The organism is Mesorhizobium sp. Root552, from assembly GCF_001427285.1.
Classification (GTDB): Bacteria; Pseudomonadota; Alphaproteobacteria; order Rhizobiales; family Rhizobiaceae; genus Mesorhizobium.
Genome location: NZ_LMFV01000001.1, coordinates 201,127 through 256,875 on the forward strand (window position 1 = coordinate 201,127; position 55,749 = coordinate 256,875).

At 61.7% G+C, this 55,749-nt stretch carries 56 protein-coding genes, 2 tRNA genes and 1 CRISPR repeat array (2 of these 59 cut by a window edge); of the genes, 20 read left to right on the plus strand and 38 right to left on the minus strand.

Translation table 11 applies throughout. The annotated features are described in order from the left end of the window. The 3 genes from ASD50_RS01000 to ASD50_RS01010 all read right to left on the minus strand — a co-directional run. Positions 1-137, minus strand: the beginning of a protein-coding gene (locus tag ASD50_RS01000) for an alpha/beta hydrolase (protein WP_056234489.1). Its footprint begins 493 nt before the window's first position; only the first 137 of its 630 coding nucleotides appear in the window; its start codon is at positions 135-137; the stop codon falls past the left edge of the window. A 10-nt stretch (positions 138-147) separates the two neighbouring features. Next, the gene (locus ASD50_RS01005; protein WP_056234492.1) at positions 148-1,080 is read right to left on the minus strand and encodes a VOC family protein; all 933 of its coding nucleotides are present in this window, start codon (positions 1,078-1,080) and stop codon (positions 148-150) included. 214 nt (positions 1,081-1,294) lie between these two features. Beyond that, the gene (locus tag ASD50_RS01010) at positions 1,295-2,695 is read right to left on the minus strand and encodes a PRC-barrel domain-containing protein (RefSeq protein WP_056234496.1); all 1,401 of its coding nucleotides are present in this window, start codon (positions 2,693-2,695) and stop codon (positions 1,295-1,297) included. 245 nt (positions 2,696-2,940) lie between these two features. Between ASD50_RS01010 and ASD50_RS01015 the strand changes: the two genes are divergently transcribed. Next, positions 2,941-3,843 (plus strand): diacylglycerol/lipid kinase family protein, encoded by a 903-nt coding sequence (locus ASD50_RS01015; protein WP_056234499.1) that lies wholly within the window; start codon positions 2,941-2,943, stop codon positions 3,841-3,843. Positions 3,844-3,848: 5 nt separating this feature from the next. Here ASD50_RS01015 and ASD50_RS01020 read toward each other — a convergent pair whose 3' ends face one another. The 3 genes from ASD50_RS01020 to ASD50_RS01030 form a co-directional block, all read right to left on the minus strand. Next, a complete protein-coding gene (locus tag ASD50_RS01020) occupies positions 3,849-4,313 on the minus strand; it encodes a hypothetical protein (protein WP_056234502.1) in 465 nt (154 codons plus the stop codon). Between the two features lie 12 nt (positions 4,314-4,325). Further along, complete coding sequence (locus ASD50_RS01025; RefSeq protein ID WP_056234506.1) at positions 4,326-4,652, minus strand: DUF883 family protein; 327 nt, start codon at positions 4,650-4,652, stop codon at positions 4,326-4,328. A 116-nt stretch (positions 4,653-4,768) separates the two neighbouring features. Continuing rightward, positions 4,769-5,527: a Crp/Fnr family transcriptional regulator gene (locus tag ASD50_RS01030; RefSeq protein ID WP_056234509.1), complete on the minus strand. Its 759-nt coding sequence runs from the start codon at positions 5,525-5,527 to the stop codon at positions 4,769-4,771. A gap of 144 nt (positions 5,528-5,671) precedes the next feature. Here ASD50_RS01030 and ASD50_RS01035 point away from each other — a divergent pair, with 144 nt between their 5' ends. Beyond that, on the plus strand, positions 5,672-6,076 hold the full coding sequence (locus ASD50_RS01035) for a response regulator (RefSeq protein ID WP_156464883.1): 405 nt from the start codon (positions 5,672-5,674) through the stop codon (positions 6,074-6,076). Here ASD50_RS01035 and ASD50_RS01040 read toward each other — a convergent pair. Both ASD50_RS01040 and ASD50_RS01045 read right to left on the minus strand, forming a co-directional pair. After that, entirely contained in the window at positions 6,049-6,597 is a 549-nt protein-coding gene (locus ASD50_RS01040; RefSeq protein ID WP_056234512.1) for a sigma-70 family RNA polymerase sigma factor, read from the minus strand. The genes ASD50_RS01035 and ASD50_RS01040 overlap by 28 nt on opposite strands. Before the next feature lie 3 nt (positions 6,598-6,600). Continuing rightward, the gene (locus ASD50_RS01045; RefSeq protein WP_056234516.1) at positions 6,601-6,801 is read right to left on the minus strand and encodes a NepR family anti-sigma factor; all 201 of its coding nucleotides are present in this window, start codon (positions 6,799-6,801) and stop codon (positions 6,601-6,603) included. Between the two features lie 226 nt (positions 6,802-7,027). Between ASD50_RS01045 and ASD50_RS01050 the strand changes: the two genes are divergently transcribed. The 5 genes from ASD50_RS01050 to ASD50_RS01065 all read left to right on the plus strand — a co-directional run bounded on the left by ASD50_RS01050 (position 7,028) and on the right by ASD50_RS01065 (position 9,987). After that, entirely contained in the window at positions 7,028-7,822 is a 795-nt protein-coding gene (locus ASD50_RS01050) for a response regulator (protein WP_056234518.1), read from the plus strand. 90 nt (positions 7,823-7,912) lie between these two features. After that, a complete protein-coding gene (locus tag ASD50_RS22215; RefSeq protein ID WP_082549448.1) occupies positions 7,913-8,077 on the plus strand; it encodes a DUF1328 domain-containing protein in 165 nt (54 codons plus the stop codon). Between the two features lie 147 nt (positions 8,078-8,224). Then, complete coding sequence (locus ASD50_RS01055; RefSeq protein ID WP_056234525.1) at positions 8,225-9,256, plus strand: sensor histidine kinase; 1,032 nt, start codon at positions 8,225-8,227, stop codon at positions 9,254-9,256. 70 nt (positions 9,257-9,326) lie between these two features. Continuing rightward, a complete protein-coding gene (locus tag ASD50_RS01060; RefSeq protein WP_056234529.1) occupies positions 9,327-9,650 on the plus strand; it encodes a hypothetical protein in 324 nt (107 codons plus the stop codon). Between the two features lie 88 nt (positions 9,651-9,738). Further along, positions 9,739-9,987 (plus strand): YMGG-like glycine zipper-containing protein, encoded by a 249-nt coding sequence (locus tag ASD50_RS01065; RefSeq protein WP_056234533.1) that lies wholly within the window; start codon positions 9,739-9,741, stop codon positions 9,985-9,987. A 61-nt stretch (positions 9,988-10,048) separates the two neighbouring features. Here ASD50_RS01065 and ASD50_RS01070 read toward each other — a convergent pair whose 3' ends face one another. From ASD50_RS01070 to xylF, 4 genes are all read right to left on the minus strand, one after another. Further along, positions 10,049-11,668, minus strand: a complete 1,620-nt coding sequence (locus ASD50_RS01070; RefSeq protein WP_056234538.1) for a CHASE domain-containing protein — start codon at positions 11,666-11,668, stop codon at positions 10,049-10,051. Between the two features lie 160 nt (positions 11,669-11,828). Continuing rightward, on the minus strand, positions 11,829-12,629 hold the full coding sequence (locus ASD50_RS01075; RefSeq protein ID WP_056234541.1) for an ATP-binding cassette domain-containing protein: 801 nt from the start codon (positions 12,627-12,629) through the stop codon (positions 11,829-11,831). A 13-nt stretch (positions 12,630-12,642) separates the two neighbouring features. Then, positions 12,643-13,959: a sugar ABC transporter permease gene (locus ASD50_RS01080; RefSeq protein WP_056234767.1), complete on the minus strand. Its 1,317-nt coding sequence runs from the start codon at positions 13,957-13,959 to the stop codon at positions 12,643-12,645. Positions 13,960-14,273: 314 nt separating this feature from the next. Then, positions 14,274-15,314 (minus strand): D-xylose ABC transporter substrate-binding protein, encoded by a 1,041-nt coding sequence (gene xylF / locus ASD50_RS01085; RefSeq protein ID WP_056234543.1) that lies wholly within the window; start codon positions 15,312-15,314, stop codon positions 14,274-14,276. A gap of 236 nt (positions 15,315-15,550) precedes the next feature. On the opposite strand from xylF, the gene ASD50_RS01090 reads away from it, so the two are divergent. Further along, positions 15,551-16,798: an ROK family protein gene (locus ASD50_RS01090; RefSeq protein ID WP_056234769.1), complete on the plus strand. Its 1,248-nt coding sequence runs from the start codon at positions 15,551-15,553 to the stop codon at positions 16,796-16,798. Positions 16,799-16,840: 42 nt separating this feature from the next. On the opposite strand, the gene phoB is transcribed toward ASD50_RS01090, so the two are convergent. From phoB to ASD50_RS01125, 7 genes are all read right to left on the minus strand, one after another. Beyond that, entirely contained in the window at positions 16,841-17,530 is a 690-nt protein-coding gene (gene phoB / locus ASD50_RS01095; protein WP_056234545.1) for a phosphate regulon transcriptional regulator PhoB, read from the minus strand. 25 nt (positions 17,531-17,555) lie between these two features. After that, positions 17,556-18,257 (minus strand): phosphate signaling complex protein PhoU, encoded by a 702-nt coding sequence (phoU, locus tag ASD50_RS01100; protein ID WP_056234548.1) that lies wholly within the window; start codon positions 18,255-18,257, stop codon positions 17,556-17,558. Between the two features lie 41 nt (positions 18,258-18,298). Continuing rightward, on the minus strand, positions 18,299-19,123 hold the full coding sequence (pstB, locus tag ASD50_RS01105; RefSeq protein WP_056234551.1) for a phosphate ABC transporter ATP-binding protein PstB: 825 nt from the start codon (positions 19,121-19,123) through the stop codon (positions 18,299-18,301). A gap of 14 nt (positions 19,124-19,137) precedes the next feature. After that, positions 19,138-20,454 (minus strand): phosphate ABC transporter permease PstA, encoded by a 1,317-nt coding sequence (gene pstA, locus ASD50_RS01110; protein WP_056234555.1) that lies wholly within the window; start codon positions 20,452-20,454, stop codon positions 19,138-19,140. Further along, a complete protein-coding gene (pstC, locus tag ASD50_RS01115) occupies positions 20,451-21,917 on the minus strand; it encodes a phosphate ABC transporter permease subunit PstC (RefSeq protein ID WP_056234558.1) in 1,467 nt (488 codons plus the stop codon). The genes pstA and pstC overlap by 4 nt, the downstream gene beginning before the upstream one ends. An 88-nt stretch (positions 21,918-22,005) precedes the next feature. Continuing rightward, positions 22,006-23,043, minus strand: a complete 1,038-nt coding sequence (locus tag ASD50_RS01120; protein ID WP_056234561.1) for a PstS family phosphate ABC transporter substrate-binding protein — start codon at positions 23,041-23,043, stop codon at positions 22,006-22,008. A gap of 283 nt (positions 23,044-23,326) precedes the next feature. Continuing rightward, entirely contained in the window at positions 23,327-26,689 is a 3,363-nt protein-coding gene (locus tag ASD50_RS01125; protein ID WP_082549449.1) for a response regulator, read from the minus strand. 140 nt (positions 26,690-26,829) lie between these two features. Between ASD50_RS01125 and ASD50_RS01130 the strand changes: the two genes are divergently transcribed. After that, positions 26,830-27,201: a hypothetical protein gene (locus ASD50_RS01130; RefSeq protein WP_156464884.1), complete on the plus strand. Its 372-nt coding sequence runs from the start codon at positions 26,830-26,832 to the stop codon at positions 27,199-27,201. 10 nt (positions 27,202-27,211) lie between these two features. On the opposite strand, the gene ASD50_RS01135 is transcribed toward ASD50_RS01130, so the two are convergent. Continuing rightward, positions 27,212-27,448 carry a hypothetical protein gene (locus tag ASD50_RS01135; RefSeq protein ID WP_056234568.1) on the minus strand — a complete coding sequence of 79 codons (237 nt, stop codon included), beginning with the start codon at positions 27,446-27,448 and terminating at the stop codon, positions 27,212-27,214. Between the two features lie 714 nt (positions 27,449-28,162). Between ASD50_RS01135 and ASD50_RS22840 the strand changes: the two genes are divergently transcribed. After that, positions 28,163-28,315 carry a hypothetical protein gene (locus ASD50_RS22840; protein WP_156464885.1) on the plus strand — a complete coding sequence of 51 codons (153 nt, stop codon included), beginning with the start codon at positions 28,163-28,165 and terminating at the stop codon, positions 28,313-28,315. Positions 28,316-28,346: 31 nt separating this feature from the next. Here ASD50_RS22840 and ASD50_RS01145 read toward each other — a convergent pair whose 3' ends face one another. After that, a complete protein-coding gene (locus ASD50_RS01145; RefSeq protein ID WP_056234575.1) occupies positions 28,347-29,330 on the minus strand; it encodes a GNAT family N-acetyltransferase in 984 nt (327 codons plus the stop codon). Between the two features lie 308 nt (positions 29,331-29,638). Here ASD50_RS01145 and ASD50_RS01150 point away from each other — a divergent pair, with 308 nt between their 5' ends. The 4 genes from ASD50_RS01150 (at position 29,639) to ASD50_RS01165 (ending at position 32,210) form a co-directional block, all read left to right on the plus strand. Next, complete coding sequence (locus ASD50_RS01150) at positions 29,639-30,361, plus strand: hypothetical protein (protein WP_156464886.1); 723 nt, start codon at positions 29,639-29,641, stop codon at positions 30,359-30,361. A 143-nt stretch (positions 30,362-30,504) separates the two neighbouring features. Further along, positions 30,505-30,732, plus strand: coding sequence for a hypothetical protein (locus ASD50_RS01155; protein ID WP_056234581.1), 228 nt, complete (start codon positions 30,505-30,507; stop codon positions 30,730-30,732). Positions 30,733-30,873: 141 nt separating this feature from the next. Then, positions 30,874-31,575, plus strand: a complete 702-nt coding sequence (locus ASD50_RS01160; protein ID WP_056234586.1) for an outer membrane protein — start codon at positions 30,874-30,876, stop codon at positions 31,573-31,575. 113 nt (positions 31,576-31,688) lie between these two features. Next, positions 31,689-32,210: a hypothetical protein gene (locus tag ASD50_RS01165; protein WP_156464887.1), complete on the plus strand. Its 522-nt coding sequence runs from the start codon at positions 31,689-31,691 to the stop codon at positions 32,208-32,210. A 544-nt stretch (positions 32,211-32,754) separates the two neighbouring features. On the opposite strand, the gene ASD50_RS01175 is transcribed toward ASD50_RS01165, so the two are convergent. Further along, positions 32,755-33,249, minus strand: a complete 495-nt coding sequence (locus ASD50_RS01175; protein WP_056234595.1) for a ferritin-like domain-containing protein — start codon at positions 33,247-33,249, stop codon at positions 32,755-32,757. A gap of 415 nt (positions 33,250-33,664) precedes the next feature. Between ASD50_RS01175 and ASD50_RS22845 the strand changes: the two genes are divergently transcribed. The 4 genes from ASD50_RS22845 to ASD50_RS01195 all read left to right on the plus strand — a co-directional run bounded on the left by ASD50_RS22845 (position 33,665) and on the right by ASD50_RS01195 (position 35,662). Continuing rightward, positions 33,665-34,354, plus strand: a complete 690-nt coding sequence (locus tag ASD50_RS22845) for a hypothetical protein (protein ID WP_156464888.1) — start codon at positions 33,665-33,667, stop codon at positions 34,352-34,354. A 9-nt stretch (positions 34,355-34,363) separates the two neighbouring features. Further along, positions 34,364-34,996, plus strand: a complete 633-nt coding sequence (locus tag ASD50_RS01185; RefSeq protein WP_056234602.1) for a hypothetical protein — start codon at positions 34,364-34,366, stop codon at positions 34,994-34,996. A 148-nt stretch (positions 34,997-35,144) separates the two neighbouring features. Further along, positions 35,145-35,330, plus strand: a complete 186-nt coding sequence (locus ASD50_RS01190) for a hypothetical protein (protein ID WP_056234605.1) — start codon at positions 35,145-35,147, stop codon at positions 35,328-35,330. Then, entirely contained in the window at positions 35,330-35,662 is a 333-nt protein-coding gene (locus tag ASD50_RS01195) for a BLUF domain-containing protein (RefSeq protein ID WP_056234608.1), read from the plus strand. The genes ASD50_RS01190 and ASD50_RS01195 overlap by 1 nt, the downstream gene beginning before the upstream one ends. A 358-nt stretch (positions 35,663-36,020) precedes the next feature. On the opposite strand, the gene ASD50_RS01200 is transcribed toward ASD50_RS01195, so the two are convergent. From ASD50_RS01200 to obgE, 6 genes are all read right to left on the minus strand, one after another. Then, a tRNA-Glu gene (locus tag ASD50_RS01200) sits at positions 36,021-36,095 on the minus strand. A gap of 82 nt (positions 36,096-36,177) precedes the next feature. Next, positions 36,178-37,473, minus strand: coding sequence for an MFS transporter (locus ASD50_RS01205; RefSeq protein ID WP_056234613.1), 1,296 nt, complete (start codon positions 37,471-37,473; stop codon positions 36,178-36,180). Between the two features lie 64 nt (positions 37,474-37,537). Further along, a complete protein-coding gene (locus ASD50_RS01210; RefSeq protein WP_056234618.1) occupies positions 37,538-38,125 on the minus strand; it encodes a nicotinate-nucleotide adenylyltransferase in 588 nt (195 codons plus the stop codon). A 71-nt stretch (positions 38,126-38,196) separates the two neighbouring features. Then, positions 38,197-39,483: a glutamate-5-semialdehyde dehydrogenase gene (locus ASD50_RS01215; protein ID WP_056234621.1), complete on the minus strand. Its 1,287-nt coding sequence runs from the start codon at positions 39,481-39,483 to the stop codon at positions 38,197-38,199. A 15-nt stretch (positions 39,484-39,498) separates the two neighbouring features. After that, the gene (gene proB, locus ASD50_RS01220; RefSeq protein WP_056234778.1) at positions 39,499-40,626 is read right to left on the minus strand and encodes a glutamate 5-kinase; all 1,128 of its coding nucleotides are present in this window, start codon (positions 40,624-40,626) and stop codon (positions 39,499-39,501) included. A 17-nt stretch (positions 40,627-40,643) separates the two neighbouring features. Then, positions 40,644-41,681 carry a GTPase ObgE gene (gene obgE, locus ASD50_RS01225; RefSeq protein WP_056234624.1) on the minus strand — a complete coding sequence of 346 codons (1,038 nt, stop codon included), beginning with the start codon at positions 41,679-41,681 and terminating at the stop codon, positions 40,644-40,646. 128 nt (positions 41,682-41,809) lie between these two features. Here obgE and ASD50_RS01230 point away from each other — a divergent pair, with 128 nt between their 5' ends. Further along, on the plus strand, positions 41,810-42,670 hold the full coding sequence (locus ASD50_RS01230; RefSeq protein ID WP_056234626.1) for an endonuclease/exonuclease/phosphatase family protein: 861 nt from the start codon (positions 41,810-41,812) through the stop codon (positions 42,668-42,670). Positions 42,671-43,893: 1,223 nt separating this feature from the next. Here ASD50_RS01230 and ASD50_RS01235 read toward each other — a convergent pair. The 3 genes from ASD50_RS01235 to rplU form a co-directional block, all read right to left on the minus strand. After that, the gene (locus ASD50_RS01235; RefSeq protein WP_056234630.1) at positions 43,894-44,484 is read right to left on the minus strand and encodes a GNAT family N-acetyltransferase; all 591 of its coding nucleotides are present in this window, start codon (positions 44,482-44,484) and stop codon (positions 43,894-43,896) included. A gap of 120 nt (positions 44,485-44,604) precedes the next feature. After that, a complete protein-coding gene (rpmA, locus tag ASD50_RS01240) occupies positions 44,605-44,874 on the minus strand; it encodes a 50S ribosomal protein L27 (protein ID WP_056234635.1) in 270 nt (89 codons plus the stop codon). An 89-nt stretch (positions 44,875-44,963) separates the two neighbouring features. Next, positions 44,964-45,581 carry a 50S ribosomal protein L21 gene (gene rplU, locus ASD50_RS01245; protein WP_056234782.1) on the minus strand — a complete coding sequence of 206 codons (618 nt, stop codon included), beginning with the start codon at positions 45,579-45,581 and terminating at the stop codon, positions 44,964-44,966. A 343-nt stretch (positions 45,582-45,924) separates the two neighbouring features. Between rplU and ASD50_RS01250 the strand changes: the two genes are divergently transcribed. Next, positions 45,925-46,014, plus strand: a tRNA-Ser gene (locus ASD50_RS01250). 335 nt (positions 46,015-46,349) lie between these two features. Continuing rightward, positions 46,350-48,441: direct repeats of the CRISPR family, unit length 32 nt; unit sequence GTTTCGATCCGCGCCCCCGTGAAGGGAGCGAC. A gap of 216 nt (positions 48,442-48,657) precedes the next feature. On the opposite strand, the gene cas2 is transcribed toward ASD50_RS01250, so the two are convergent. The 7 genes in view from cas2 to cas3 are tightly spaced (at most 37 nt apart) and all read right to left on the minus strand, a layout consistent with a single transcriptional unit that may run on beyond the window. Then, on the minus strand, positions 48,658-48,948 hold the full coding sequence (gene cas2, locus ASD50_RS01255; RefSeq protein WP_056234638.1) for a CRISPR-associated endonuclease Cas2: 291 nt from the start codon (positions 48,946-48,948) through the stop codon (positions 48,658-48,660). 6 nt (positions 48,949-48,954) lie between these two features. Next, entirely contained in the window at positions 48,955-49,989 is a 1,035-nt protein-coding gene (gene cas1c / locus ASD50_RS01260; protein WP_056234641.1) for a type I-C CRISPR-associated endonuclease Cas1c, read from the minus strand. Next, entirely contained in the window at positions 49,986-50,657 is a 672-nt protein-coding gene (gene cas4 / locus ASD50_RS01265) for a CRISPR-associated protein Cas4 (RefSeq protein ID WP_056234644.1), read from the minus strand. The genes cas1c and cas4 overlap by 4 nt, the downstream gene beginning before the upstream one ends. 3 nt (positions 50,658-50,660) lie before the next feature. After that, complete coding sequence (cas7c, locus tag ASD50_RS01270) at positions 50,661-51,614, minus strand: type I-C CRISPR-associated protein Cas7/Csd2 (RefSeq protein ID WP_056234646.1); 954 nt, start codon at positions 51,612-51,614, stop codon at positions 50,661-50,663. Continuing rightward, positions 51,614-53,392 carry a type I-C CRISPR-associated protein Cas8c/Csd1 gene (gene cas8c, locus ASD50_RS01275; protein ID WP_056234651.1) on the minus strand — a complete coding sequence of 593 codons (1,779 nt, stop codon included), beginning with the start codon at positions 53,390-53,392 and terminating at the stop codon, positions 51,614-51,616. The genes cas7c and cas8c overlap by 1 nt, the downstream gene beginning before the upstream one ends. Continuing rightward, a complete protein-coding gene (gene cas5c, locus ASD50_RS01280) occupies positions 53,389-54,081 on the minus strand; it encodes a type I-C CRISPR-associated protein Cas5c (protein ID WP_056234654.1) in 693 nt (230 codons plus the stop codon). Before cas5c ends, cas8c begins: the two co-directional genes overlap by 4 nt. 37 nt (positions 54,082-54,118) lie before the next feature. Further along, positions 54,119-55,749: the 3' portion of a CRISPR-associated helicase Cas3' gene (gene cas3, locus ASD50_RS01285; protein WP_320410592.1), read on the minus strand. It continues 652 nt past the right edge of the window; 1,631 of the gene's 2,283 nt are visible here — the last part of the coding sequence; its start codon lies beyond the right edge, outside the window; its stop codon occupies positions 54,119-54,121.

Below are 55,749 nucleotides of genomic sequence, written 5' to 3' on the forward strand. Positions count from 1 at the left end.
ATGGTGGCGTCAGGCACGAGATCACGTCCGAGCGACAAAAGCTGCGTCTCGTCCGCTCCCGTACCATGAAACACGAAGAGAAGCGGCCCACCCGGCGTTCCAGGCACGACTTTGTGGATGTAGGCATCCCTGGTCATGGCTCGCTCCTCATGCGCTCAACGGCTGCAGATGCTGCTCGAGATAGGGGCGCAGGTGTTCGTGCTGCTTGGGCAGCTTCAACACTTCGCCAAGGTGCGCAGTGTCCTCATCCCGATCGAAGCCCGGCTCGTTGGTCGAAACCTCGAACAGCACGCCGCCCGGCGTGCGGAAATAGATCGCCCAGAAGTAGTCGCGGTCGATCACCGGCGTTACCTGATAGCCGGTATCCATCAATGCCTTGCGAACCTCGAGCTGGCGCGCGCGGTCTTCCACCGCGAAAGCGACGTGATGCACCGATCCCGCCCCGAGATTGGCAGAGGCCGCGCCGGGAAGCGTTTCGATATCGACAAGATCGGCGCCGTTGCCGCCTTCGATGGCCAGCCGCCTGACATTTCCGGCCCTGTCGATTTCCTTGTAGCCCATGAACTTGAGAAGTTCCTCGGTCGCGCCGCCGTCACGTAGCCTGAGCGACACGGAGTGAAAACCGCGGATCGCCTCGTCTGCCGCGACATCGGCCTTGGACCACGGCGCGCGGGCATCGTCCTTGGCTTCCACCAGTGCAAACCCGTCCCCGTCGGGCCCGGCGAAGGTCAGGCGCTTTTCGCCGAAGCTTTCCTCGCGGCCAAGTACCCTGACGCCTTGCTCCGCAAAGCGCTGTTGCCAGAAATCAAGCGTTCCTTCCGGAACGGAAAAAACCGTGGTGCCAACTTCGCCCACGCCCGGGCGGCCCTGTCCGATGTTCGGGAAGGGAAAATAGGTCATCACCGAGCCGGGCGTGCCGAACTCGTCGGCATAGTAGAGGTGATACACGTCAGGCGCGTCGAAATTGACCGTCTGCTTGACCCGGCGCAGGCCAAGCTTTTGCGTGAAGAACGCATTGTTGGTGCGGGCGTCCTTCGCCATCGACGTGACGTGATGCAGGCCTTTGATCTGGGTGAGCATGATAATTGCCCCTTTCTGCGGTGCTTGCCGCTGTCGAGGCCAATATGGCCCCACCATGGATCGGAGCAAAGGCGGCAAACTCAGAATGATCCGTGCTGAATAAGTGAACAATCACGGCGCTATTGTTTACCGATTAATCCTGGATGAGGCGGATACAGAAACAAAAACGCCCGCGCCATTGCCGGCGCGGGCGATCCTCCAGGGCGATGCGGGATTACTGCAACATCAGACGCTGCTCATCTCGCTTCTGTGTATAGCTGCCCTTGTCGTAGGCGGCCTGTGCTTCGAGCTGCTCCTTGGTGAAATCGGTATAAAGATACTTCTTGCCGTCCTTGTCGGTCATGATCTTAAGATTATCCATCCCGACCGCGACCTCCTTCTCACCGATGCCGAGGAAGCCGCCGACATCGACGATAACGGCGTCGACCTTGCTGTCGGCAGTCAGCGCCACATCGCCGATCTCACCAACCATGGCATCATCGGCCCCGTAGACGGTCGTGCCGACGAGATCCTCGGAACGGATTTCGCCCGTCATCGGCATTGCCGTCAGCGTCGACTTGTCGATGGCCGCGGTCTGGGTCTGGTCAGGCTCAGCCGCCGCATCGGGAGCTGGCTTTTCGGCCGCCATCTCTCCGGCGGGGGCTGTGGAGTTCGCTTCCGGCTCAGCCTGCGTGCTGGCGGCCGTGTCCGTGGTCGGCGTCACGGTTGCAGGCGTTTCCGCGCCCGCTGCCGCCACCGCCGGAGCCGGATCATAGGCGCGGCGATCAAAGTCAGGCAGTGCCTCTAGCGATTCCTTGTTCGCCTCGACCACCAGCCAGCGGTCGCCATTCTTCTCGGTCCAGCTCGTCTTGCCATAGTCGAAGGCCACGTTTTTCTGGCCGAGCCCCAGGAAGCCGCCCACGCCGATCACCAGCGACTCTGCCTTACCGGCCTTGGACAACACGATATCGTTGACGGAGCCGATGTTCTGGGCGTCATCGCCAGTGCCGTTATAGACATTCTCGCCAATGATCTGCGTCGCGATACTGCCGTCGGCCCGCTCTACCGGTGGAGCCGGCTCAGCCGGTGCCGTCTGCATTTCGGTCGCAGGCGCCATTGCCGTGCTGTCGGCAGGCGCAGAAGTTCCGTCGGCGGGCGCGGTCGTCGTCGCCGGCACGTCAGCCGCGGCCTGCGGAGCAGGAGCCGGCTCAAAAGGTGCTGGATCGAATGCCGGCTGGGCCGTCAGTTCTTCCTTGGTCGATGCGGCGATCAACCAGCGGTCGCCATTCTTTTCGGCCCATTGCAGCTTGTCGAAATCGAAAGCCACGTCCTTGGCGCCTATGCCAAGGAAGCCGCCGACGCCAATCACGACCGAAGTCGCATTGCCGTCCTTGTCGAACACGACGTCGCTCACGTTACCGATATTCTCGGCATCGTCGCCGGGGCCGTTGAACACTGACTCGCCGATGATGTTGGTAACGAGACTGCCGTCCGACTGCGCAACGGGCGCGGCCGGAACAGCGCTGTCGGTCATCGGCGCCGGCGCGGTTGGTGCAGGCGCAGTGGTATCCTGCGCCATGGCGCCGGAGGCAAGAAGCGTCGCAAGGGCCGTCGTAGCCAAGAGTGTGCGGATCATGATGTGTCTCCTCGTATGCTGTTCGTTTCCACCGCGGCCAGGTCTTGGGAGGACGACCGCGGCAATGACAGATCGACAACGCCTCCATCACTTTGAAGTTCCGAAATTTTTCTGCAAAACGCCTTTGACGGGGATTGCCCCGACAACCGGGAACCATTTGCGATAATTGACGTTTTGCGTGGGAAGGCCGGCCGATCCCGAAATGGCCACGCAAGCTCGCCACTGACCATTCGAAGGGATTTCACATGCGCTTTGCAGCGGTGCTGAACAGCGAGGGCGGCACCTTGCGAACCACCGACCTCGATGCATTTTCCAAGCGCATGACAGGGGCGTTGGCGAAGGCCGGCCACAAGATCGATATCGACATCGTACCGGGAAAGGACGTGGCCGCCGCGCTGGACAAGGCCGTCGGCCGGCGAAACATCGACGTTGTTCTGGTTGGCGGCGGCGATGGCACCGTTTCGGCTGCCGCTGCACGGCTGATGGGCACCAAGAAGGCGCTGGCCATCTTGCCGGCAGGAACGATGAACCTGTTTGCCCGCGGCCTCGGGATTCCACAATCGCTGGATGCCGCGATCGCCGCCTTCGCCGATGGCCGCGTCACGTCCGTCGACATGGCCAGCGCCAATGGCGAGCCATTCGTGCATCAGTTCTCGGTCGGCATGCACGCCAGGATGATCCACCTGCGCGACAAGATGCAGTTCGGCTCACGGCTGGGCAAGATGCGCGCTTCGGCGCGCGCCGCCTATGACACGCTCGCCAATCCACCCAGGATGGATGTGGCGCTAACCATCGGCGAGGCCGAGGTCATCACCCGCGCCAGCGCCATCGGCGTCACCAACAATCTGTTTGGCGAAGGCCATCTGCCCTATGTCGACAACCCTGCCGGCGGCGTTCTGGGCATCTATGTCACCGTTGCGCGGCAGAAAGGCGAACTGATGAAGTTCATGCTCAACGTGGCGCGTGGCAAATGGCGTGACAACGAGCATGTCGAAATCCACCAGACCGACAAGGTGAAGCTGAAAATCCGCTCAAGACGGCGCAAACTCTATGCCGCCATGGACGGCGAACTGGTCGATCTCGATCCCGAAACGTCGATCGAAATCCACCCCAAGGCGCTCAAGGTGCTCATTCCTGCAACGAAATAGGCTGATCAATTGCCGCCCTTGTCGGCATCGTCGCCGTCGCCGTGCTTGGTGTTTTCGCGGTAGATGGCATAGGCAACCAACGCGGCGGCCGGACCGAGCACCGCGCCAAGCCCGCCCTTGCTGCGCAACAGAACCGGCAAGGCGGCAAGCGCTGCGGTCACGCCCACCGCCGTCAGGTCGGCATTGCGTTTGCGCGCGCGGCGAACGACACGCGATTCGGCGCTCACGCGGAAGATGAGAAGGATCAGCCCGGACAACACCAGGAAGCCGATGCCGAAGCCAAGCGCAGCCTCCAGGAAACCGTAGCGCGCCGCCACCCAGATATAGCCTGCCCCGACGAGGAACCCGACCCCGCACAGGGCAGCGAGGCCAGCCAGCGCATAGGCAATTGCTGCGCCGCGCGCGCGGCGCAGCGCAGCAACTGTCTCACCCGATGCGAAGCCCGCAATCAGCGATGCAATGAAGCCCATGGCGCGCTGCCGCTAGCGACGTGACAGAAGCGCGAACAGGAAGCCGACGCCGGCGGCAATCGCCAGCGATGTCACCGGCTTCTCGCGCACATTGGCGATGACCTGCTCTTCAAGGTCGCGCGCGTTGGAACGCAAGCTGTCCATTGCCGCCTCGCCCTGTGCCCGCAACTGCTCGACGCCTTCGCTCGCTGCCCGCCGCGCCGTGCCAACGCCATGCTCGCCGGTCTTCGCCAAAAGCTTGGCAAGCTTGTCGATATCCGCCCGCAATTGCCTGATATCGGCTTCCAGGTCGGGTGTGGTCTTGGCGTCGTTGGCGGTTTTTCCGGTCGCGGTGGCCATTCTCAACTCCTTGAATTCGTGTCGTATCGGGAACGCGCAAAAAACCTCAAGGTTCCGGGTTAGCCCTTATTGGAAGGCTTTTCCTTGCCGGAGTCCACAGCAAGCAGGCGCAGCCATCACACAAGCGGCCGGCGGCCTTCGCCTAACCCATCCCACCCGGCGATGGATTGCAGGCCATCGGCATCGATCACCTCGCAGCCGCCGTCGCGCCAGTGGATCAACTTGCGGTCGATGAGCTTGCGCAGCGTCTTGTTTGTGTGAACCAGTGACAGGCCGAGCGTGTCGGCGACATGCTGCTGCGTGATCGGGATTTCGACCGGCGCCTTGCCGTTCAGCCCGACCACCTTGGCCCGCGCATGAATGAAGGCGATGAGATAGGCGGCACGTTCAAGCGCGGTGCGACGCCCCACGCTCAGCAAATTCTCGTCGAGCATGCGTTCCTCGCGCGACGCCAGCCAGGTGATGTCGTAGGCGAGTCCTGGATGTTCGCGATAGAGACCGTGCAGGTTGTCGCGCTCGAAAACGCAAAGCAGTAGTTCCGACAGCGCCTCCACCGAATGCTGCATCTCGCCCATCACGCTGCCTTGCAGGCCGATCAGGTCGCCGGGCATGACGTAGTTGAGGATCTGGCGGCGACCATCGTCGAGCAGTTTGTAGCGGAACCCCCATCCGGAAAGGACCGTATAGAGGTGGGCGCTGTGATTGCCTTCGACCAGCACCGTCGCGCCACGGTCGACAGCCAGTTCGCCTTTCTTGAAAGTGCTGATATAGGCGAGTTCCTGCGGCTCGAATTCACGGAAGGCGGGCAGCGGTCGCAACGGGCACTTCTCGCAAGGATAACGACGCGCCGAACGACTTCCGTGCTGTTCCGCCATTTTGGACCCCTCTCCCCAAGCTGTTCAATACAAACGCATTTCCCTTGCCGAAGTTCCGAGAGCCGTTTTCTGAAGCTATGTCTTTTTTAAATGACAGGGTAGGAAAATACGGCCATGACTGCGCCCCCACTCCAAAGGAGAGTCATGGCGTTGTCAGCTTCGCTCGATGGACTGCGTATTCTCATCCTTGAGGACGAGTATCTCATTGCCATGGATGTCGAGCAGATTTGCCGCGACGCCGGTGCAGCCGATGTCGCTATCGTCGACAATCTTGCTGGCTTCGACACGCCGGCAGCGTTCAGCTTCGACGCTGCGATCCTCGACCTGATGTTGAATGGCGCTTCGACGCTGCCCTTTGCCGCCCGCTTGCAACGCGAAGGCGTCCCCTTCGTCTTTGCCTCGGGCCACGGCATCAGCGACGAATTGAACCGCGATTTCCCCGGCGTCGCGCTGGTCGAAAAGCCCTATTCGGGCGGCGATCTCATTGCGGCCGTGGCGGCTGCGCTAAAGGTTCCGCCTCTTCAATCCGCCGGAGACGTCATCACCTGAGCGGAAATCGCATCGGGTCCGAAATCGTCCTCGCCCGAAATCTGCAGGATTTCCTGTAGCCTGCTGCGAGCGCGGCTGACCCGGCTCTTGATCGTGCCGACGGCGCAGTTGCAGATTTCCGCTGCCTCCTCATAGGAAAAGCCCGACGCACCGATCAGGATGATCGCTTCACGCTGATCCTCGGGAAGTTTTTCAAGCGCCCCGCGGAAATCCTCGAGGTCGAGTTGTCCGTGCTGGGCCGGATGGACTGCAAGCCTTGCCGTCATGATTCCGTCGCTGTCCTGCACCTCGCGTCCGCGCTTGCGCATCTGCGAATAGAACTCGTTGCGCAGGATGGTGAACAGCCATGCTTTCAAATTGGTGCCCGGCTGGAAGCTTTCGTGCTTGTCCCAGGCCTTGACCAGGGTTTCCTGCACGAGATCGTCGGCCTTGTCCGCATTCTGCGACAAGGACACGGCAAACGCGCGCAAGCTCGGGATGGACCCGAGCAGATCGCTCTTGAAGCCCGCTGATACGGCCATGCGTCAGTCCTTCTTCAGTGCGGATTCAGCCTGCTCCAGCTGGCTAAGCAAATCGCTGAACCGATCAGGCACCTCGTCGGAGACCAAGTCGTTGTAGTATTGCTTGAGTTTGCGGCCAATTTCAGAATTCGCGCCGAGTGGGTCGCCTTCACCGGCCTGACGCCTGCCTGCCGCGGCGGCGCTGCTTCTGTTTTGATCTTTCATAATGCCTTCTGCCCCATTCCCTGCCGCCTTCCACTCGAAACAAGAGGCAAAGCGGTGCCCCTCTAAGCTCTGATTCCGTTGCAAACGCCGTGGATCAGCATTGGTTCCAGTGCTCGCTAAAATTTTTCACGGAACTTTTCATTCGTCGGCGAGTTTGTGTGATCGGGGCTTGCAACATTCTAGCCTGTCTGTTCATGCAAACACGTCATTTGAGGGAGACGTAACCGTGAGTCTGTCTGCTAAAATTGCACCGCATCTTCCCTACCTGCGCAGGTTTTCGCGCGCCGTCTCCGGCTCACAGGAAAGCGGCGATGCCCTGGTCGCGGCGATGCTGGAGGCCATTATTGCCGACATCGGCATTTTCCCGGCCGCCTCGAACGACCGCATCGCGCTCTACAAGATTTTCGCCAGGATGTTCACATCCATCGCCATTCGCATTCCGCAGGAGCAGTCCGTTACGGATTGGGAACAGCGCGCCGCCGCGAACCTCAACGCATTGGCGCCGCGACAACGCCAGGCCTTCCTTCTTGTGGCGGTCGAAGGCTTCGACGAGGACGAAGCAGCCGAGATCCTGGATGTCGACGAAGCCGAGTTTTCCAACCTGCTGTCACAGGCGAGCGGCGAGATTTCGCGGCAGGTGGCAACCGATATCCTGATCATCGAGGACGAACCGTTGATCGCCATGGACATCGAGGAGATGGTGGAGAGCCTTGGTCATCGCGTCGTCGGCACCGCCCGTACGCACACGGAGGCAGTGGCCATGTTCGCCAAGTCGCGGCCCAAGATGGTGCTGGCCGACATTCAACTCGCCGACGGGTCCTCGGGCATCGATGCTGTCAACGAGATACTGTCCTCGACATCCGTGCCGGTCATCTTCATCACCGCCTTCCCGGAGCGCCTGTTGACCGGCGAGCGTCCCGAGCCGGCGTTCCTCGTCACCAAGCCGTTCAGCCCCGACATGGTCAAGGCATTGATCAGCCAGGCGCTGTTCTTCGACCGTCAGGCCAAGGCAGCCGCCTGACCAGATTTTTCGCCGGCGGGGGAACCAATGCAGCCGGCTCTCGTTTTTCCTGCAAGGAAATGCCTGCACGGAAATGAAGGAGTTCGAACAATGCTTTACTGGACGCTGGTGTTTCTTGTCGTGGCGATCATAGCCGGTGCGCTTGGCTTCGGCGGCATTGCGGGAGCATCCGCCGGCATTGCCAAGATTCTTTTCTTCATCTTCCTTGCCTTCCTGGTGATTTCGCTGCTGGCCGGAATGTTCCGGCGGGCATGACAGCGCCGGATAAATCCTCTCGACGGGAAACTGGAAACCGCCCCCCTCAAACGGTTTCCAGCCGCCGCCGGGCAGTAACCCTGAAAAGGGTGCTGTCCGGCGGAACGTTCTTGAAGGGGTCTTAAAAAGGGGCGTAGGGGCAGAAAAATGGCTGCAGGCCGCAACAAGGAACCCGCCGAGAAACTCGACAGCGAGGTCATCGATCCTTCCCTGAAGGACGATTCGCAGCTCGGCCGGGCACTGCTCCATGCCTTGCGGAATGCCGGCGTTTCAGTTCTCTACCAGGACAACGACCTGCGCACGGTGTGGGCGCGCAATATGCCGGCGCCGTGGGCGGTGGCAGGTGGCCACGGCGATACCATCCTCCCTCCATCCCAGACGGATCGCATCATTGCCGCAAGGCGCAGTGCGATTGCATCCGGTCAACCGGACCGGTTCGAGATCAGTGCGCCCGGAGAAGATGGCATGCGCTGGTTCGAGGTCTGGGTCGATCCCGATGTCGCCAAGGATGGCAGCGTGCGAGGCGTCATGACCACCAAGGTCGAGACCACCGAGCGCAAGCGGCGCGAACAGAGCCTGCGCGCCCTGTTGCGCGAGGTCAGCCACCGCTCGAAAAACCTGCTCGCCATCATCCAGAGCATCGCCAGCCAGACCGGGCGTTATTCGGAAACCATCGCCGACTTCCTCACCCGCTTCCAGGGCAGGCTGCAATCGCTTGCCTCTTCGCAGGACCTCGTAACCTCGTCCAACTGGCGCGGGGCGCAATTGCGCGAGCTGATCTATGGGCAGGTCGGCCGCTATACCAATGGCAATCACAACAGCCTGCAATTCGAAGGCTCGAACCCCTATCTCAATCCCAACGCAGCGCTGCATATCGGCCTCGCCATACATGAGCTGGTCGTCAACTCGCTGGGTTATGGCGCCCTTTCGCGGCCGGGTGGCGCGGTCAATGTCGGCTCCGAGTTGATGACCGAGGCCGGCGAAACTAGGTCGCTGCGCCTGCTATGGAGCGAACCGTTCGAATCCGACGCTGAGCTTCCCACCTTGCGCCATTTCGGCCGCGTCACCCTCGAGCGTGTCGTGCCGCTTTCACTGAACGGACAAGCCTCTCTCGACATGTCCGGAGGCCGGCTCCAGTACCATCTCACCGTTCCGCACGGCAATTTCGAAACGGAATAGCATCACGAACCGCACCATCTCAGGAACCATGCACGGTTCCGTGCGTTTCCACTGCCAAGAGGAAAACGCAATGGAACACATCGCTGCATTGTTGCTGATCGTGGGTTGCTCGGGCGATCTTTCCCAGTGCCGGGAATTGCCCGCGCCGGTCACCGTATTCGAAACCGCCGAGGATTGCGTCGCTACGCGGGCGCTTTCGCTTCGCGAAATGTCTGGCGAGGCTGAACACGTCATGGGTACCTGCATCGGCCTCGATCCGGCGCTGGAAGAAGACTATGCGGAACTTGTCTGGTCGGTCACCCCGGACGGCAAGCTTGATGCCTCGGTCGAAACCGCGACGGTCGTTGCCTCCAACAGCCACCGCCCTGAAAAAGACTATCTTAGCCAAGAATGAAAACCGTAACGCAGAATCGGCGCGCTCGTGCTAGATGGCAGGGGATCGCCGCGAAGCGAGAGACATCAAAAGCGAGAGGAGTGACTACATGCGCAAGATAATCGTCGTCGTGGCTGCACTCGTGGCCCTGAGCGGCTGCACCACCACCGAGCAGGACGTAGGTGTCGGCACAGCGGCCGGTGCTGTCATTGGCGGGATCGCCGGCGGCGGCAGGGGTGCGTTGATCGGCGCGGCCGTCGGCGCAGGTTCCGGCCTCCTGGTGCGCAACTTGCGCAACGGCTACTGCCAGTATCGTGATCCCGATACCCGCCGCATCTACACGGCGCGCTGCAACTGATCGGACAGTCAGTCGAGAATTGGGAGGCCGGGGAAACCCGGCCTCTTTTCGTTGAGGTAGGCTATTTCAGGGGAATCCTGATCTCGACCTGCAAGCCATTCGGCTTGAACTTGCGTTCAATGGTGCCGTTAAGTTCGCGCGTGATGTTCATGTCGATGAGTTTGGTGCCGAATCCGGTTCTTGTCGGCGCTTCAAGACCAGTCTGGCCCGATTCGCGCCAGTTGAGGACGAGCACCCTTTCACGGTCCAGCCGTTCCGTTTTCCAGTCCACCTTGAGCGCGCCGACGGCATTGCCGGCCTCGCCGTACTTCAGCGCATTCGTCGCCAACTCGTGGAAAGTCAGGCCAAGCGCCTGTGTCGCGGTCTCGTCAAGCAGCACCTGGGGTCCCGACAACAGATCTCTCGGCAACTCCTTGCCGAACACTTGTCCGAGTTCGATGCGCAGAAGATCGCCAAGATCGGCCTTCTGCCAGCGTGAACGGGTCAGCATGTCCTGCGATGCGGCCATCGCCTGAAGCCGGGCGGCAAAGGAGTCGGAAAATTCCTTGACGTCGGTCGCACCCGAAGCGGTCTGGCGTGCAATCGCCAGCACGCGCGTGATCAGGTTCTTGATGCGATGCTTCATCTCCTGAAGCATCAGGTCCTTTTCGAGCAGGCTTTTCTCGGTTGTCTCATGAAGCTGCGCCACCGCGTCATAGGCGCGTTCCTGGTAGCGCGCCACCAGTGCGATGGCCCCCGCCAGCAGCAGTCCGAACAGGCCGAGCATGATCGGAATGGCGCGCGAAGACGGTGGCGAAAACGCACTTGTCGGGCGGAACTCCAACACCCATTGCCGGCCAGCCACCGTTATCTTGCGGGTATCGAGAAGCCGGTTGCCGATCCCTTCGACCGGAGGCGTTTCCGACCGGAACAGCAGGCTGTCGGAATTTGCCGTCTGGTCGTAGATCTCGACATTGACCGGAAGCAGCGGCATCCGCCGCAACGCCACCCGGAACAGGTCGCCGGCCCGGAAAGCGGCATAGAGAAATCCTGCCGTCGAAGACGTTGCAGCATCGACGGCATCAGGCGCGGTGTCGATGTTGAGCCGTACGAACACCAGAAAACCGGGGAAAGTTTGCTCTGCGCCAGTCTGCTGCCCGAGGAGAACCCGCCCGCTTGCGTGCTGTTCGTCGTCCGCCATTGCAGCTTCGATCGCCGCGCGGCGGGCGTCTTCGGTGAACATGTCGTAGCCGACGCTGGAAAGATTTCTCTCTTCCAAAGGCTCGAACAGCACGATTGGCGTGCGCCATTGCTGCGTCGTGGCCGGATAGATGACCCGGTCTATGCCATATTCCTGCTTGATCGCGCGTTCGGCGACTGCCTCGTCTCCGGTGCGGATCAGCTTGAGGAACCCGATACCGCGCAAGCCGGCAAAATTCCCGTCGACATCCAGCGCGTTAAAGTAGGCCTTGAACTCGTTGCGCGTGACCTGCCCATTGCGTGCATCGAAAAGCGCCTGGGTCGAGCGAAGCAGCGAAAGGTGCAGATCGATGCGGCTCTCGATGCGATTGACGGCATCATCGACCGTCGCCTGGAACTTGATGCGGGAGGCTTCCTGCGTGGCGAAATAGGCAAAGCCCGCCATAGTCAGGCTGATCAATGCCACGGCCAGAAACGTCAGAATCGGGAAAAGTTTCTTCAACAGATGATGCGGTCCGTGGCTAGCCCCCGCACTTCTTAGCAAGTCCACGCGCCAACACAAGGCACGGTTTGGCCGAGTCTTCGCATTGGAAATGAATGTGGGAAATGAATGGGCCGGCAGTGCCGGCCCTTCACTCTTGAATTGTCCATCAGCCCGGCAGTCAGGCCGCGATCTTCAGCGCCCCCGGCCCGGGTATGGCCCCGGCCGGACATTTGCCGAGGATGATCATGCCAAGCACCTCGTCCTTGGTCACATCGGTCGTCCTCGCGGTGCCGACCACCTGGCCGTTCTTCATCACGCACACCCTGTCGGCAAGATCGAAGACATCATGGATATCATGGCTGATGAGGAAGATGCCGATGCCGTCGGCCTTGAGCTGCTTGACCAGTTCGCCCACCTGCGCCGTCTCCTGGGGTCCAAGGGCAGCCGTCGGCTCGTCCATGATCAGGATGCGCGCGTTGAACAGGATCGCGCGTGCAATAGCCACCGACTGCCGCTGTCCGCCCGACAGCTTGATGACCGGCTCCTTGAAACGCTGGAAGCGCGGGTTGAGGCGGCCCATCACCTTGCGGGCTTCCGCTTCCATGGCCACGTCGTCCAGCGTGTTCCAGCGCGTCATCAGCTCGCGCCCCAGGAACAGGTTGGCGGCGGCATCGACATTGTCGGCCAGCGCCAGCGTCTGGTAGATCGTCTCGATGCCGTATTTCTTGGCGTCGCGCGGATTCGAGATCGAGGCTTCCTCGCCGTTTACCAGGATTTGGCCTGCGTCGCGCTTGTAGGCGCCCGACAGGATCTTGATCAGCGTCGACTTGCCGGCGCCATTATGGCCGAGCAGCGCCACGACCTCGCCCGGATAGAGATCGACCGAGGCATCGTCGACGGCGCGGATGCCGCCGAAGGCGATGGAAATGTTGCGCAGGTCGACCAGCGGAGTTGCATTGGCAGCTTGAGCGGTAGCCATGGTCAATTCCTCCCTAAACCCGCTTGCGATAGACGGTGTCGAGCCAGACCGCGACGACCAGGACCGCGCCGACGACGATGCTCTGCAATGGTGAATCGACGCCGAGCAGCACCATGCCGGATTGCAGCGACTGCATCAGAAGCGCGCCCAGCATGGCGCCGACAACGGTGCCTGCGCCGCCGGCAAGCGATGTGCCGCCGATGACCGCAGCCGCGATGACCAAAAGTTCATCCAGCGTGCCGAGCGCATTGGTGGAGGCGTTGAGACGGGCCGACGAGATGGCCGCGCTGATGGCCACCAGCGCTCCCATGATCATGAACACCTTCATCGTCACCCAGCGTGTGTTGATACCGGCAAGGTTAGCCGCCTCAGGATTGCCGCCGATGGCGAAAACGTAGCGTCCGAAGCGTGTCCGGTTGGTGACGAAAGTCATGACGATGCCGACCATCACCGCCATCAAAACGGGAATGGCGATGCCGTGGGCAATGAAAAGCCCACCTTCCGGGATCGTTATGCCGTTCGCTTCCGCATAGCGCTTCACGATGCCGACCGGCCACGGATAGGAATTGGCGACCTGTATGGCGCCCAGAATGACGGCGCAGGCAACCGCGCCGAGAAACACCTCGGCCCAGACCGGCCGCAGCGGGAACCGGAAGCGCTTGCGCTGGGTGCGACCGTTGAGCAGCATGAAGATGACGGCGAGGCAGGCGACAACCCCGATGATCCAGCTCCACGTCGCGCCGATGGAGCCGTTCGGGCCGCCGCCCATGAGTTGGAACGTGGCATCGAGCGGTGCGACCGTCTGGCCGCTGGTGACCCACCATGCCGCGCCGCGCCAGACCAGCAGGCCGCCGAGCGTGACGATGAAGGACGGCACTTCCAGATAGGCGATGATGAAGCCCTGGAAGGCCCCGATCAGCAGACCGAAGGCTATGCCGCAGGCCAGCGCAATGATCCATATCCACGGATCGCCGGCGGAGAAACCCATGACGCGGATGAGAATCTGGGCTTGCAGCACGCCCATGATCATGCCGATGACGCCTTCGAGCGAACCTACCGACAGATCGATGTTGCGCATCACGATGACCAGCACCATACCGGTTGCCATGATCGCGACCGACGAAGTCTGGACCGAAAGGTTCCACAGGTTGCGCGGCGTCAGGAAAAGCCCGCCGGACAGGAAGTGCAGCACGATCCAGATCAGGATCAGCGCCGCGACCATGCCCAGCATGCGGGTATCGAGTTCTGTCGCTTTCAGGAAGCGGGCGACAGGGCCTAGTTCAGCCTCCCGCGCCCGGTCGACCGTCGTTGCTGAGGTCACGTCACTCATGGTTTCCTCCCACCGGCTTGCCTCTGGCGTCAGATCGGCCCGCAACCAATCGGCGTGTTGCCCACCTGGCCGTTTCGCATCGGATAGAAACCGCCGCGCTTGTCGGTCCGATGCTTTTGCGCAGCGTGCTCATGCTATTGTCTTTCCGGCGTCGCCGGAAGCGGAAAGCGCGTAGGAAGATGCGCTGTTTTCAGGCACGCCCCTGGCGGTGCCGCTTGCGCCTTTTTTGCCGAACCGGCCAACAGCATCCGCGCTTCTTTTGAAAACGCCGCGGCTTTTGGGCCGCGGCGCATCATGCTCACCGTCAGGCGAACTCAGTTGCAGGCGGCAACCGCACCGGCGGCGACACCGGCGCAAACCGCATCCTTGGAAATCCAGCCGGCGTCGATGACGACGTTGAGATTGTCCTTGGTGATCGCGATCGGGGTCAGGAACACCGACTTGACGGTGTTGCCGCCAGGCGTGGTGAAGTCCTGCACGTTGGCGATGTCGGTCATGGCCTTGCCGTCGGCAAGCTGCGAAGCGATCTCGGCTGCGTTCTTGCCGAGTTCACGTGCATCCTTCCACACCGAAACGGTCTGGGTGCCCAGCGCCACGCGGTTGAGGGCGGCATGGTCGCCATCCTGGCCCGACACCGGAACGCTGCCCGCAAGACCCTGCGCCGTCAGCGCCGCGACGACGCCGCCGGCGGTGCCGTCATTGGCCGCCACGACCGCATCGACCTTGTTGTCGTTGGCGGTCAGGAACTGCTCCATGTTCTTCTGGGCGTTGGCCGGCAGCCAGCCATCGGTATAGGCTTCGCCGACATTCTTGATCCTGCCGCTGTCGATGGCTTCCTTGAGCACTTCCATGGAACCAGCAAACAGGAAGTCTGCGTTCGGATCGGCGCCCGAGCCCTTGATGAAGACGTAGTTGCCTTCCGGCTTCACCTTGAACACTTCGCGGGCCTGCATGCGGCCGACTTCCTTGTTGTCGAAGGTAAGGTAGAAGACGTCCTTGTTCTCGATCAGGCGGTCATAGCCGACGACCGGAATGCTCTCGTCCAGCGCCTTCTGCACCGCCGGGCCGATGGCCGAAGCGTCCTGGGCCAGGATAATCAGCGCATTGGCGCCCTGGCTGATGAGGCTTTCGACGTCGGTAAGCTGCTTGGCCGCGGACGACTGCGCGTCGGCGGAGATGTACTTGTCGCCGGCAGCCTCGATTGCCGCCTTCATGGCAGCCTCGTCGGTCTTCCAACGCTCTTCCTGGAAGTTCGACCAGGAGACGCCGATGACCTTGTCCTTTGCCTCGGCGGTCGCGACGAGCGTCAGCGACATAGCGGCACCCGCCAGGATGGCGGCCGTAAATTTCCTCATGATTTCCTCCCTGCGCCACACAGGCGCGACTAATCTGACCCGATGCTGGTGCGGAAGCTCTTTTTTTCGAGCCTCGAAAAAAGTGTGCCGCAACACCGCTTTTCTGTCAACTGTGATTCCGCGCCCGTAAATGATTTTTTTCGGAACTCGAATTAAATAATGACATCGCATGGAGCTTCTGACACTATCGCTGTGCTGTTATGCACGGCGCGCTGCCGAAGGGAGGACAACGCGACATGACGGTGGGAATCCGCCACGACGATTTGCGCCGGCGCAACCGCGCCATGGTCATCTCGGCCGTGCGGCGCAATGGCCAGACCTCGCGCACCGAAATCGCCGCGGTCACCAGCCTCAGCCATTCCACCATTTCGGCAATCTCGTCCGACCTGATTTCCGAGGGCATTCTGGCCGAAGCCCGTCACGAACAGCTCGCCCTGAAGCGTGGCCGGCCGCAGGTGGCGCTGGCGCTGGAGCCGAAGGCGGCGGTGGTCATGACCGTCGTCCTGTCGCTCAATTTCCTTGCCGCAACCCTGCTCGACTATGCCGGCGAAATCGTCGCCGAAGAGCAGCATCGGCTCGACACCCGCGCCATGCCGCGCGAGGACCTCATCGGCGAATGCGTGGCCATCGTCAGGCGCAAGCTCGATGATCCAAGGCGCGACGGCCGCCGCGTCCTGCGCATCGTCCTGGCCATACAGGGCATCACCGACGCGCCGGCCCGCGCCATGCTGTGGTCGCCGATCACGCCACACACCGACATCGCTTTTGCCGACATATTGGAGCGTGAATTTTCCGTTCCCGTGACGGTGGAGAACGACTGCAACATGATGGCCGTGGCGCTGCGCTGGCGCGACCCCGAGCGCTACAGGAACGACTTTATCGCCATCCTCTTGTCGCACGGCATCGGCATGGGGCTGGTCCTGAAGGGCGAGCTGTTCACCGGCACGCATTCATCCGGCGGCGAGTTCGGCCACATGATCCATCGGCCTGACGGCGCGCTATGCCGCTGCGGACGGCGAGGCTGCATCGAGGCCTATGCGGGCAACTACGCCATCTGGCGCAATGCGCGGCGCATGGACGAAAACGCCGAGCCGGTGGACGACATCGGCGAGGCCGATATGCGCGCCTTGGCTGACGCTGCCCGAGACCATGACGGGCCGGAGCGGGAAGCCTACCGCAAGGCCGGCGAGGCGCTTGGCTTCGGCCTCGGCAGCCTGTTTGCGCTGATCGATCCGGCTCCGGTCGCGATGGTCGGGGCAAGCGCTGCCGCCTTCGACCTCATCGAACCGGCGCTGCGCGAAGCCATCGCCAGGACGGCGGGCGGCCACCACTCGACCTCGATATCTTTCGACACGGAACCGGACGAACTGGCGCTGTTGCGCGGAGGCTGCGCCATGCGCGCACTGACCTTCGTCGACAACGAAATCTTCGCCGCCGGCAATCCGGCCCAGATGGAGCTCGCCGCCGGTCACGAAATGGCCTGAGTGCGGTCAGCCCTGCGGCTGGCCCCGAAAGCCGTTGGCCGTCTACTCTTCCTGGATCGCGTAGCCGGACCCGCGAATGGTCCTGATGACGTCCGGCATGCGGCCATTGTTGACTGCCTTGCGCAACCGCCCGACATGCACGTCCACCGTGCGCTCGTCGATGTAGATGGTTTCGCCCCAGACATTGTCGAGCAACTGCCCGCGCGAGAACACGCGGCCGGGATGGCGCATCATGAACTCGAGCAGGCGGAATTCGGTCGGCCCGAGCTTGATCTCGCTCTTCTTGCGATAGACCCGGTGCGACTCGCGGTCGAGCACGATGTCGCCGACCTTCAAGACGGATGAGAGGACTTCAGGCTTGGCGCGCCTCAGGAGCGCCTTTACCCGGGCCATGAACTCGGGCGTCGAAAACGGCTTGACCAGATAGTCGTCGGCACCGGTTGAAAGCCCGCGCACGCGGTCGCTCTCCTCGCCGCGCGCGGTGAGCATGATGATCGGCAACCGCTCCGTTTCGGGACGCATGCGCAGGCGGCGGCACAGTTCGATGCCGGACACCGCGGGCACCATCCAGTCGAGCACCAGAAGGTCGGGCACATTCTCCTGCAGCCTGATCTCCGCCTCGTCGCCGCGCGTGATGACTTCGACCTGATAGCCTTCCGATTCCAGATTGTACCGAAGCAGGACGCCCAGCGGCTCCTCGTCTTCGACCACCATGATGCGCGGTGCAATCATCTTGTTCGTTTTCCCGTCTTGCGCTTCAAGCGGCGGACATTGCCGTCTCGTCCTGCTTCGGACGATGCACCGGCAACTGTTCGCCGGTCAGCACATAATAGGCGTTTTCCGCGATGTTGGTGACATGATCGCCGATGCGCTCAAGGTTCTTGGCGCAAAACAGAAGATGCGTGCAGGGCGTGATGTTGCGCGGGTCTTCCATCATGTAGGTGAGAAGCTCGCGGAACACCGATGTATATTTGACGTCGATGCGCTCGTCTTCTTCGCGCAGCTTCACCAGTCCGGCGGCATCGCGAGCCGCATGGCGCTCGATAACGCCTTGCACCTGGGCGAGCACAAGTCCCGCCATGGTCTCGATGGAATGGGCAAGCTCTCGCGGCGCAGCCGATTTGCCGACCGCACTGACGCGCTTGGCAATGTTCTTGGCAAGATCGCCGATCCGCTCGAGGTCGCCTGCCATGCGGATGGCGCCGACCACCGCGCGCAGGTCCTGCGCCATCGGCTGGCGTTTGGCGATCAGCGTAATCGCGCGGTCGTCCAGCTCGCGCTGGCGCGTGTCCATCACCGCATCCTCGGAAACGACGCGCTGGGCCAGCGCATTGTCGGAGGTGAGCAGCGCGCGCGTCGCGCCGCTCACCATCGAGCCGGCAAGATCGCCCATGTCGCGAACCAGTCTGCTGACCTCGTTGAGGTCTTCGTCAAATGACGCAACGGTGTGCTCACCCATGATGCTGTCCTCAAATCTCTAGGCGTTTCGCAGATGGCGGCTCAACCGAAGCGGCCGGTAATGTAGTCCTGCGTGCGCTTGTCGTCGGGGTTGGTGAACATCTTCTCGGTCGCGCCCTCCTCGACCAGGTAGCCGAGATGGAACATCGCCGTGCGCTGCGACACGCGCGCCGCCTGCTGCATGGAGTGGGTCACGATGACGATGGTGTAGTTCTGGCGCAGTTCGTCGATCAGCTCTTCCACCCTCGCGGTGGCGATCGGGTCAAGCGCCGAGCATGGCTCGTCCATCAGGATCACTTCCGGCGACACCGCAATGGCGCGCGCTATGCACAGGCGCTGCTGCTGGCCGCCGGAAAGACCGGTGCCGGGCTCATGCAGGCGGTCCTTCACCTCGTTGAACAGGCCGGCGCGCTTCAGGCTCGATTCCACGACGCCGTCGAGGTCGCTCTTGTTGCGGGCAAGGCCGTGGATGCGCGGGCCGTAGGCGACGTTCTCGTAGATCGACTTCGGGAACGGATTGGGCTTCTGGAACACCATGCCGACGCGGGCGCGCAATTCAACCACGTCGATGGCCTTGTCGTAGACGTCCTCGCCGTCGAGCGTGATCTTGCCGACCACGCGGGCGCTATCGATGGTGTCGTTCATGCGGTTGAGGCAGCGCAGGAAGGTGGACTTGCCGCAGCCGGATGGGCCGATCAGCGCGGTCACCTGGTTCTGCCGCACCAGAAGATCGACGTCGAACAGCGCCTGCTTGTCGCCGTAGAAAACGCCGACCTTGTCGCCGCGCATCTTGATGGCTTCGTTCGATTGGCTGCTCATCTTGGCGTCCACTGCGCTTTCAAGGGTTTTTTCGGTCATGATATTCATTGTTCGTCCCTTTGCTACCAGCGCCGCTCGAAACGCCGGCGCAGCACGATTGCCGTGATGTTCATGGCCATCAGGAAAATGAGAAGGATGATGATTGCGCCCGACATGCGTTCGACGAAGGCGCGTTCGGCCTCGTTCGCCCACATGTAGATCTGCACCGGCAGTGCGGTTGCCGGGTCGAATGGCGTCGCCGGATAGTCGGCCACGAAGGCCACCATGCCGATCAACAAAAGCGGCGCCGTTTCACCGAGCGCGCGCGCCAGCCCGATGATTGTGCCGGTCAGGATGCCGGGTGCTGCCAGCGGCAGGATGTGGTGGAACACCATCTGCATCCGCGAAGCGCCGAGGCCGAGAGCCGCGGCACGGATCGAAGGCGGCACGGCGGCAAGTGCCGCGCGCGTCGCAATGATGATTGTCGGCAGCGTCATCAGCGTCAGCACCAGACCGCCGACGATGGAAGCCGAGCGCGGCATGCCAAGGAAGTTCACGAACACCGCAAGCCCGAGCAGGCCGAACACGATCGACGGCACGGCTGCAAGGTTGTTGATGTTGACCTCGATCAGGTCGGTGAAGCGGTTCTTCTTGGCGAATTCTTCAAGGTAGATCGACGCCGCCACGCCAATCGGCAGCGCCAGCAAAAGCACGATCGCCATCATGTAGAACGAGCCGATGATGGCGACGCCCATGCCGGAAGTCTCCGGCCGGCTGGATGCGCCAAACGTAAACAGGCCGCTGTTGAAATGCTCGGCCATGACGCCCTCGGCCTTGAGCTGGTTCATCCAGGCGACCTGCTGGTCGGAAACCTTGCGGCGCGCCTGGTCGACGCTCAGGTCGATCTGGCCCTTGAAGGCAGAATCCATGTTGGCGGAGACAAGCACTTCGACGTCGCGCGTCGTGCCGATCACAGAAGGATCGGAAACCACTATGTCGCGCAACTGTACGCGCGCGCCGTCGGAAAGGAAGCCTTTGAGCTTGCGCACCGCAGCCTTGTCGTCGGCGTTGATGCCAAGCTTGGCAACCAGCGCATTCTCGGCAAGCTTCGGATAGTTCGCCTTGATCAGCACATTAGGGTCAGTGGCGCGCTCGCCCTGCGGGTCGATGACCTTCTCGTCGAAGCTGATCGGCAGGGTCACGGTCGTCTGCCAGAAGGCGGTATGGCCCTTGAGCACGATCGAAGCCAGCATGATGGCGAGGAAGATCAGCCCGACCGAGATTGCCAGCACGCCGTAGATGCGGAACCGGCGCTCGGCACGGTAGCGTGCCTTCAGCCCGATGTCGCGCCGCGCGGGCGCTGCCGCAACCGGCATCGTATCGATGGAAACGTCGGTCATTCGTACTGCTCCCGGTATTTCCGCACGATGGCAAGCGCCACGATGTTCATGATCAGCGTCAGGCCGAAAAGCGTTATGCCGAGCGCAAAGGCGACCAGCGTCTGCGGCGAGTTGAACTCGAGGTCGCCGGTCAACTGGTTGACGATCTTGACGGTAATCGTGGTCATCGCCTCGAACGGGTTGAGCGTCAGGTTGGCGGCAACGCCTGCCGCCAGCACCACGATCATGGTTTCGCCGATGGCGCGCGAGGCGGTCAAAAGCACCGCGCCGACAATGCCCGGCAGCGCGGCCGGCAGCACCACCCGCTTGATGGTTTCGGAGCGCGTCGCACCAAGCCCGAGCGAACCGTCACGCAGTGCGCGCGGCACGGCGGTGATGATGTCGTCGGACAGCGAGGAAACGACAGGGATCAGCATGATGCCCATGACGAGGCCGGCGACGAAAATGCTCTGCCCCTGGATGAACGGCGCGCCGCCGGTCAGCGCCGCGCTGATGTCGCGCAGCCACGGCCCCAGCGTCACCAGCGCGAAGATGCCGTAGACGATGGTCGGGATGCCGGCGAGCAGTTCAAGCGCCGGCTTGACCACCGCGCGAACCTTGGAGGATGCGTATTCGGCCATGTAGACGGCTGACATCAGCCCGACCGGCACGGCCACCAAAAGCGCCACCAGGGCGATGTAGAGCGTGCCGGCAAGCAGCGGGATAAGGCCGAACTGGCCCTCGCTGCCCCCTGAACCGGCAGCGGCAAAGCGCGGGTCCCAAACCGTGCCGAAGAAGAAATTCATCGGCGATACCGACCCGAAGAACTGGATGGTCTGGAACAGCATCGACAGGACGATGCCGATGGTGGTCAAGATGGCGATGGTCGAGGCGCCAAGCAGCCCCCACAGCATCAGCTTCTCGACATTGTTGCGGGCACGGCCGCGCGGCTTGACCGCACCGACCGCGTAAAGCGCGCCGGCTGCGGCAAGCACGATCGCAAGCACCCCGCCGATCAGGCTCAACCGATCCTGCGAGGCATTCGCCGCCTGCGCGATCGGGATCATGTAGTCCCTGGTATCGGTGGCCAGCGCGACGCCCTTTTGGGCAAGCAAGGGCTGCAATTCGGCAAATGTCGCAGGCAAGGACGCCTGCGTATCCGCATCGAGGCGGCGAAGCCCTCTTGCGAGGCTGTTCACCAGTCCGGCCGAAATCTGCGCGTTGATCGGCGAACCGTCTTCCGCCTGTGCCGGCAGCGCCGCATGGACCTGGCGGCCGAGATAGGTTGACCTGCCGGCATCCCACACCAGAAGCATGAGCAGCGCAGGCAGCACTGCGAGCAGGAACGCCCACCAGCCATGATAGTGTGCGCGCGAATGCGGCTTCACCTTGCCGTCGTTCTGCGCCACTGCGCGTTGCCTGCCGACTATGAACGCGGCAAGGCCGATGGCGAGAATTATGGCAATCACGATGAATGATGACATGGGTCCGTTCCGGGATCGGATGACCGTCGCCTCTCAAGAGACGGCGAATGCCGGGGCGCGGCTGACCGCGCCCCGGCACCAGTATTGATTACATCGTCTTTCCGGCGTCGAAGGCTTCGCGCTGCGCAGCGCGCTCGGCGTCCGGCGCGGCAACCAGGCCGTACTCGGCAAGCGGACCCTCGGGGCCAACCATCTGGTCGTCGAGGAAGAAGTCGACATATTCCTTGAGGCCGGGAACGACGCCCAGATGCGCCTTCTTCACGTAGAAGAACAGCGGACGCGAAACCGGATACTCGCCCTTGGCGATGGTCTCGACCGAAGGCGTGATGCCGCCGACGGTGGCGACCTTCAGCTTGTCGGCGTTGTTTTCGTAGAAGGCGAGGCCGAACACGCCGACGCCGGTCTTGTTGCTATCGATGCGGGCCAGCGTCTCGGTGTAGTCGCCGTCGATGTCGACCGCCTTGCCGTCCTTGCGAACTGCCTTGCAGGCAGCTTCCGCGCCCTTCTCGTCAAGGCCCGAAGCCGTGCCGGCCTCGACGCCGCCGAGCTTCTTGCAGCCGGCGATGAGGAGCTTTTCCTCGAACACTTCACGCGTGCCGTGCTTCTCGCCCGGAATGTAGGCGGCGATATCCCAGTCGGGCAGGTTCGGGTTGACCTGGTTCCACTTGGTGTTCGGATTGTCGACCAGCTTGCCGTCCACGGCGATCTTGGCGGCCAGCGCCTTGTAGACGTCTTCCGGCGTCAGCGCCCAATCCGGGCCGTTGATGTCGGTGGCGAAGACGATGCCGTCATAGCCGATCTTCACTTCCTGGATTTCCTTGACGCCGGCGTCGATGCAGGACTGCACTTCGTCCTTCTTGATCGGGCGCGAGGAATTGGCGATGTCGATGGTGTTTTCACCGACGCCCTTGCAGAATTCCTTGATGCCGGCGCCGCTTCCGCCCGATTCAACAACCGGGGTCTTGAAGTTGGTGAAGGTCTCGCCGAACTGCTCGGCAACGATCTTGGCGTAAGGCAGCACGGTGGACGAACCGGCAACCTGGATCTGGTCGCGCGCCGAGGCGAAGCCAGCCGTCCCGGCCAGCACGAGCGCCGCAGCGGACGCCGTCAAAAGGTATCGTTTCATATGGCCTGCTCCTGTTCGGATGGTGTGGTCTCTTGGCGCGTTCCTTCTGCGCCCGGTGAGGCCATAACGCTCGTTTATAACAGTCGCATGACAGTTTCGTGTCGGTCCGGTAAACGTTGCGCCGGCTTGCTAACATCGATAGCCGTTTCGCCATTCGCCCTTGCGGGCGGTTTGGTTTCTGGAATCAGCGACTTGGCTAGAAGCCGCGCCCTGTCCTCGCGCCACACCGGCAAAACTCTAAAAATTATCGAATGTCACAGACCGCTGGAAACGCCTTCGCCAATCAGGCGATACGATCCATGTCAGCCACCATCCCGATCCAGCGGTCGACCTTCGCCATCAGCGCCTTCGGGCTGATCGGCTTTGGCAGGTAGTCGTCCATGCCGGCTTCGAGACAGCGTTCGCGGTCGCCTTTCAAGGCGTGCGCCGTCACGCCTACGATCGGCACATGCGTCTCGCGCGCCGCCTCCAGTTCGCGGATCTTACCGGTGGCTTCGTGCCCGTTCATCTCGGGCATCGAAACATCCATCAGGATCATGCGTGGATTGAGCCTCTCATAGGCATCGACCGCCTTGCGGCCGTTGGCGACGATCTCGAAACTGTAGCCCGTTTCCGAAAGGATCTGGGTGAACACCAGCTGGTTCACCTCATTGTCCTCCGCAACCAGTATGTCCAGATTGCCATGTATGCCTTGCGGCATGCGCAGGCGCGTCGTGGGAGCAAGCAGCGACGCGCGCTCGACCGGCGTTTGAATCGTGGCTTCAGGGGCCGGCTCTTCCGCACCCACATTCACCGCAACATGTTCGCCGCTTCTCGCCGCCCTGTGGCGTTGGATCGTCGCAACCAGCGTCTCCAGCAGCGAGGAGGCGCGCGTCGGCTTGGTAAGGTGGGCGTCGATGCCGAGGTCGCGGTAGTTCGTATCGGCAAGAGATTGATCGACCGAAGTCAAAAGCACGATCGGCGTATCGGCCAGTTCCGGCGTCGAGCGGATGATCTGCGCTACTTCCGCTCCATTCATGCCGGGCATCTGGTAGTCGAGAATGATGCAGTCCACTGAAAGTCCGTGGGCAGCGGCGGCCGAAAGCACCTTCAGGCCCTCCTGCCCGCTTGCTGCCGCGCAGGAATCGAATGCCCAGGAAACCATCTGCTCGGTCAGGATCGACCTGTTCACCGCATTGTCGTCGATGACAAGCACGCGGGCTCCAGTCACGTCGATGGGCAGGCCGCGGCGGGCAGCCGCACGCTTCACCCTTGGCAGCGTCACCGCAAACCAGAATGTCGAGCCCTTGCCTTCCTCGCTCTCCACCCCGATCTCGCCTTTCATCAATCCGACGAGCCGCGACGAGATGGCAAGGCCAAGGCCGGTGCCTTCGTGCCGGCGCGTCGAAGAGGCATCGACCTGGCTGAACTTCTCGAAAATGAGCGCAAGCTTGTCCTGCGGTATGCCCATGCCGGTATCCGTGACCGAGACGTGCAGCTTCATTCCGTTGTCGGTATCCTCGCCGGAAACATCGACCAGCACGTGGCCCTTGTCGGTGAACTTCACGGCGTTGCCGAGCAGGTTGAGGACGATCTGGCGGATGCGCCCGACGTCTCCGACGAAGTGGCCTTCCAGACCGGGCTCGACGCGCACGATCAGCTCGATATCCTTTTCCTTGGCGCGGGTCGCCACGAGCGCTGCTGCATCCTCGATCGCTTCCGACAGATTGAAGGGTGCAGGGTCCAGCACAAGCTGGCCCGCGTCGATCTTCGAGAAATCGAGGATGTCGTTGATGATGGTCAAAAGCGCGTTGCCCGACTTCACGATGATGTCGGTGAATGCCCGCTGCTTTGGGTCGAGGTCGGACTTGGCGAGCAATTCCGCCATGCCCAGCACGCCGTTCATCGGCGTCCGGATTTCGTGGCTCATATTGGCCAGGAACTCGGATTTCGCCCGGTCTGCCAGAACAGCCCGGTGGCGCGCGTCCTGCAATTCGGCCTCGCGCTCCTTCAGGTCGGTGATATCGGTGCTTGTTCCCAGCAGGTGCACCGCGCCGTCGATGGTCTTCAGCCGGTTCTTGCGGGTCATCAGTTGCCGCACGGTCCCGTTGCGGTGCCTGATCTGCTCCTCGACTTCCTTGACCTCGCCGGTGCGAATGACCTCTGTATCGTCAACCGTGTAGACGCGAGAATATTCTGCGCCGAATATGTCGGTATCGGTGCGGCCGGTTGCCTCTTCCTTGGAAATTCCGGTCAGCGCGCACCAGGCCTTGTTGACGAATTCAAGCGTCAGGTCCTGGTTCTTGGTGAAAGCCGCGATCGGCAGTTCGTCCATCATGTGCCGGAACAGGTCGATCTGGCGCATGCTGACGCCGAGCGCCCTTTCACGTTCCTTCAGTTCGGTGACGTCATAATACGAGATCAACCGCCTGCCGCCGGAAAGGGCGGTGACCGAATAGATCATCGTGCATCCGTCGGCCCGCTTGAACTCGCGCGGCGTAACATCGCCCGCACGGATTTCATCCAGCCGCGAGGCGACGTAATTTTCCCAGTCCGCATCGGCCACATCGTAGATGCCGTTGTGGCGGTTGATGTCGATCAGCGAGCGGAACGGATTGCCCGGGCGAACCTGCTGCGGGGTCACTTTCCAGATATCGTAGAATGCCTTGTTGATCAGTTCGACGTCCAAATTCCCGTCGACAATGACAATGGCCAGTTCGAGCGAATCGATCGTCCGCTCAAGATCGTAGAGCAGTTCGCGGCTGCGCTCCCCGGCATTCGTCACCTCTAGCTTGTGGCTTTCCAGTTCCGTGACGTCTGTGCAGACGGAAATGGTGCCGCCATTGTCGGTGCGCATTTCCCGGTGAATGACAACCCGGCCATCTGCGAACTTGATGGCCACCGACGTGCCGCATCCGCCGCTATGGCGTTCGAGGAACGCATCGCGCCAGGCTTGCGGATCGAGCCCTTCGGTATCCCACAGACCGCGCGAAAGCCCGACCTCGACCATCTCGGGCAAGGTGACGCCAGGCTTGATGACATCGGCAATACCCGCATACATCGAAAGCGTCGCCGCATTGTGCAGCACCAGCGCGCCTTGCTCGTCATAAAGGCACAGCGCATCGCTCATCACGTTGAGCGCGGCCAGGATTTGCCGGATGTCCTTGCGTCCCACCTGCGGCGCCACCGCCAGATCGGCCACGGCTTCCACCGTCGCAGTGACATTGCGGCCGGCGCCCCGATAACCGATGAAACGCCCCGTGCCGTCGAAGCAGGGAAACCCGCTTGTCGAAATCCAGCGGCAATTCGGCAAGCCGCCCTTCAATTCATAGACGAAGTCGCGAAACGGCAGGTGCGCCTGCAGGTCCTGCAGATGCGCAACAGCTTTTTGCCCACCCTGCTGCACCTGTTCCATGAAGTCGAAGCGGAAGTGCCCGATCACGTTGGCGGGGTCGATGCCGGTCACATCGCGATAGTTTTCCGAAAGCCACGAAAAGCGAAGATCGGCGTCGGTTTCCCAGAACCAGTCGCCGGCAAGATCGGCCATTTCATGCAGGGCTTGCCCGGAATGCGCCTCATGGGGCTTCGCCGCGCCGCCGCGCACAACCTCGTCTGCAACAAGCTCTCTGTTAGCGCCCCCGGCGCCGGCCTCCCCCGCGGTCTCCATCGCAATCCAGTCCAAAAACAAATCATGCCCGGACAAGCCCCCTCGTCCGTTTCCGGAATTTGGATGATAAGACTTAATGATCCGCTAACCTTAACGCCGGCGAACGTATATCGCAGTGCGATAAGGTAAAAAGGTCATCCATGACTTACCAAAAACCTGTGATTGCCAGCCTGCCGTCCGGCGCGCTATCAGTGCCGCAAATGACTGTCGCGGCGCGAATTCTGATCTGCCTTTCGTCCGGCCTCCTGCTTGCAGGCGGTGGGTGCTCGCGCACGTCGGATGGCACCGTCGTCATCCCCAGGCAGATCGATGCCCGCCGCATGTGGGACAAGGGCCCTTCCTCCACTCAGACGCCGCCCGTCGCAAGCGGCGCAAATGTCTTTCCAGTGGTCGCCAAGCCGCGCCAGTTTCCAAAAAGCAGGGCGCCCGAAAGCGCCCCTGTAAACGAAACCACGGTTGCTTGCGGGACGGCGCAGCAATCCGGTCAGCGCGTCCGCGTCGTCTGCCAATAGGGCTTGCGCGTCAGAGAGTGGCTGCGCCTTTTTTCGGCTCCTGCGCACCGAGTTTGTCCAACGCAAACCTCACCAGCCGCAAATCCTCTTGCCAGCCGTCGTCGTCGGCCATGGCGCTCTCTGATGCCGCCCGTTGCAGCGCGCGGGCCTCGGACTCGATGTTGCGCAGCTTCTCGATCTTCTGATCGGTGGTCAGGGCATCGTCATCGACAATGTCCTGAACCTTCATTTCCCTGAACGTGACCATTTCTCTCTCCCTTATCGAGGTCGAGCAAAACGCGCCTGGCGGATCGCAGTTCCGGTGAAGATGGGAACAAGCGGCCATTAATGTATGTTAGTTGCAGACGTCCCTTGTTTGGCTACCAAAAGTTGTTGTTGGAAAGTGCGTGATTCGGTTGCCGCGCGTTGCAGGCCTTCTTCCTTTAACCGAAAGGGACATCCATGCATGCATTCTCCCGCGCCTTCGCAGCCTCCGCCTTCACGCTTCTTTTGGTCCCGGGCATAGCTGCGGCGGAAGGTGGCGCCCCTATGCCAGCATCTTCGGCGGGATCAACTTCCTGCACGACAACGACTTCCAGATCGGCTCATCCGATCCCTCGCTCACCGGCTTTTCGGTCATTCCGGCCAAGATGTTTTTCGACCCCGGCGGAATCGTCGGTGCAGCGGTCGGCTACGATTGGGGCTCATTCGCGGCTGAAGCCGAATTGTCAGGCCGGCGCGGAATTTTCGATCACGAAGAAATCTTCGTGGGCTCGATCCCGCTGGACGGGCACTATGACGCCATTTCCGTCATGGCCAACGCCTATTACCGCTTTCACAACGACACACACTTCATTCCCTATGTCGGGGCCGGCGCCGGCGTTGCCTTCCTCTCGGCCAAGGTGACACCGTCAGGCGCGCCCCCCTCGACATCAGCGAGACCCGCGCAGCGGTCCAAGCCATCGCCGGCATCGCCATCCCTTTGGGCGAGCGGGCCGAACTTGGGATCGAGTATCGTTATTTTACGACCGACCGCCCCTCTTATACGATCGACCTCGGCGGCGTGCCGGGCACAGCCAATATCGGCTACAATTCCAGCAACGTGCTTGTCCGGCTGAACTGGAAGTTCAACTGAACAGTGCCGCCGATGTTGGCGAGGCCGTCACTTAGATTATCCGGCAGACCCATAGGAGTTTCAGCAGTCTGGGCAGGCTGGGCAGCCTGTTGATGGCAAAATAGGTCTGCTTTCTTGTTCCGCCATAGCTGTCCTTGTGCTTGGCAAGGCTCTGGAACGGATAGATCAAACGATTGGTCAGCGCGTTCGTGTAGACGAACCGGAAGCTGCGGCGCACAAGCCAGTTCTTGTTGAAATCCTTGTCATGGATTGCATGAAAGGGCGACAGCCCCAGATGCAGGGTCCGAAGTCCCTCCGCCTTGAATTTCTCGATCGCTGCATGAAGCATATAGTAGCCGGCAAGCGGCTCGACCCCGGGCAGGCGGCGCCGGGTTGACGACAGGTAACCGGTGACCACGCCGTTTTCATAGACCGGGTCGAAGAACGCCAGGGCAACCGGCTTTCCGGACGGATCGAAAATAAAGAACTTCCGCACGTCCTCTTCGTCAGCGAGCACGACAGGCCGGACCAGAAAGGCAAGTTCGTGGCGCTTGGTCGTGCGCGTGCGCCGCCACTGATCCGACACCGCCCCCAGTTCTTTTGGATCGAGCGCCTCGGTCTTGCTTTCGCGCACCGTATAGCCGCCGGCTTCAAACCGTTTGACGGCGGTTCGGAAGTTCCGCTTCGACGGGCCGCGAAAATCGTAGCTCGCGAGATCGAGCGAGGTTTCCGGTCCCATATCGTTTACGCAAAATCCGAGTTGCGAAAGTATCTCGGCAGTGGTCTTCGAAGCCTGGGCGAAGCAGACATCCTTCTTGGCTGAAATGAACTCTTCGATCAGCGTGCGGCACCGGGTCGGGTCTGCCAGCGGATTGGCCAGCACGAAGGCCGTGCGGCCCACCATCCTGTAGGCCAGGAAACCGTCTCGATCTCCGAAATAAGACAGCTTCGGCTGGAAAGCCGTCGAATAGGCAAGGGCGAAATTGCCATGCTGGTGAAGAAGGGCGCGCCGCGTTGCCTCGGATAGGTCAGTCATGCCGCAAGCTAGAGCGTTTTGTCACTGGATGGAACATTCCGTTTGTCGTGGCGAGGTTATCCACCGAGACGTTGCCAGGCCGGCAAAATGCGGCGTTTGCGAAGCCTGCAACATATCGCAACGGATAGTGAAAAATGAATTGGCGTAAAAACCCGGAGCAAGGGTTTCGGACTTTGTACGCCACGACTATGATGCGCAAGCACCGTTATGTGAAGGCAGTCATCTTAAGACAACGCTGATCGCCAGTCGGGACATTTTCCATCCACCCGGCTGCGGTCCGAACCCACACAGAACCGCGTGGATCGCACATGCCTATGCGACGATTGAAGAAGCTGTTTCCGCGCCTGGGAGAACGGGTAGAAAGCAGCAAGGCTGCCGCATCGGAAGCGATCGCAACACGCCACCTGCTCATAGCTGGCACAGGCCGCGCGGGAACCAGCCTGCTCGTTCGCTACCTGACGGAAATGGGCATGGACACAACCTTGTCCAGGCATGACGAAGCCGCAGTCTGGTCGGATGACGCTGACGCCGGTCTCGAGGAAAGCCCACACGCGCTTTTCGGCAAAGGTATCCCGTACGTCGTCAAATCACCCTGGCTTTACCTTGTCATCGACGAAGCGATCGCCAAGGCGCGGGACCGCATTGATGCGGTGGTCGTTCCAATTCGCGATCTCTCGCTTGCCGCAAGAAGCCGCACAAGCGTCGAACGCCGCGCCATGGCCCGAACCGCGCCGTGGCTATGTACGCTGGAACAGGAATGGGATGTCTGGGCGACAACGCCTGGCGGCGTCATCTATTCAGTCGACGAGGTGGATCAGCAGCGCCTGTTGGCCGTCGGCTTCTACAAGCTGGTCGAAAAGTGCGTCGAATCGGATGTGCCGCTGGTGTTCCTGCATTTCCCGCGCTTTGCCGAAGATTCCGACTACCTGTTTTCCCAACTGGAGCGCTTTCTTCCTGCATCGACCGACGTCAACGCATCGAGAGAGGCGTTGGCGAAAGTCACGGATAGGTCGAAAATTCACTTCAGGTAGCGTTTTGGCATGGCTAAAAAATAACTGACGGGAAAATAATTCCACTTTTCGGCAAAAATCAGCTGCCGTGCCCTTATATGTGGCGCTCCAATACTATATGCATGAGGTGGGAGGTTATTGGGAGGTCACGAAGGATGAACCCAATGCCGCAAAATAGCGACAGCCTCTACGCGCAGATCGAAGAAGCCGCGAACCTCGCTCCCGTAATGTCGGCCAATGAGCTTGTTTCACTGACCCGCAAGGCGATTTTGCGCCTCGATTACAAGGACGTCTCGGTTCGCGGATCACGAGTCAGCCGGGCTCTCCAGGTCATCAAGGCAGAACTCGGCAAACGTGGTCACCCGATCGGACCTACAGCCATCTATGGCTGAGGTCTAATCGCCCCCCCCCGACCACAACCGTATCCCGACAATGCACACCGGCTCATAGCGGTAGCCTGTGCCTTTTCTGCTACAGCGCAACGCCTGAATTTACGTTACATAAGTAACACAAGATGGATTGAGGGGGTTTTCATGAGGATCGCAATTGCGCTCGCAATTATACTAGGAGCATCGGGTGCGGCACTGGCAGCCGACCCGGCAGCGGAAATTCCGGTCGCTTCGACCTATAACTGGTCAGGTGCCTATGCCGGGCTTCATACCGGCCATTCCTGGGGTGACGGCGATGGCGTCTACCTGGTGGGCGGCATTCAAGTCGAAACGGCCAACCTGAACGCAGACGGCTTTATGCTCGGTGGCCAAGTCGGATACAATTGGCAGTTCGGTTCCGTTGTTGCCGGTATCGAAGGCGATCTCGCCTTTTCCAATGCAGATGGAAACGACAATATTTTCGGTTTCCCCGGTGGCGTCGCACCTGTCGCAACCACCCATTCCGAGATCGACTATCTTGGCAGCATCACCGGCCGTTTGGGTTATGCCGTTGACCGCGCTTTGTTCTATGCCAAGGGCGGCGTTGGCTTCACGCGCCTGGAAATCACAGACATCTCGCTTGGTGGCTTCAACAACGCAAGCGGCAAGGAGTCGGTGGCAGGCTGGACCCTTGGCGCTGGCGTCGAATACGCGCTCAATGACAACTGGACCGTCAAGGGCGAGTATCAGTTCTATCAGTTCTCTCCGAATCTGACATTGCTCAATCCCGGCGGCACCGAGTTCAGAACGTATGATGACAATTTCGATGTCCATGCGATCAAGATTGGCTTCAACTACAAGTTCTGATCTGGTTCGCAGATGAGATGCAAAGCCCCGCTCCGGCGGGGTTTTTTGTTGGCTGCATCTCGCTTTCGCACCTGACGACGACCTGATAGGCTTGCGCCGATGCCTTTTGCTGTGTGGGGGAAACCATGGTGTTGGGTCTTCGGGCGCACGCGGCGCAGCTGGCGGCGTGTCTGGCGTTTTATTGCCTTGGCACGATCTCGTCATTCGCGGATCCCGGCCATGGTGTGTGTATTCAGGGAACGAACCCCGGCGAGCACAACCAGCCGATTGGCTATATCGAGCGCAGTTGTCTAAAGAGCCCGGTCGACGGAAGCACGAATTGCGACGACTGGGAAAAGGACTCGCTGGAACACGATACGCCGGACAGCATCAACGCCATCAAGATCGTCAAGACGTGGCCCAGGCAATTGGCCACCGATGAGAAGCTCGACACCTGGGAGTTCTGGATTCAGGTCGAATTTGACGAGTCCTTCGAGCCAGGTGTCCAGTCACGCCGCATGGTCCTGAAGCCCGAATGGAACTGGGGCGACATTGCCGCCAGCGACGATTGCCTGACTTTTCCGCAATACCACTTCCGCGCGGTCGGCAACGGGCTGAAGCTATACAAGGGCTGTCATCCGGATTTTTGCTCCTAGGGCGTGTTCGGGCAGCAGCATTCCCCTCGCGAAATGCATCGCATTCGCGGCGTCGCACAGGATAATCCTTATTGTCGAATTGAAACCGGCGGCACGACGCTTGAGAATTGCGGAATTCAGCAACTCGGAGGCATTCATGCACAAGGATCGGTTGCTTCAGATTTCATTCCTCGCAACGATGGCGCTCCTCGTCGCCGACAGCGCTTTCGCTCAATACAACACGCCATGCACCCCGGATGGCAGACGACTTTGCGGCACTCGCAACGCATCTGTCGCCGAGCCCTGCCTCAGGCAGCATATGGACGAGCTATCGCCGGCCTGCAAAGCCTATCTGGCGAAGAAAAAATCGTAGCATCGCCATAGGCGAAGCCCGCCCTGCGGGCTTTGCCAGTCCATTCGTTCCGGTTTGCACCGATAGGTCCCTTACCTTTCGGTAACCGAATCGCAGCAGCTTGCCTCCCGCGAAATGTATCGTGTTCGCAGCAACCGGCGGGCTTCCTATTGCACAAGCCCCCCGACGCCCGCCGGTTGCACTCGCGAAATTCTATGCTGCCTTGGCCGTGGATGATGTACTGTTGATCGACGTGACCGCCAAATTCGTCAGCTTGTTGTTGGTCGCTTTCTCCTGGTCGAGGATTTCGCTAAGCAGCTTGTGGGCTTCGCCATGTCCGAGATCCTTCGCCCATTCGCGCAGCGACCCGTAGCGCGAAATCTCGTAGTGCTCGACCGCTTGGCAGGCGGCCAGCAGGCCGGCATTGAGTGCCGTTCCCGACGCCTCCTCCATAAGCCCGTCGGCTTCCTTGATCAGGCCCTCGATCGCGTCGCATTTTTCCCCGGACGCTTTCTTGCCGATCGATTTGAACACTTGCTCCAGCTTCTTGATCTGGTCCTTGGTCTCGGCGAGATGATCTTCGGCAGCCTGCCTCAGCTTTGTGTCGGTCGCCGCCTTGGCAACCTTCGGCAGCGCCTTGGTCATGGCGTTCTCGGCATAGTAGACGTCCTTGAGGGTGTGCTCGAAAATCTCAGCCAGGGTTTTCATGAAATATCTCCTCGTGCCGGAATTGGCTGGAGAAGAAATGAACAGGGCTTTGGTTGGTTCCGAAGGACGACATCACTTCCGCTCGTCGAAGTGGAAATCCCAAAGAGATAACTCAAGCGCTTGTCCAAAGGCGCATAACCTTTGACGTTGCAGGCTTCTTCGATGGTGTCGTCATGCCGTTCAAGATCCTTGCCGCGACAATTCCCGCACTGACAACCGCCGGACCCCAAGCAGGGGTAGCTGCCCATTAAGCGCAGACAGAACGATTGAGGGTCATCTACCAGTTATTGGTGGCAAAGCCGAAGCGAATGTCGAAGTCGAGCGTGTAACGGATTTGACTGCGAGTAGCGCCTTGACAAAATCAATCGGCAAAGCTGGATTGCTTCGTGTCGCTTGTCGTTGGGGAGGGATAGGGGTGGGCAAATCCATTAGGGCGGTTTGGATTGCAGTTTCCTTGTTTGTGCTGTTCCCCACGGCTTCCAACGCCGATGCCTTTTGCGGCCCCGGTAAGCATCTAGCCAGCAATGCCTTTGCCTGCCTGCCGGGCGACAGGGCTCGATCTACGACAAATTCATCTAACAATTCCGGCGGCCAAGTAGCTGCCGGGCTGGCGGTTGGAGGAGCTGTTCTATCAATCATCCAGTCCCTCGCCAGCCAAAGCGAAATGACGGACAATCTCGGCAGCGTTCAATTGGATCAGCAGCGCCACGGCACAATAAGCCGCTCCCATAATCGGAAGGGCTTGGTTTTGCAGCAGGCCGGCAAATTCAACGAAGCGCGTATCGCGTTTCTGAAAGCGTCGGATGAAGCCGTTAAGGCGGGCAATCTGCGCGAAGCCAAAATCAACGATAAGAACGCCGATATCGCAGACGCACTGCACTGGCTGAGAAATGGCTTCGAGGCGGAGAAGGCTGGCAAGACCACGAAAGCCAACATCGCCTATCGCATGGGCATCGACGCTGCTGAAAGGGCGGGAGACAAGAAAACGGCCAACCAGTTGAGGAAGGCAAATGATGCTCTGGTAAAGCAAAAAGGAGGCAGCGGTTCATATAAGTCGACCGGGGAGAACTGCGCCCTTATCAATGGCAAATACGCTTGTAACTAGGTAGGCGCCATGAAAATCATCTTACCCTTTCTCGCCTTCCTTGTAGGCCTGATTGTCCCTTCTCAAGCGGCCGAGAAATTTCCATTTCGGGCAATCGAAATTTCGTACTCACTTCAGATAGACGATTTTTCCTGGGCCCCTCTGGCCAACAACTACCAGCTCTTTCGCCACAACTTCCCCAGCAATGGCCTATTCATCTCTCGCATGCGGGTCGACGGACAGGAAATGCTGGTCGCGCAATATGGCGGCGGCTTTATTCCAGGCTGTGACGTGGACGGGCGCTTCTCCATGTTCTCGCCAATGTTCCGCTTAAACGGAAAGCACTCGGATGTCATGCGTTGTTCCAATCCCGCAAAGCCCGGCGAGAAAGGAACAATCAAATATTCGACCACCAGTAGTTTCAGCGGAGGCGTTCTGACTTTAAAAAGCCAAGCCACCGAAATTAGACGCTTTCCTGGATCTGGTGGCGACGGTACGCTTGGGCACGACGCCACCGATAGGATTGAGTTGCAAGTCGCTCTGAATGGTGGAGCATGCAAGGTCATTAAGGGAACATACCGAGGCGAGCGGAAAAATTTTGGCATGAAGGGGTATGCCAAAGCTTTCAGCAAGGTCCCCAAGCCAAGTTGCAAAGTACATTAGCCGCCTTGGCTCGGAGACTAGCAAGAGAGGCGACATACCGAATCCGGGATGCATACTGATCCGGGAAAGTAAGGCTGCCAACGCGCTGGCGAAGTGCCTGACATGCCAGGCGTCTTGAGCATGTCAAGGAAACCGGATTAAATCGGACATGGCAGACATGATAGAACTCGCATCCGAACTCGCCTACATGGCCGAGCATCCCGAATCCTTCACGAAGGAAGAAATGGCCGCCAAATTGGCTGAGGCTTCCAAGGCGATCAGCAAGGCACGCACCCTTCGGCGCTACCCCGGCAAGAAGAAGCCTTTATCTCGCGAGCCGAGGAGCAAAGCTTGATGGCGCTTGAACTCGTCCGCCTTGCCTATGTTTCGACCTTACAACCACGCATTGATGCTTCCGACCTGACGGAACTCATCGAAAAGGCAGCCGCGTTCAACAAAACTCAGGATATCACCGGAGTGCTGGCTATTGAGGGCCACCGAATCTGTCAGATTCTCGAAGGCCCTTCGGACTCGGTCAAAAAGTTGTATGCGTCGATCCAGAAAGACAGCCGCCACCACGGGGTTACGACAATCGAAAATCGCCCCATCGCTAAAACTGCTTTCGAAAGCTGGGGCATGGCTAAGCGCAACATGGTCGATATGGTGGTCTATGCACTTACTACTTGACGGCTTGCAGCAGCTTGCAAAACACAAAGGCCGGGGTTTCACCCGGCCTCCGTTGCCTCACCCTGCGCGTACATCCGGCGTCAGGGGAAGCTCTGAGAACAATATGGGCAACGCTGCCGAATTCGACAAGACCGCCTTTCGGTGGTGGTTCTCCTAATGCGGCTTCAACGACCACCTGCCTGATGGAACAGGCAGGAAACAGGGCGGGCGCAGGTTTGTCGGCTTGCCAGATGGGCGAATGCGAAATTTTCGCGCAGGCAATAATGCCGCGAACGCTAGTCTTTGCCCCACGCAAAAAGCCCGTCAGAAACCCCGCAAGTGACGGTTTCGGGAGCTTCAACCAAATTGTTGAAATTTCTGGTACGCCCAGGGGGAATCGAACCCCCGTTTGCGCCGTGAGAGGGCGCCGTCCTGACCGCTAGACGATGGGCGCAGCCGAGAAAGGCGATATAGGCTGGCGAAATCGAAAAAGCAACCGCTCGATTGGAAGCTTTGTTCGCTGTTCGAGCGCTGCTTTAATGCCGATGCTGTTCGTCATCGGGCAGGAAGGCAAGCTCCACCGGCAACGGTGCCTGTGCCGTCATCGGCGTGAAGCTGCCGGTTTCTTCCGCCGGCACCGCCTGTGTGGTGACGACGCGCCCGATTACGAAAAACAGGAAGGCTGCGGCTATCGCCACGGCGACATAGATGAAGGCTTGCGTTCCGATCACCGCCGACAGGCCGGTGACGATACCGGGAACGATGAAGCCCGACAGCGACCACGCAAACAACAGCGAACTCGACAGGGCAACGAGATCGTCCTTGCCGGCGCGGTCGTTGGCGTGCGCACTGCCCAGCGAATAGATCGATTCCGCTGCGCCGTCCCAGACAACATAGATGACGATGAGCAGTCCGAGCGCACCGCCGTCGAAACCGAGCGCCAAAAGGCCGCCGGCAGCCGCCAGCCCGGAAGCGCCGATCAGCACGTAGCGCCGGTCGGTGCGGTCGGAAATCCACCCGAACGGAATCTGCAACAGCAGCGTGCCGAGCGGCATGCACGACAAAAGAAGCGCCACATCGGCCTGGCTATAGCCTTTGGCGGTCGCATGGATCGGAGCAAAGCCGGTGATCGTCATCGACAGGCCGCCAACCGCCAGCATCGCCACGAGCCCGACAGGCGAGATGCGCCAGGCTTTGCGCAAAGCCACCGAGGCAGCCAGCGGCGGTGGCGGTTGCGCCAGCCGGGTCAGTCCCACGGGCAGGATCGAAATCGCGGTAAAGGCGATGCCGATGAGCGGTGCCTCCGCAGCCTCGAGATTGATGAAGGCGAGCGTGAAATAGCCGACGCCGAGACCCGCAGTGTAGGCGACATAGAACACCGCCATCACCCTGCCGCGTATGGCATTGGCGACGACATCGTTCAGCCAGCTCTGCGCCACGATGAACAGGCCGCAAATGGCAAAGCCGTAGAGCGCCCGCGCCGCGATCCACAGCACCGGATAGGTGCCCGCACCAACGCTTGCATTGGAAAGCACGATGAGCGCCGACAACACCATGAAGGCGCGCGCATGGCCGACGCGGCGTACCAGCGGTCCGGTAAGGATGCAGCCGGCAAGGCCACCGGCCGAAAGCGCCGTCACGATCAATCCGGCCCAGGTCGGATCGAAGCCCTCCGCGCCGAGGCGGACCGGAATATAGGCAAACATCAGCCCGTTGCCGATGGCGACGAGCCACATCGACAGGATCACGCTGGCGATGGCGATCAGCGGCGCGGGTTCCCCCGCATCCCCTGGACGTTCATTGGCAGCTGTTCGGTCGAAAGTCTTGCTCATCGTCCCATCATGGCTTGTCCGCTCACCTCGAGGCGGCATTAAAAGCGACACGCTTCGGATGTACCTACGCCCTGGTGCCGTTGCGGATCGCGGTGGAAGACAGCACCGAGCGCGGGCCGTGGATGAAGGTCCAGGCGGGTGCCTTCATGCGCGCAAGCCGCGGCGCGTCACGCTCGTCGACGCGGGCATAGTCGAATGTCTTTGCCGCCACCGACGACAGGAACGACAGCGTCGCCCCCGGCCTGTCGATGACGGCGATCGGAAAGGTCAGCATGATCTGCCGCCAGCGCTCCCATCGATGGAAATCGCGCAGGCTGTCGGCGCCCATGATCCAGACAAAATCGACGCCGGGATTCTTGGCGTGGACCAGCGCCAGCGTATCGGCCGTGTAGCGCACATGGTAGGCTGCCTCGAACGCAGTCACCTTGATGCGCGGGTCGTGCGCCACTTTTTGCGAGAGCCGGATGCGCTCGGCAAGCGGCGTCAATTCACGCGTGCTCTTGAGCGGATTGCCCGGCGTCACGATCCACCACAACTGGTCGAGCGAAAGCCGCCTCAGCGCAATGTCGGCAACCAGCTCATGGCCGGCATGCGGCGGATTGAACGAGCCGCCGAACAGCCCGACCTGCATGCCCTTTTCGACATGCGGCATACGCAGGTACGGCCTTGCGATGGCAGCGCCGGACGACGGCACGTCCCCTCAGGCTCCGCCCAAGCAATCGGTCACGGACGCACCTGCCCCGAGCCGCGCACGCGATACTTGAACGAGGTCAGTTGCTCGACACCCACCGGTCCGCGCGCATGCATCTTGCCGGTGGCGATGCCGATCTCGGCGCCCATGCCGAATTCGCCGCCATCGGCAAACTGCGTCGAGGCGTTGTGCAGAAGGATCGCCGAATCGATCTCGTTGAAGAAGCGCTCGACCGCCTTGGCATCATCGGCCACGATTGCTTCGGTGTGATGCGAGGAGAACGTCTCGATGTGCTCGATCGCTCCGCCAACACCGTCCACCAGCTTCACCGAGATGATGGCGTCGAGATATTCGGTGCGCCAGTCGGCCTCGCTCGCCGGAACCGCATCGCTGAACGCAGACAGCACCTCTTCGTCCGCCCTTATCTCGCAGCCGGCCGCTTTCAGCGCCTCCAGCACCGGCTTCAGATGCGTAGCCGCCACGGCGCGATCCACCAGCAGCGTTTCCGCCGCGCCGCAGATGCCGGTCCGGCGCATCTTGGCGTTCACGGCAATCTTCACCGCCATGTCGAGAGCGGCGGACCTGTCGATGTAGAGATGGCAGATGCCTTCCAGATGCGCGAACACCGGCACGCGCGCTTCCGTCTGCACGCGCTCGACCAGACTGCGCCCGCCACGCGGGATGATCACGTCGAGATTGCCGGCAAGCCCTTTGAGCATCTCGCCGACGGCGGCGCGATCGGTCGTCGGCACAAGCTGGATCGCATCCTGCGGCAGACCCGCCGCCTTCAACCCTTCCACCAGGCAGGCATGGATCGCCGCCGAGGAATTGAGCGAATCCGAACCGCCGCGCAGGATCACCGGATTGCCGGCCTTGAGGCACAGCGCACCCGCGTCCGCCGTCACGTTCGGCCGGCTCTCGTAGATCACGCCGACGACGCCAAGCGGCGTCCGCACACGTTCGATATGCAGGCCGTTCGGCCGGTCCCATTCTGCGATGACGTCGCCCACCGGATCGCGCAGCTCCGCAATGGCGCGGATGCCGTCTGCCACGGCGCGGATGCGCGCGGGCGAAAGCTTCAGCCGGTCGAGCATCGCCGGCGACAGGCCCGCCTCCTCGCCGTTCGCCATATCGATGACGTTGGCGTCGAGAATATCCTGCTCGTGCCGCGCAATCGCCTCGGCCATGCCGATCAGCGCGGCATGCTTGCGTTCGGCGTTGGCGATCGCCAGTGGTCGTGCGGCGGCGCGCGCCTTGCGGCCGATCTCGGCCATCAAGGCAATGGTGTCGTCCCCGGATCGGTCATGCGTCGTCAGCATGTCTCATCCTTTCGCCTACGCATCGACGTCGCTCACCACCAGGTCGTCGCGGTGGATCATGGCCGAACGCGCCTCGTAGCCGAGCACCGCCTCGATCTCGGCCGTTTTCAATCCCGCGATCCTTACGGCATCGGCGGCATCGTATGCAACCAGCCCACGCGCGATCTCGCGGCCGTCGGGCGAGAGGATCGCCACAGTATCGCCACGCGCGAAGTTGCCGCTCACCAGTTTCACGCCCGCCGGCAACAGCGACTTGCCCGACAACAGCGCCTTCACCGCACCCTCGTCCACGGTCAGCCTTCCGGCCGGCTCAAGCTGGCCCGCGATCCAGGTCTTGTAGCCCTTCACCGGGTGGTTGCTCGGCTTGAACAAGGTCGCCCGCTCGCCGCGCTCTATCGCCATCAAAGGCGATTGCCGCGTGCCGGCGGTGATGATCATCGCGGTTCCCGCAGCGGTCGCGATCTTGCCGGCGTCGAGCTTGGTCCTCATGCCGCCGCGCGAAAGCTCCGAAGCCGCAGCGCCCGCCATCGCCTCGATGTCGGGCGTGATGCGCGCAACCAGCGGAATGAACGTCGCCTTGGGGTCCAGTGCCGGCGGAGCCGTATAAAGCCCGTCAATGTCGGACAACAGCACCAGAAGATCCGCGCCCATCATGGTGGCGACGCGCGCCGCCAGCCGGTCGTTGTCGCCATAGCGGATTTCCGACGTCGCCACCGTGTCGTTCTCGTTGATGACCGGCACCGCCTTCATCTTCAACAAGGTCGAGATCGTCGCGCGCGCATTGAGGTAGCGCCGCCGTTCCTCGGTGTCGCCAAGCGTCAAAAGGATCTGCCCGGACTTAAGGCCGTGGCTGCCCAGCGCATCCGACCACGCGCCGGCGAGCGCAATCTGCCCGACCGCAGCCGCCGCCTGGCTTTCCTCCAGCTTCAGCGCCTTCCTGCCAAGCCCGAGTATGGTGCGGCCAAGCGCGATTGCGCCGGACGACACCACCAGCATCTCCGCGCCGCCCTCGGTCAGGGCGCCGATGTCATCGGCAAGCGAAGCCAGCCAGTCGCGCTTCAGCCCCTTGCTGCGATCCACCAGCAATGCCGAACCGACCTTGACCGCAATGCGGCGATATTTCTTCAGGGAAAGGGTGGTCATGCCAGTCGCCATAACCGTCAGGCTTTCCACCGCTCATCCACCGCCTTGGCGCTGGAAACGCCTTGCCGCGCTTCTTCCACAACCGAAATCAGCGCGCGCAGCACGGTCTCGACCCCCTCGCCCGTGGCAGCCGACAACAGCACCGGTGCCTTGCCCGCAGCGCGCTTCAGCGAGGCGAGCTTCTTCTTGCGTTCATCGGCGTCAAGGATATCGACCTGGCTGAGCGCCAGGATTTCCGGCTTTTCATCAAGACCGTGGCCATAGGCCTCCAGTTCCCGCCGAACGGTCTTGTAGGCCTTGGCCGGGCTTTCCTCCAGCGCCGAAACCAGATGCAAGAGAACGCGCGTGCGCTCGACATGGCCGAGGAAGCGATCGCCGATGCCGACGCCCTCATGCGCGCCTTCGATGAGGCCCGGAATGTCGGCAATGACGAATTCGCGCGCATCGATGCGGGCAACGCCGAGGCCGGGATGCAGCGTCGTGAACGGATAGTCCGCGATCTTCGGCTTGGCCGCCGTCACCGCTGCCAGAAAGGTCGATTTACCGGCATTGGGCAGGCCGACCAGCCCGGCGTCGGCGATCAGCTTCAGCCGCAGCCAGATGTTCATCTCTTCGCCCGGCAGGCCGGGGTTGGCGCGGCGCGGCGCCTGGTTGGTCGAGGTCTTGAAATGCTGGTTGCCGAAGCCGCCATTACCGCCTTTTGCCAGCAGGAAGCGCTGGCCAACCACGGTCAGGTCGCAGATCAGCGTCTCGTTGTCTTCGGCCATCACCTGCGTGCCAACCGGCACCTTCAACACGACGTCGGCCCCCTTGGCCCCGGTCATGTTGCGGCCCATGCCGTGCGTGCCGGTCTTGGCCTTGAAATGCTGCTGGTAGCGGTAGTCGATCAGCGTGTTCAGCCCATCCACGACCTCCACCCACACGTCGCCGCCACGGCCGCCATCACCGCCATCCGGCCCGCCGAACTCGATGAATTTTTCGCGCCGGAACGACACCGAACCGGCGCCCCCGTCGCCGGAGCGTATGTAGACCTTGGCCTGATCGAGGAATTTCATCTCAACTTGCTGTTCCGTTGGGCGCTTCTGCTGCTATTGCGCTTCGCTATCCGGCCTTCCCTACCCTATGGTGCGGGCAAGCGCGAGAGCAGACAAAACGATTCTGCCGGTGAGCAGGAGATATCGCAATGAAGCTGGTGACTTACAACGTGCAATTCGGCGTCGGCCGCGACGCCAAGGTCGGCCTGGAGCGCATTGCCGCAAGCGTCGCCGATGCCGACATCATCGCCTTGCAGGAAGTCACCCGCAACTATCCCACCAATGGCGGCATCGACATGGTCGCCGGCCTCACCGCGCTGTTGCCCGACCACTACCATGTCTATGGCGCGGCGATGGACATCGACTTCGGCGCGCTGGCGCCCAATCCGCCCAAGCCAGCGCTGCGCTTCCAGTTCGGCAACATGCTTTTCTCGCGCTGGCCGATCGCGTCCAGCCGCAACCTGCTGTTGCCGCGCAGCCGCACCTACGACAAGGCCAACCTGCAACGCGCCGCGCTTGAGGGCCTGATCGTCACGCCGCTTGGGCCGCTGCGCTTCTACAGCGTCCATCTCGACCACGTGAACATGGACGAGCGCATCATGCAGATCCGCTACCTGAAGGAGCGCGCCTTCGGCTATCCGAAGGAAGGCGGCTCCATCACCGGCGCCGGCGAATACGGCTTTCCCGAGCCGCCCTGCCCTGAGGGTTTCGCGCTCATGGGCGATTTCAACATGCGCCCCGGCGAACCTGAATATGCCGAGATGGCCGGCGCGCCCGATCCGCTGTTCGGCCACCGCATCGTTGCCCATCATCCCGTCGATGCCTCGCGCCTGGCAGGACCGCCGCCGGAGGAAAGCGTCAGTTGGACGGACCTCACCGGAGCCGGCAAGCATTCGCGCCTCGACTACTGCTTCGTGTCCGCCGGCCTCGCCCCGCATGTGAAGGATTGCTGGATCGACAACGACGCCGACGGCTCCGACCACCAGCCTGTCTGGACCGTGCTGGAATAAGTACACCGCCTCCCCACCTCAAGCGGCGAGCAACCCCTCCGCCTCGCGCCCTGTCGGCAAGAGCGCACATCTGCCCCTTGTCACCCGCAAGCAGGAACGCACCCCTCCGCTTCGTCATCCCAGAATTCGCTTTCGAGCGAAGCAAGGAAAGAATACCCGGGATCCATGCGGTAACATCGAGGACGCGCATCAACGGTACAGAATCGGTTGCGCTCACCTCTCATCCGACCTCACCTTCGCTCCGCTCGGTTCGGCCACCTTCTCCCACAAGGGGCGAAGGAGACGCCTGCATCGGCATTACCGCTAAGTACCCACGTTGAACGTTGGCCGGAACGCAGATGCCGACCTACCTTCGCCCCTTGTGGGGTGAGAAGTGGTGCGCGGAGCGCACGAAAAGCCCCTGAATGGGCTTTTCGAACGACGAACGCCCTGAGCCATAACGAAGGGCTGGGCAGTGGCCGAGCGTAGCGAGGTCGGATGAGGGGTGTTTGAGCGCAAACGCTGACGCCCCCTCTCCCCGCCTGCGGGGAGAGGGTAAGGGTGAGGGGCAGCGCTGAGCTAGCCAAGCGTGGACCAAATGCGGGCCACTACCCGTCTAACCCCTTGTTCCTACTCGCTTCCTACAAAATCTCACGCCCGCTTATCCCCACCCTCCGTGTCTCCCGCATACTCATGCCATCGCCCTTGCGGGAGACCTGGTGCGCACCGGGTATCAGGGAAGGGCGTCGGTGCCGGATTGGTCGCATGACGGTGTGAAGTCCGGGCCTCGACTGAGCCAGCGGGCCGCATAGACGGCAGCGCCCCCTCAGGGAGGCAAGACCACCGGACGGGCGGCCGCAAGGCCGCATACTTTACCTAAACGAGCGACCGAACGGCCGCCCGTCCTCCCGACCTCTCAAATGAGGTCAGTTCTTTGACAATGGCCAGACGGATCAATCCGGGCGTGGCGATGATAAAGTGCGACCTTGGTCAGCCGTCCGGCCATTCGTCGGGGTCCCCGCCAGCGACGAGCGAAGCGAGGGAGCTTAAAGGCGGGGCAAAGAACCCCAGACGGCTTTAGCCGGGCGTGGCAATGAACAAGCACACCCATCTCGTCGTCATCCTAGGGCGGAGCAGGCCGAAGGCCGTTGCGAAGACCCTAGGATCCATGCCGTGACCAAGCGGCATTACTCTGGGCGGCGGTGCGCAAGCGAGGCGGGAAACCATCCCGCCCCGCCTTTGGTTCACGAGTGTGCCCAGGTCCTGAGGCTCGACCAGGTCCGCCGGTCCAGCCTGTAGCGCTCGACCGGCACCTTGCCGGCGACGATCGAGTTCAGCATGCCCTGTCCGGCATACTGGAAACCGCACTTGTGGATGACGCGCCGCGAGGCCGGATTGATGACCCGGCACGATGCATGAAGCGAGGTGATCTCGGTTGCCCTGAAGGCAAGATCGACCAGCGCATGCGCCGCTTCGGTGGCGTAACCCTGACCCCAGTAAGGTTCGCCGATCCAATAGCCCAGTTCCAGCCCGCGATCGGTCTGGTTGAGGCCGGCGCAACCGACGAGCGCGCCATTTTCGGAACGCGTCAGCGCATAGACCGCGCCGCCGAAGCCACCGACCTTGCTGTTGGCGATGAAGGCGCGCGCCTCCGCTTCGCCATAAGGGTTGGGCATGCGCGCCAGCATTTCGGCCACGCGGCGGTTATCGGCCAGCGCCACGAGGTCGGCCACGTCGTCGTCATGTGGCGGGCGCATCACCAGGCGCTCGGTCAGCAGCACCGGGCAATCGATGCGCAAACCCGCGTCGTCTAACTCTTCCTTCTCGGCAACCATCGAATTGTCCTCCAGGCGAAAGAAAAAGGGGAGATGGCGACCCATCTCCCCTGATCCTTTTCCTGGCTTGGCCAGACACCGGTCCCGAGATGGGGCGCCGGTATCTAAGTGCGGAACCGGCTACTCCGCGGCCTTCTGCATCGGGTTTACCGATACGTAGGTTCGGCCATTGGCTTTTTTGTTGAAGGTCACTGCGCCTGCTTCGAGCGCAAAAAGGGTGTGGTCCGTGCCCATGCCGACGTTGACGCCGGGATGCCACTGGGTGCCGCGTTGGCGAATGATAATGTTGCCCGGAATGACGGCTTCGCCACCGAACTTCTTCACGCCAAGGCGCTTGGAGTGCGAATCGCGACCGTTGCGCGACGAACCGCCAGCTTTCTTGTGTGCCATCTTAGTGCTCCTTTGCGCCGTCTCAGGCGCTTGCGATCCTTATGGACGCGCTTGGCGTCCGTTTCAAGTCCGATCAGGCGACCGGCGAATTACTTCTTCGCCAGTTCCTTGGCCTGCTCGCGCCAGTCCTTGATCTGGTCGGCGCTGAAAGGCATGTGCTCGTCGATCTTGGCGACGTCGGCATCCGACAGCTTCGCGACCTGCGCGAAGGTGGCGATGCCCTGCTCCTTGAGCTGCTCGGCAGCCACAGGACCGATGCCCTTGATGACGGTGAGGTCATCCGGCTCGCCCTTCGGCGCCTTGAACAGCGGGGCGGCGGCGGCAGCCTTGGCTTCCGTCTTTGCCTCTGCCTTGGCTTCGGCCTTTGCAGCAGCCTTCTTCGACGGCTTGGCGCCATCGATCAGGATCTCGGAGATGCGCACCGTGGTGAGCAGCTGGCGATGACCGATCTTGCGGCGGGAATTCTGGCGGCGGCGCTTCTTGAAAGCGATGACGGTGCGGTTCTTGCCCTGCAGGACAACTTCGGCAGTGACCAGCGCGCCTTCGACGAACGGAGCGCCGAATACGACCTTGTCGCCTTCGCCGTGAGCCAGGACATGGCCAATCTCGACGATATCGCCGACCTGGCCTTCGACTTTTTCGATCTTCAGAAGATCGTTGGCGGCTACGCGATACTGCTTGCCGCCCGTTTTGATGACTGCGAACATTTTTTGCCTTTCGCTGTTCGGTCGGCCTTTGTGAACCACCTGGTTTCCACGAGGGAATGGCGTTCCGGCCGTCTTTTTGTCAGTCTGCGGGTTCAAAAAACAAGCGGCGCGGAAAGCGTTCCACGCCGATTGCGCGCTGTCCCTAACCGAAGGGTCCCGCAAAGTCAAGGCAAACGCCGATTGCGCATGGCGAGAGCGGCCCTTTGCAACGCCGCGGCGCCCACAACTGCCGCAATCTCGCCTGTCTGGCCCAACCCGCCAAGAAAGCGGCGGATTTGGCCTTGTCTCTAGGCGATACTGCCGCTATCTAGTGCGCCGCGCCGACATGGCGACCACGACCCGCGGAGAAGTGGCAGAGTGGTTGAATGCACCGCACTCGAAATGCGGCATACTCGCAAGGGTATCGGGGGTTCGAATCCCTCCTTCTCCGCCAGTCCTATACGATCCAATATTCTCTGCCGCCAATATTGACGCCCGGAAAGGCGCAGAACTGCGGGTTTTCGGCCCAAAGCTGTTGACTGCGCTGTCTGCCCGAATCGCCAATTTTGCTCTCTCCTGGCGGATATTCTCCAAACCTCTTGACTGCGCGGATTTGGTACGGAGTTGCAAGCCACTGTAAATGCAGAGTTATTTTCGTCGTTCGAGTCGTACTTTTGTGATGCATAACGGCGGGAGAAAGAGTCTGGGGTCAAACTTTTCAGCCACTGTCATGCGGCTTGGACAACCTCCCGCAGCATGAGCCTAAACGTCCCCATCTGCAATCTCACTGTTTCGATCCGCGCCCCCGTGAAGGGAGCGACGTTTCCTTTCGTGAAACGTTTGACTAGTTTGCGGAGTTTCGATCCGCGCCCCCGTGAAGGGAGCGACCCAGCGGCCCAGCGAACCCCAAGAGCGCTTCGATGTTTCGATCCGCGCCCCCGTGAAGGGAGCGACCCGTGCCCAGAACGAGGTTCGCGGTATTGCCGTGTTTCGATCCGCGCCCCCGTGAAGGGAGCGACCTTGCCGAAGGGCGGGCCTCGCGCATGTCGCGATGTTTCGATCCGCGCCCCCGTGAAGGGAGCGACCCGTCGAGAATTCCAAGTCCAGCCTCTACAGCTTGTTTCGATCCGCGCCCCCGTGAAGGGAGCGACGCGAAGCCGCCGACCGCCTCGAAGCTCTTGAGCGCGAGTTTCGATCCGCGCCCCCGTGAAGGGAGCGACCCTCTCGTGGGCTGATGGATTTCAAATGGTCGTTGTTTCGATCCGCGCCCCCGTGAAGGGAGCGACATTGCGCCAACTATGCTGGTGAACACACCAACAGCGTTTCGATCCGCGCCCCCGTGAAGGGAGCGACCGGTTGAGCACATCGAGCGAGCCGTTGAAGCGCTCGTTTCGATCCGCGCCCCCGTGAAGGGAGCGACGCTACGTGCCTTCAAAAACGAGCGGCAAGACCGGTTTCGATCCGCGCCCCCGTGAAGGGAGCGACAACGAAACCTTTATGGAGCTTGTTAATCATCCGACGTTTCGATCCGCGCCCCCGTGAAGGGAGCGACTTACGCCGCTTTCCTTGATGCCATTCCCACAGGAGTTTCGATCCGCGCCCCCGTGAAGGGAGCGACGCGAACCAGTCGCGGAGCGTCATGCCCCCGCATGGTTTCGATCCGCGCCCCCGTGAAGGGAGCGACTACGGGATGCACGGCGACGGGCCATGAAGGCGAAGTTTCGATCCGCGCCCCCGTGAAGGGAGCGACACGGATGATGCGCACCACTGTCGAGCCGCCCATGTTTCGATCCGCGCCCCCGTGAAGGGAGCGACCTCGGCTGTCAGGAATGGAGCAAAGCAATGGCATTGTTTCGATCCGCGCCCCCGTGAAGGGAGCGACCTCCAGCGCCCCCACCGCATCAGACACCTGCTTGCGTTTCGATCCGCGCCCCCGTGAAGGGAGCGACAACGGCCTGCGCAGCCTCTTGTGCCGTTTCGTCTGTTTCGATCCGCGCCCCCGTGAAGGGAGCGACTTACGCCGCTTTCCTTGATGCCATTCCCACAGGAGTTTCGATCCGCGCCCCCGTGAAGGGAGCGACCCGACCAGATGCAGAACATTATATCCCGAACCGAGTTTCGATCCGCGCCCCCGTGAAGGGAGCGACCAAGCACGTCGCCCGGCTCATGCGCGAGAAAGAGGTTTCGATCCGCGCCCCCGTGAAGGGAGCGACGCAAATCTCGCTTGCAAATATTGAGCTAGCCAAGTTTCGATCCGCGCCCCCGTGAAGGGAGCGACCAACCGTTTACGGTCAGAAGACAAACAGCGCCGCGTTTCGATCCGCGCCCCCGTGAAGGGAGCGACTCCTGGAGGCGGTATGAGTGGCGTCTACGAAACAGTTTCGATCCGCGCCCCCGTGAAGGGAGCGACTTGACGTGTTCGTCTGCAAGCGCCGCTATGCGGAGTTTCGATCCGCGCCCCCGTGAAGGGAGCGACGCGTGGCGATGAGGTTAGTCATGGGCGGAGCGCTCCAGTTTCGATCCGCGCCCCCGTGAAGGGAGCGACCAGCCTGTTTTCGATGCCAGTTCTTCCGGCGTGATGTTTCGATCCGCGCCCCCGTGAAGGGAGCGACACCAGCAACGATCCTGACAGCCTACCCATGCAATGTTTCGATCCGCGCCCCCGTGAAGGGAGCGACCCAAGTGCCCGGCTCGCTATATCGGCTAATGAAAGTTTCGATCCGCGCCCCCGTGAAGGGAGCGACAGGTCGACCATATCCTGCCTGATGTGCTTGGAGGCGTTTCGATCCGCGCCCCCGTGAAGGGAGCGACGTCATCATTTGCAGCAACAAGCTGGAGGCGGCTGGACAGTTTCGATCCGCGCCCCCGTGAAGGGAGCGACTGTCACAGAGCTAACCCAGTGGCTAGACGGGGTAAATAGGGTGTCAGGCGCGAACCCGGGCAGAAATGCACAGGCATCACCGATTCCAGGCGGCGGGGACCAAAAAAGCTTCACTATTTCAAAGAACTGGCCGAGGTGCGAACCTACCGGGATTTTCCGGCACGCTTGGGGTTCGCGCCGGCATGCGTTGTGAGGTCGCAAGCGTCCGCCCGTGCCTCAGACAATCAGGGTGCCGCCCAGATCGGCCGCCGGCTTGGCGCCGATATGTTCCACCTTACGCTGCCAGTTGGAACCCAGATAATAGTAGCGTAGGCTGTCAGTCTGCGGGTCAATGAGCCCCTCCAGCCGTGCCCTCAACCGTGTCCACTGGGCAGGGTCGACCTCTATCTCGAAGACGGAATATTGCACCCGCTGCCCGAAATCGAGGCAGGCCCGCGCCACCCGGCGCAGCCTGGCCGCGCCGTTGCCCCCACTGGTGGCGACATCGTAGGTGACAAGAACCAGCATGGCCGCCTATTTCCAGAACCAGGGCGGATAGGCATCGAGATCGCCGCGCAGATGACGGGCCAGCATCTGTGCCTGCAGGTGAGGCACCAGCCCCAGCGGCGCCTTTTCTTGGAGGAATGCATGCAGGCGCTCTTCCTTCTTGCGCTCCTGCCAGGCAGCGAGCACCGTTTTGCGCGCTTCCTCGCCAAGCAGCATCGCGCCCGATTCGAGCACCTCGAAATCCCGCTCGCGAAGCTGGCGGCGGTTGATCAGCGAAAGCGCCAGCCTGTCCGCGAGAATGGGGCGCAATTCCTCCATCAGGTCGAGCGCGAGGCTCGGCCGGCCCGGCCTGTCGCGGTGCAGGAAGCCGACCGACGGATCGAGGCCGACGCTTTCGCAGGCGCTTCGGCAATCATGGGTGAGCAGAGTGTAGAGGAAGGAAAGCACCGCATTGACCGGATCGAGCGGCGGGCGCCGCGAACGCCCCCGCCAGCGCATCTGCGGGTCCGGCACGCGGATCAGGTGATCGAAAACCGAGAAGTAGATGTTGGCCGCTTCGCCTTCCGAACCGCGCAGCCGGTCGAGATCGCCATTGGCGAGTTCGACACGGCGCACGATATAGGCCAGCCGCTCTACCGCCTCCGAAACCGCAACGCGCGCGGCCTCATCCCAATCCTCCCCATGGTCGCGCATGCCGCGCATCAGAACGGCGCGCTGGTTGGCCACCTTGCCGATGATGAAGGAGCGCACGATGTCTTCCGGCGCATCGGAGGCCCGGTATTGGGCGCGGCGCAGCAGCACATTGCCGGTGGCAGGTCCCTCCACCCGCGCCTGAAAGCGGCCGTTTCGGTCCAGCAGCACGATGCCGATGCCGGCTGCGGCGCAAGCCGCAATCAGCCCCGGCGACAGATAGATGACCCCGAATGCCACCAGCGATGCCAGCATGTGCAAGGGCACCCGCGCCCTCTCCTGCCCATCCACCTCAGCCACGAGGTTTTCGCCGTCCTTGCGCAGCGCTGCCCCTTCGGTGGTGACATAGACGGTATTGAGCAGTTTCTTCATGAGACCCCTTCGTCCGCAAGACGCGAGACCATGGAGGCGCGCCAGGCGCGTACCGGGCGCGCAACCGCATCCGGCCGGCACAGTTCGAGGAGTGAACAGGCCCGGCAGCGTTTTCGGTGCGGTGTCGGTGGCGGGGTGATGCCGGAGGCGAACAGGGCGGTGAAGTCACGCGCCGTGTCCTCGGTCAGCCGGCGCAGTGCGGCATCGAAGGGGACCGCGACGCGGCGTTTCGTTTCTGCGTAGAACAGCGCCCCTTCCGCAACCCCCACGCCCGTCATCTCCTCCAGGCAGAGCGCCTGCGCGCAAAGCTGCACCTCGTCGGCGCGGTGCAGCTTGGGCTTGCCGCGCTTGTATTCGACCGGATAGGGTACCTCGGTGCCGTCGCCGCGCGGATGAAACTCGACGAGATCGGCCGTACCGGAAAGGCCGAGCCTGCGACTGGCGAGCGGCAGCGCCATCACCCGGCGCACGCCGCGCGCTCTCCGTGAGCCGCCCTTGTCGGCCACTGCATGCAGAACATGACCTTGCGCCGTGAAGCGGTTGTCGGCCCATGCGCGCTCGATATGGATGAGCGCCGCCTGGCGCAGGCAATAGACTGCATGCTGGAGCGCGGAGAGCGGAACCGGCTCGCCCTCCACGGACTGGGGCCCGCCCTCCTCTCCCGGCATCGTCTACAGCTTCTCGATGATCTTGACCCCTTCGGGCAAATTGTCCCGGTCGATGGTTAAGGCGTAGTCCTTGAAGGCGCGCGCCGGCGCATAGTTGTCGATCCGGCTGTCGATCTCGCGGAATTCGCCGTCGATATTGCGGCCGACGCTGATCCGGTCAAACAGCGCGTGTGCCGGCCCGTTGCCAAGCGCATTGTCATGCTTGAAGACGATCAGCTTGCGCGTAGCCATCTCGCCGCGCGCCGCCGAGCGGTCATGTTCGAACATGCTGGCAAGCGCCTCGAACAGCAGATCGAGATCGTTCTCGCCGAAGCCGGTGCGCTCCGCCAGTTTGGCCGAGACGAAACCATGGGCGCGATAGAGCGCATAGGGCACGATGTGCTTGCGCCCCATGGTGCGGTTTTCGGTGCGCTCGTTGCCCTCGTCCGCACCCTCGGCGCGCTGCTTCTTCTCCGCATCGCTGGTCGCCGCCATGCGGGTGATGGAAATTTCCTGCGGTACGATCGGCTCGACCGAACTGGCGAAGGTCATCTGCACCGGGCCGCGCACCTGCCCGGCATTGATGCCGGTCGACATCACCGCCCCGAAGGTGCGCACATCGAAGAAATTGCGGCACATGAAGTCGCGGATCTGCTTTGCCTCGGCTTCGTCCCTGGGGTTCAGCTTCGCGTCCTTGTCGACCTTGGCATCGTCGGGACGCAGCGCCTTGTAGGCCTGCCGGTGCTTATCGTTGAGGATGGCGCCTTCCTCGACATAGATGTGATGACCCTCGGTGCCGGCCCTAGCCAATTCGACATAGTTGCGCACCTTGCGCTTGAGGCTGACGTCGGAAACCAGCCCGTGATTGGTTTCGGGATCCAGCCTCGGCATGTTGCCGGCATCGGGATCGCCGTTCGGATTGCCCTTGGCGACATCGAACAGAAGCACGAAGTCGTAGCGATTGGCGAGCGTGGTCATTATGCGGCCTCCTCCGTGCCGGATGTGTCGCGTTTGCGGAAGAATTCCTGACGCTGGTGATAGTAGCCAAGGCCGAACAACGCCTGCTCGGCCGCGTTGAGCGATGCCGGGAACGGATCGTCCCCCGGCGACATGGTTTCCATGATGGCGGAAATCGTCTTTTCGAGATTGACGCGTTGGCCCGGCCGGCCCTTGCCGACCTTGGCCAGATGGTTGGCCGATCCGCGCTCCAGAAGGGCAAAGACATTGCGCGGCGTGGCGGAAGCCGAACCGTAGAACTTGTCCTTGATGGTCGCATTCACATTGCCAAGCGCCGCCCTCTGCGCCTGCTCGTAAACGGCAAAGAGTCGGCCGAGCAGATAGCCCTTATTCCTGTTCTCCGGGTCGAGCGCCACGGGAGCCTCCTTCGTTTTGTCCCCACCATTGGGTGTCATGCCGAAATTGCGCACCAGAACCGCCCGCATCATGCCAACGCGCAGCGCGTTGATCTCGCCGTCGGCGCGAATGCGCGCCAATACGGCCGAAAGCAGGGTGAGCGGATAGGCGGTGCCGGTCAGGATCGAGCGCATCCAGTCGCCGGCAAGGTTCGGCGGCACGTTCTCGCGCTTGCGCAGCACAGCCATCTCCGCCAGATAGCGCCACAGCGGCGGATAAGGCTCGCGCGGCGGCGGCTCGATGCGCATGTCCTCGACGAAACGCTGGTAATTCCGCGCCAGCACGCCGAAATCGTTCTCGAAATAGAAGCGGGTGGAGATGCGCGCGGCATTGGGTGCAAGGCCCAGCACATGAAAGCGCACGCCTTGCGACAATTCGGGGGCGAAACTTACCAGTTGCTCGCCCTTGCGCAGGCGGGCAAGCAGGATGCCGATTCTCTCCGTCTCGACCTTGCCGTCAGCGACGGGGCCGAAACTATCGGAAAGCATGGCCAGGAACGAGCCTTCCGCCACCTTCGCCACTTCCCGGTCGGACGCATCGGCCCAGAATACGGTCGAAGCATCGCCGATCTGGATACGGTGGCCGCTGTCGCGCTCGAGGTAACGGTTGAGAACCGTGGTGTATTTGAACGCCGCGTCTTCGGAGACGGGCGCATTGTCGCCCTGGACATGTCCGTAGGATGTAAAGGCATCCAGATTGAAGGAGACGATGGAGCCGCCCGAAGATTGGCCGCCCCATACGCCCTTGATAGCGGGGTGCAGGCGGGCAACAGGACCGGCTTCGCCGGTGACCAGACAGATTTGCTCGGCTCCCGCCGTCTCGCCCGAAACGCGCGACCAGAGCGCCTTGGCTGCCGGTCTTTGGTGCAGCCAGATGTTGTCGCGACGCTCGGTTTCCAGCACGAAAGCGACATTCTGGTCCTTGAGGTCATCCGGCCAGCGCGGCTCAATATACTGGTCGGGCGTCCATGCGCTCAGGAAAAGCAGGAAGGCCCTGAGGCCGGGATCGTCGGTTGCCGCCAACGCCTTGTCCTGGAATTCCTTGAAAGCCGCATGCTCATCGGAAGTCCGCTTGCCTTCTCCCGTCGTGACGCCCAGCACATAGGAAGTCTTGTCCCAAAGAAAGTTCGGAGCAATGCCGGCCGTACGCTTGACAGGCTGTGGAACGAGCATCTGGCGCGGCTTACGTGACCTGCCCTCCCCTTCGCGCCAATCGATGACGTCGGCCACCGTGCCGTCGTTGTTGAGGCTGATCACCAGGCCGATATTCTGCGAGGAATAGCCCGGTGCCGGCGCATCCGGCAGCCGATCGTAAGCACGAACGAGCGAGAGTAGAATGCTCATCGGCGCACCTCCGCGGAACCGGGCTGCGGCACCTTGACCACGCCATCCTGCAAGATGGCCCGAAAGAACATGGAGGGCTTGTCCTTGGTCTGGTGATCGATGTCCCACAACATGAAGCCCAAGTCGCGCGGTGTGCCGAAGCCAAGCTCCGTCGTTTTCTCCGACGGCTCGGGCATCGGTGCTTCCGGCTCGATCAGTTCGAAACTGGCGGCGAATTCGCGCGTGCCAAGGCAGGGCTGGTGGAAGCACTGTCCACGCCGGGCGCGGCGGTTGAAGATGTCGAGATGCTTGCCTTCCGTTTCCTCTCCGCCGCCCTTGCCGGTCAGTTCGAAATGCGCCTCGATCACATAGGCGGGCCTGACCAGCACCGTGGCGGCGCGCTGCTGCCGGTCCTCGTCGACCAGAAGCTGAAGCCCTTCCAGATCGCCGCGCTTCATCGCGCTCTTGACCTTGCCGGCCGGCACCTTGGAACCGATTTCGTTGCGGCGGATGGACTGAAAGCGCGGCGCCTCCAACACATGAATGGCGTCGACAATCCAGCGAATGGCCGGCTTCCAGTGGATCGCTTCCAGAATGCCGCGCGCGGCCGAAGGCGTCATCACGTCGTAGGAGACGCGTTCCACCTTCATTTCCGGGCGTGTAAAACAGGCATGGTCGCCCCATACCTTCAATCGGATGCCGTATGCCAACGACCTTCCCCCGTCGCATGTTCTCTGTCGGCCAACCTCAAATGAAGGTGTCCTCCAGAGCCAGATTATCAGGCGCCTCCCACAACAGGCCGATACCGCCGTCGTAGAGGCTTTCCTTCTTCAACACCGCAAACTGATCCCCCCGCAGCGAGGCGTGCTCGAAAGCCACATGTCCGTTCTGGATCAGTTTGGCCCGGGCTTTCGGCGGCACCTGCACCACATAAGCTTGCAACTTCCGCGCGATGCGACCAGAAGAAATTTCCTTGATGCCAAGTTGATCCACAGATTTGCGCGCCATGTCATCAAATGGAATGATGACTGGCTCCATGCCGCTTTCGATCATACGGAATTTTTCCGCCACGGTCCGGAAGGAAAAATGGGTTTCCCGCTGGTTTATCTTCAAATCGGCAAGAATTTTTTCCCTATCGAGTCCCTCATCCGCCTGCCAGTAGACTTCTCCAAAATAATCCTCGACCGCCTGAGGCGACAAAAGATCTTCGTGCTTGCCCTGCATGCGTCCCATGGCGCCGACCAGACCGGCAATTTCGGGCGGCGGCCTGTAGTCGGGCGTGGAGAACACGCGCACCACGCTCTCCTGCCAGGACCTGCGCCCTTCCCGATTGCAGCGCCCCGCCGCCTGCACGATGCTGTCCAGCCCCGCTTCCGCCCGCCACACGGCCGGGAAATCGATGTCGACGCCGGCCTCGATAAGGCTGGTGGCGACGACCCGGCAGGCTTGCCCGCTCTTCAGCCTGCTGCGCACGTCTTCTAGGATTTCGCGCCGATGCGTGGCGCATTGGCGCGTTGTGAGATGCACTACGCCATCGAGGCCGGCGGCTTCAAACTCCCGATAAAGCTCCAGGGCGTGCTTGCGGCTGTTGACGATGACCAGTGCCTGCGGCGCACCGCCCAGCGCCTCCACCAGCGCCGCATTGTCCATCGGTCCGACGCGCTCGATGCGCGCCCTCTTCAATTGCGCGGCCAGCCGCACCGGGTCCGGCGCCAGTTCGCGCCCTTCAAGCGGCAGCCCGCCCTTGAACTTCGATTCATCCAGCGCCGGCTGGGTCGCGGTGCACAGAACGATGGTGCAGCCGAACAAATGGGCCAGCGAATCCAGCATGCGTACGCAAGGGCGCAGCAGATGGCGCGGGATGGTCTGCGCCTCGTCCAGAATGATTATGGAACCGGCGATATTGTGCAGTTTGCGCGCGCGCGAGTTGCGGGCGGCGAACAGGCTCTCGAACAGTTGCACATTGGTGGTGACGACCACCGGGGCTGCCCAGTCCTCCATGGCCAGCCGCAGCTTGGCGCGGCCGGTGAGCGCGTCCGGATCGCGCCGCGCCGCCGCGTCGTCCTCGATGGCCGAGTGATGCTCCAGCACATGGTCTTCGCCCAGCACCTCCCGGAAGATGGCGGCGGTCTGATCGATGACCGATGTAAAGGGGATGGCGTAGATGATGCGGCTGTGGCCGTGGAGACGGGCGTGGTCGAGCGCAAAGCCCAGCGAGGCCAGCGTCTTGCCGCCACCGGTCGGCACGTTGAGCGTGAAGAACCCTGGCGTCCTCGTCGCACCGGAGCGGACATGGGCGAGGATCTCGTTCCGCAGACGGCCGACGTCACTGTCGCTGGCCAGCCTCGCCATATGCGCGTCGAACTGCTCGGTGAAAT

Excerpts from the sequence above, each read along its gene's own strand:
- ASD50_RS01015 (WP_056234499.1), top strand. The coding sequence starts at position 2,941 with ATGCGCTTTGCAGCGGTGCTGAACAGCGAGGGCGGCACCTTGCGAACC.
- ASD50_RS01195 (WP_056234608.1), top strand. The coding sequence starts at position 35,330 with ATGGCGCTTGAACTCGTCCGCCTTGCCTATGTTTCGACCTTACAACCA.
- ASD50_RS01010 (WP_056234496.1), bottom strand. The coding sequence starts at position 2,695 with ATGATCCGCACACTCTTGGCTACGACGGCCCTTGCGACGCTTCTTGCC.
- ASD50_RS01185 (WP_056234602.1), top strand. The coding sequence starts at position 34,364 with ATGAAAATCATCTTACCCTTTCTCGCCTTCCTTGTAGGCCTGATTGTC.
- ASD50_RS01215 (WP_056234621.1), bottom strand. The coding sequence starts at position 39,483 with ATGCTGACGACGCATGACCGATCCGGGGACGACACCATTGCCTTGATG.
- pstB (WP_056234551.1), bottom strand. The coding sequence starts at position 19,123 with ATGAATATCATGACCGAAAAAACCCTTGAAAGCGCAGTGGACGCCAAG.
- ASD50_RS01210 (WP_056234618.1), bottom strand. The coding sequence starts at position 38,125 with ATGCCGCATGTCGAAAAGGGCATGCAGGTCGGGCTGTTCGGCGGCTCG.
- pstA (WP_056234555.1), bottom strand. The coding sequence starts at position 20,454 with ATGACCGACGTTTCCATCGATACGATGCCGGTTGCGGCAGCGCCCGCG.
- ASD50_RS01025 (WP_056234506.1), bottom strand. The coding sequence starts at position 4,652 with ATGGCCACCGCGACCGGAAAAACCGCCAACGACGCCAAGACCACACCC.
- cas8c (WP_056234651.1), bottom strand. The coding sequence starts at position 53,392 with ATGAGCATTCTACTCTCGCTCGTTCGTGCTTACGATCGGCTGCCGGAT.
- ASD50_RS01020 (WP_056234502.1), bottom strand. The coding sequence starts at position 4,313 with ATGGGCTTCATTGCATCGCTGATTGCGGGCTTCGCATCGGGTGAGACA.
- ASD50_RS01045 (WP_056234516.1), bottom strand. The coding sequence starts at position 6,801 with ATGAAAGATCAAAACAGAAGCAGCGCCGCCGCGGCAGGCAGGCGTCAG.
- ASD50_RS01075 (WP_056234541.1), bottom strand. The coding sequence starts at position 12,629 with ATGGCTACCGCTCAAGCTGCCAATGCAACTCCGCTGGTCGACCTGCGC.
- ASD50_RS01205 (WP_056234613.1), bottom strand. The coding sequence starts at position 37,473 with ATGAGCAAGACTTTCGACCGAACAGCTGCCAATGAACGTCCAGGGGAT.
- ASD50_RS01090 (WP_056234769.1), top strand. The coding sequence starts at position 15,551 with ATGACGGTGGGAATCCGCCACGACGATTTGCGCCGGCGCAACCGCGCC.
- ASD50_RS01155 (WP_056234581.1), top strand. The coding sequence starts at position 30,505 with ATGCCGCAAAATAGCGACAGCCTCTACGCGCAGATCGAAGAAGCCGCG.
- ASD50_RS01055 (WP_056234525.1), top strand. The coding sequence starts at position 8,225 with ATGGCTGCAGGCCGCAACAAGGAACCCGCCGAGAAACTCGACAGCGAG.
- pstC (WP_056234558.1), bottom strand. The coding sequence starts at position 21,917 with ATGTCATCATTCATCGTGATTGCCATAATTCTCGCCATCGGCCTTGCC.
- ASD50_RS01120 (WP_056234561.1), bottom strand. The coding sequence starts at position 23,043 with ATGAAACGATACCTTTTGACGGCGTCCGCTGCGGCGCTCGTGCTGGCC.
- ASD50_RS01060 (WP_056234529.1), top strand. The coding sequence starts at position 9,327 with ATGGAACACATCGCTGCATTGTTGCTGATCGTGGGTTGCTCGGGCGAT.
- rplU (WP_056234782.1), bottom strand. The coding sequence starts at position 45,581 with ATGTTCGCAGTCATCAAAACGGGCGGCAAGCAGTATCGCGTAGCCGCC.
- obgE (WP_056234624.1), bottom strand. The coding sequence starts at position 41,681 with ATGAAATTCCTCGATCAGGCCAAGGTCTACATACGCTCCGGCGACGGG.
- cas1c (WP_056234641.1), bottom strand. The coding sequence starts at position 49,989 with ATGAAGAAACTGCTCAATACCGTCTATGTCACCACCGAAGGGGCAGCG.
- ASD50_RS01175 (WP_056234595.1), bottom strand. The coding sequence starts at position 33,249 with ATGAAAACCCTGGCTGAGATTTTCGAGCACACCCTCAAGGACGTCTAC.
- ASD50_RS01030 (WP_056234509.1), bottom strand. The coding sequence starts at position 5,527 with ATGGCGGAACAGCACGGAAGTCGTTCGGCGCGTCGTTATCCTTGCGAG.
- ASD50_RS01150 (WP_156464886.1), top strand. The coding sequence starts at position 29,639 with ATGCCTATGCGACGATTGAAGAAGCTGTTTCCGCGCCTGGGAGAACGG.
- ASD50_RS22215 (WP_082549448.1), top strand. The coding sequence starts at position 7,913 with ATGCTTTACTGGACGCTGGTGTTTCTTGTCGTGGCGATCATAGCCGGT.
- ASD50_RS01005 (WP_056234492.1), bottom strand. The coding sequence starts at position 1,080 with ATGCTCACCCAGATCAAAGGCCTGCATCACGTCACGTCGATGGCGAAG.
- ASD50_RS01080 (WP_056234767.1), bottom strand. The coding sequence starts at position 13,959 with ATGAGTGACGTGACCTCAGCAACGACGGTCGACCGGGCGCGGGAGGCT.
- ASD50_RS01065 (WP_056234533.1), top strand. The coding sequence starts at position 9,739 with ATGCGCAAGATAATCGTCGTCGTGGCTGCACTCGTGGCCCTGAGCGGC.
- ASD50_RS01230 (WP_056234626.1), top strand. The coding sequence starts at position 41,810 with ATGAAGCTGGTGACTTACAACGTGCAATTCGGCGTCGGCCGCGACGCC.
- ASD50_RS01035 (WP_156464883.1), top strand. The coding sequence starts at position 5,672 with ATGGCGTTGTCAGCTTCGCTCGATGGACTGCGTATTCTCATCCTTGAG.
- phoB (WP_056234545.1), bottom strand. The coding sequence starts at position 17,530 with ATGATTGCACCGCGCATCATGGTGGTCGAAGACGAGGAGCCGCTGGGC.
- ASD50_RS01040 (WP_056234512.1), bottom strand. The coding sequence starts at position 6,597 with ATGGCCGTATCAGCGGGCTTCAAGAGCGATCTGCTCGGGTCCATCCCG.
- ASD50_RS01235 (WP_056234630.1), bottom strand. The coding sequence starts at position 44,484 with ATGGTTGCCGAGAAGGAAGAGTTAGACGACGCGGGTTTGCGCATCGAT.
- cas7c (WP_056234646.1), bottom strand. The coding sequence starts at position 51,614 with ATGACCACGCTCGCCAATCGCTACGACTTCGTGCTTCTGTTCGATGTC.
- cas4 (WP_056234644.1), bottom strand. The coding sequence starts at position 50,657 with ATGCCGGGAGAGGAGGGCGGGCCCCAGTCCGTGGAGGGCGAGCCGGTT.
- phoU (WP_056234548.1), bottom strand. The coding sequence starts at position 18,257 with ATGGGTGAGCACACCGTTGCGTCATTTGACGAAGACCTCAACGAGGTC.
- xylF (WP_056234543.1), bottom strand. The coding sequence starts at position 15,314 with ATGAGGAAATTTACGGCCGCCATCCTGGCGGGTGCCGCTATGTCGCTG.
- ASD50_RS01160 (WP_056234586.1), top strand. The coding sequence starts at position 30,874 with ATGAGGATCGCAATTGCGCTCGCAATTATACTAGGAGCATCGGGTGCG.
- ASD50_RS01125 (WP_082549449.1), bottom strand. The coding sequence starts at position 26,689 with ATGGAGACCGCGGGGGAGGCCGGCGCCGGGGGCGCTAACAGAGAGCTT.
- proB (WP_056234778.1), bottom strand. The coding sequence starts at position 40,626 with ATGACCACCCTTTCCCTGAAGAAATATCGCCGCATTGCGGTCAAGGTC.
- cas2 (WP_056234638.1), bottom strand. The coding sequence starts at position 48,948 with ATGCTGGTTCTTGTCACCTACGATGTCGCCACCAGTGGGGGCAACGGC.
- rpmA (WP_056234635.1), bottom strand. The coding sequence starts at position 44,874 with ATGGCACACAAGAAAGCTGGCGGTTCGTCGCGCAACGGTCGCGATTCG.
- ASD50_RS01135 (WP_056234568.1), bottom strand. The coding sequence starts at position 27,448 with ATGGTCACGTTCAGGGAAATGAAGGTTCAGGACATTGTCGATGACGAT.
- ASD50_RS01145 (WP_056234575.1), bottom strand. The coding sequence starts at position 29,330 with ATGACTGACCTATCCGAGGCAACGCGGCGCGCCCTTCTTCACCAGCAT.
- ASD50_RS01130 (WP_156464884.1), top strand. The coding sequence starts at position 26,830 with ATGACTTACCAAAAACCTGTGATTGCCAGCCTGCCGTCCGGCGCGCTA.
- ASD50_RS01190 (WP_056234605.1), top strand. The coding sequence starts at position 35,145 with ATGGCAGACATGATAGAACTCGCATCCGAACTCGCCTACATGGCCGAG.